This window comes from Shewanella sp. Arc9-LZ (genome assembly GCF_010092445.1).
Lineage (GTDB): Bacteria > Pseudomonadota > Gammaproteobacteria > Enterobacterales > Shewanellaceae > Shewanella.
This window is the reverse complement of the sequence record NZ_CP048031.1, coordinates 2133842-2191512: the sequence shown is the minus strand read 5'-3', so window position 1 is coordinate 2191512 and position 57671 is coordinate 2133842. Positions and strand designations below refer to the sequence as shown.

Annotated in this window: 44 protein-coding genes, 1 tRNA gene and 1 pseudogene (1 of these 46 cut by a window edge); 18 read left to right on the top strand and 28 right to left on the bottom strand. The window is 42.7% G+C overall.

Annotation, left to right across the window (positions count from 1 at the left end; translation table 11 throughout):
* A protein-coding gene (locus GUY17_RS09490; RefSeq protein WP_162022978.1) for a pyridoxamine 5'-phosphate oxidase family protein crosses the window boundary here: on the top strand, nucleotides 1–103 show its end. It extends 2051 nt beyond the left edge of the window; 103 of the gene's 2154 nt are visible here — the last part of the coding sequence; its start codon lies off the left edge, out of view; its stop codon occupies nucleotides 101–103.
* Between the two features lie 277 nt (nucleotides 104–380).
* Here GUY17_RS09490 and GUY17_RS09485 read toward each other — a convergent pair whose 3' ends face one another.
* Nucleotides 381–917, bottom strand: coding sequence for a peroxiredoxin-like family protein (locus tag GUY17_RS09485; protein WP_162022977.1), 537 nt, complete (start codon nucleotides 915–917; stop codon nucleotides 381–383).
* Nucleotides 918–1133: 216 nt separating this feature from the next.
* On the opposite strand from GUY17_RS09485, the gene GUY17_RS09480 reads away from it, so the two are divergent.
* A complete protein-coding gene (locus GUY17_RS09480; RefSeq protein WP_101088468.1) occupies nucleotides 1134–1742 on the top strand; it encodes a TetR/AcrR family transcriptional regulator in 609 nt (202 codons plus the stop codon).
* Between the two features lie 510 nt (nucleotides 1743–2252).
* Here GUY17_RS09480 and GUY17_RS09475 read toward each other — a convergent pair.
* On the bottom strand, nucleotides 2253–3038 hold the full coding sequence (locus GUY17_RS09475; protein WP_162022976.1) for a PRC-barrel domain-containing protein: 786 nt from the start codon (nucleotides 3036–3038) through the stop codon (nucleotides 2253–2255).
* A 173-nt stretch (nucleotides 3039–3211) separates the two neighbouring features.
* On the opposite strand from GUY17_RS09475, the gene GUY17_RS09470 reads away from it, so the two are divergent.
* Both GUY17_RS09470 and GUY17_RS09465 read left to right on the top strand, forming a co-directional pair.
* Nucleotides 3212–3397: a hypothetical protein gene (locus tag GUY17_RS09470; protein WP_162022975.1), complete on the top strand. Its 186-nt coding sequence runs from the start codon at nucleotides 3212–3214 to the stop codon at nucleotides 3395–3397.
* A gap of 596 nt (nucleotides 3398–3993) precedes the next feature.
* Nucleotides 3994–4692: a Crp/Fnr family transcriptional regulator gene (locus GUY17_RS09465; RefSeq protein ID WP_101088470.1), complete on the top strand. Its 699-nt coding sequence runs from the start codon at nucleotides 3994–3996 to the stop codon at nucleotides 4690–4692.
* A 502-nt stretch (nucleotides 4693–5194) separates the two neighbouring features.
* Here the strand turns inward: GUY17_RS09465 and GUY17_RS09460 are convergent.
* Together GUY17_RS09460 and GUY17_RS09455 are read right to left on the bottom strand one after the other, a co-directional pair.
* A complete protein-coding gene (locus GUY17_RS09460) occupies nucleotides 5195–6577 on the bottom strand; it encodes an NAD-dependent succinate-semialdehyde dehydrogenase (RefSeq protein WP_162022974.1) in 1383 nt (460 codons plus the stop codon).
* Nucleotides 6578–6658: 81 nt separating this feature from the next.
* Nucleotides 6659–7747 carry an alkene reductase gene (locus GUY17_RS09455; protein ID WP_162022973.1) on the bottom strand — a complete coding sequence of 363 codons (1089 nt, stop codon included), beginning with the start codon at nucleotides 7745–7747 and terminating at the stop codon, nucleotides 6659–6661.
* 353 nt (nucleotides 7748–8100) lie between these two features.
* Here GUY17_RS09455 and GUY17_RS09450 point away from each other — a divergent pair, with 353 nt between their 5' ends.
* Nucleotides 8101–8667: a hypothetical protein gene (locus tag GUY17_RS09450; protein ID WP_162022972.1), complete on the top strand. Its 567-nt coding sequence runs from the start codon at nucleotides 8101–8103 to the stop codon at nucleotides 8665–8667.
* 516 nt (nucleotides 8668–9183) lie between these two features.
* On the opposite strand, the gene GUY17_RS09445 is transcribed toward GUY17_RS09450, so the two are convergent.
* The 12 genes and pseudogenes from GUY17_RS09445 to GUY17_RS09390 form a co-directional block, all read right to left on the bottom strand.
* A complete protein-coding gene (locus tag GUY17_RS09445; RefSeq protein WP_101088474.1) occupies nucleotides 9184–10536 on the bottom strand; it encodes a DUF2254 domain-containing protein in 1353 nt (450 codons plus the stop codon).
* Nucleotides 10537–10586: 50 nt separating this feature from the next.
* Entirely contained in the window at nucleotides 10587–10841 is a 255-nt protein-coding gene (locus GUY17_RS09440; RefSeq protein WP_123777473.1) for a GlsB/YeaQ/YmgE family stress response membrane protein, read from the bottom strand.
* Between the two features lie 55 nt (nucleotides 10842–10896).
* Nucleotides 10897–11184, bottom strand: coding sequence for a coiled coil domain-containing protein (locus GUY17_RS09435; RefSeq protein WP_162022971.1), 288 nt, complete (start codon nucleotides 11182–11184; stop codon nucleotides 10897–10899).
* A 109-nt stretch (nucleotides 11185–11293) separates the two neighbouring features.
* On the bottom strand, nucleotides 11294–12937 hold the full coding sequence (locus GUY17_RS09430) for an FAD-dependent oxidoreductase (protein ID WP_162022970.1): 1644 nt from the start codon (nucleotides 12935–12937) through the stop codon (nucleotides 11294–11296).
* Nucleotides 12938–13041: 104 nt separating this feature from the next.
* Nucleotides 13042–14391, bottom strand: a complete 1350-nt coding sequence (locus GUY17_RS09425; RefSeq protein ID WP_162022969.1) for an APC family permease — start codon at nucleotides 14389–14391, stop codon at nucleotides 13042–13044.
* Between the two features lie 45 nt (nucleotides 14392–14436).
* Nucleotides 14437–14583 (bottom strand): PRC-barrel domain-containing protein, encoded by a 147-nt coding sequence (locus GUY17_RS09420; RefSeq protein ID WP_254439893.1) that lies wholly within the window; start codon nucleotides 14581–14583, stop codon nucleotides 14437–14439.
* A gap of 383 nt (nucleotides 14584–14966) precedes the next feature.
* On the bottom strand, nucleotides 14967–15401 hold the full coding sequence (locus GUY17_RS09415; protein ID WP_123777477.1) for an OsmC family peroxiredoxin: 435 nt from the start codon (nucleotides 15399–15401) through the stop codon (nucleotides 14967–14969).
* Between the two features lie 354 nt (nucleotides 15402–15755).
* Nucleotides 15756–16415 carry a DsbA family protein gene (locus GUY17_RS09410; RefSeq protein ID WP_162022968.1) on the bottom strand — a complete coding sequence of 220 codons (660 nt, stop codon included), beginning with the start codon at nucleotides 16413–16415 and terminating at the stop codon, nucleotides 15756–15758.
* A gap of 1016 nt (nucleotides 16416–17431) precedes the next feature.
* Nucleotides 17432–19990, bottom strand: a complete 2559-nt coding sequence (locus GUY17_RS09405; protein WP_162022967.1) for an excinuclease ABC subunit UvrA — start codon at nucleotides 19988–19990, stop codon at nucleotides 17432–17434.
* Between the two features lie 460 nt (nucleotides 19991–20450).
* Nucleotides 20451–20610, bottom strand: a pseudogene (locus GUY17_RS09400) (transposase); the annotation flags it as partial.
* A 146-nt stretch (nucleotides 20611–20756) separates the two neighbouring features.
* The gene (locus tag GUY17_RS09395) at nucleotides 20757–23123 is read right to left on the bottom strand and encodes an ankyrin repeat domain-containing protein (RefSeq protein WP_162022966.1); all 2367 of its coding nucleotides are present in this window, start codon (nucleotides 23121–23123) and stop codon (nucleotides 20757–20759) included.
* Nucleotides 23124–23429: 306 nt separating this feature from the next.
* Nucleotides 23430–23519 (bottom strand) — tRNA-Ser (locus tag GUY17_RS09390).
* 339 nt (nucleotides 23520–23858) lie between these two features.
* Between GUY17_RS09390 and punR the strand changes: the two genes are divergently transcribed.
* The 6 genes from punR (at nucleotide 23859) to GUY17_RS09360 (ending at nucleotide 27106) form a co-directional block, all read left to right on the top strand.
* Nucleotides 23859–24761 carry a DNA-binding transcriptional activator PunR gene (gene punR / locus GUY17_RS09385; protein ID WP_059746694.1) on the top strand — a complete coding sequence of 301 codons (903 nt, stop codon included), beginning with the start codon at nucleotides 23859–23861 and terminating at the stop codon, nucleotides 24759–24761.
* A gap of 217 nt (nucleotides 24762–24978) precedes the next feature.
* Nucleotides 24979–25638: a Bax inhibitor-1/YccA family protein gene (locus GUY17_RS09380; RefSeq protein ID WP_101087639.1), complete on the top strand. Its 660-nt coding sequence runs from the start codon at nucleotides 24979–24981 to the stop codon at nucleotides 25636–25638.
* Nucleotides 25639–25703: 65 nt separating this feature from the next.
* On the top strand, nucleotides 25704–26093 hold the full coding sequence (tusD, locus tag GUY17_RS09375) for a sulfurtransferase complex subunit TusD (RefSeq protein WP_162022965.1): 390 nt from the start codon (nucleotides 25704–25706) through the stop codon (nucleotides 26091–26093).
* A 19-nt stretch (nucleotides 26094–26112) separates the two neighbouring features.
* Entirely contained in the window at nucleotides 26113–26469 is a 357-nt protein-coding gene (gene tusC / locus GUY17_RS09370) for a sulfurtransferase complex subunit TusC (protein ID WP_162022964.1), read from the top strand.
* Nucleotides 26466–26774 carry a sulfurtransferase complex subunit TusB gene (gene tusB / locus GUY17_RS09365; RefSeq protein WP_162022963.1) on the top strand — a complete coding sequence of 103 codons (309 nt, stop codon included), beginning with the start codon at nucleotides 26466–26468 and terminating at the stop codon, nucleotides 26772–26774. Before tusC ends, tusB begins: the two co-directional genes overlap by 4 nt.
* The gene (locus GUY17_RS09360) at nucleotides 26768–27106 is read left to right on the top strand and encodes a TusE/DsrC/DsvC family sulfur relay protein (protein WP_101087635.1); all 339 of its coding nucleotides are present in this window, start codon (nucleotides 26768–26770) and stop codon (nucleotides 27104–27106) included. Before tusB ends, GUY17_RS09360 begins: the two co-directional genes overlap by 7 nt.
* Nucleotides 27107–27617: 511 nt before the next feature.
* Here GUY17_RS09360 and serS read toward each other — a convergent pair.
* The 6 genes from serS to lrp all read right to left on the bottom strand — a co-directional run bounded on the left by serS (nucleotide 27618) and on the right by lrp (nucleotide 34705).
* A complete protein-coding gene (serS, locus tag GUY17_RS09355) occupies nucleotides 27618–28904 on the bottom strand; it encodes a serine--tRNA ligase (RefSeq protein ID WP_101087634.1) in 1287 nt (428 codons plus the stop codon).
* Between the two features lie 18 nt (nucleotides 28905–28922).
* Nucleotides 28923–29297: a fluoride efflux transporter CrcB gene (crcB, locus tag GUY17_RS09350; protein WP_101087633.1), complete on the bottom strand. Its 375-nt coding sequence runs from the start codon at nucleotides 29295–29297 to the stop codon at nucleotides 28923–28925.
* Nucleotides 29290–30621 carry a replication-associated recombination protein A gene (locus tag GUY17_RS09345; protein WP_162022962.1) on the bottom strand — a complete coding sequence of 444 codons (1332 nt, stop codon included), beginning with the start codon at nucleotides 30619–30621 and terminating at the stop codon, nucleotides 29290–29292. The genes crcB and GUY17_RS09345 overlap by 8 nt, the downstream gene beginning before the upstream one ends.
* Nucleotides 30622–30629: 8 nt before the next feature.
* The gene (gene lolA / locus GUY17_RS09340) at nucleotides 30630–31274 is read right to left on the bottom strand and encodes an outer membrane lipoprotein chaperone LolA (RefSeq protein WP_162024330.1); all 645 of its coding nucleotides are present in this window, start codon (nucleotides 31272–31274) and stop codon (nucleotides 30630–30632) included.
* A 2-nt stretch (nucleotides 31275–31276) separates the two neighbouring features.
* Complete coding sequence (locus GUY17_RS09335) at nucleotides 31277–33934, bottom strand: DNA translocase FtsK (RefSeq protein WP_162022961.1); 2658 nt, start codon at nucleotides 33932–33934, stop codon at nucleotides 31277–31279.
* A gap of 273 nt (nucleotides 33935–34207) precedes the next feature.
* Entirely contained in the window at nucleotides 34208–34705 is a 498-nt protein-coding gene (gene lrp, locus GUY17_RS09330) for a leucine-responsive transcriptional regulator Lrp (RefSeq protein ID WP_101087629.1), read from the bottom strand.
* A gap of 182 nt (nucleotides 34706–34887) precedes the next feature.
* Between lrp and ald the strand changes: the two genes are divergently transcribed.
* On the top strand, nucleotides 34888–36003 hold the full coding sequence (gene ald, locus GUY17_RS09325) for an alanine dehydrogenase (RefSeq protein WP_101087653.1): 1116 nt from the start codon (nucleotides 34888–34890) through the stop codon (nucleotides 36001–36003).
* A gap of 124 nt (nucleotides 36004–36127) precedes the next feature.
* On the opposite strand, the gene GUY17_RS09320 is transcribed toward ald, so the two are convergent.
* The 4 genes from GUY17_RS09320 to GUY17_RS09305 form a co-directional block, all read right to left on the bottom strand.
* The gene (locus GUY17_RS09320; protein ID WP_162022960.1) at nucleotides 36128–38386 is read right to left on the bottom strand and encodes a GGDEF domain-containing protein; all 2259 of its coding nucleotides are present in this window, start codon (nucleotides 38384–38386) and stop codon (nucleotides 36128–36130) included.
* 223 nt (nucleotides 38387–38609) lie between these two features.
* The gene (locus GUY17_RS09315; protein WP_059746707.1) at nucleotides 38610–39824 is read right to left on the bottom strand and encodes an RsmB/NOP family class I SAM-dependent RNA methyltransferase; all 1215 of its coding nucleotides are present in this window, start codon (nucleotides 39822–39824) and stop codon (nucleotides 38610–38612) included.
* 302 nt (nucleotides 39825–40126) lie between these two features.
* A complete protein-coding gene (locus GUY17_RS09310) occupies nucleotides 40127–41392 on the bottom strand; it encodes a sugar MFS transporter (protein ID WP_162022959.1) in 1266 nt (421 codons plus the stop codon).
* 162 nt (nucleotides 41393–41554) lie between these two features.
* Nucleotides 41555–43189 (bottom strand): alpha-glucosidase family protein, encoded by a 1635-nt coding sequence (locus GUY17_RS09305; RefSeq protein WP_162022958.1) that lies wholly within the window; start codon nucleotides 43187–43189, stop codon nucleotides 41555–41557.
* 505 nt (nucleotides 43190–43694) lie between these two features.
* Between GUY17_RS09305 and GUY17_RS09300 the strand changes: the two genes are divergently transcribed.
* The 4 genes from GUY17_RS09300 to GUY17_RS09285 all read left to right on the top strand — a co-directional run bounded on the left by GUY17_RS09300 (nucleotide 43695) and on the right by GUY17_RS09285 (nucleotide 52197).
* Nucleotides 43695–46415, top strand: coding sequence for a TonB-dependent receptor (locus GUY17_RS09300; protein WP_101087624.1), 2721 nt, complete (start codon nucleotides 43695–43697; stop codon nucleotides 46413–46415).
* 116 nt (nucleotides 46416–46531) lie between these two features.
* On the top strand, nucleotides 46532–48055 hold the full coding sequence (locus GUY17_RS09295) for a tryptophan halogenase family protein (RefSeq protein ID WP_162022957.1): 1524 nt from the start codon (nucleotides 46532–46534) through the stop codon (nucleotides 48053–48055).
* 68 nt (nucleotides 48056–48123) lie between these two features.
* Nucleotides 48124–50043 (top strand): glycoside hydrolase family 13 protein, encoded by a 1920-nt coding sequence (locus GUY17_RS09290; protein WP_162022956.1) that lies wholly within the window; start codon nucleotides 48124–48126, stop codon nucleotides 50041–50043.
* A gap of 165 nt (nucleotides 50044–50208) precedes the next feature.
* Entirely contained in the window at nucleotides 50209–52197 is a 1989-nt protein-coding gene (locus tag GUY17_RS09285; protein ID WP_254439892.1) for an alpha-amylase family protein, read from the top strand.
* A 104-nt stretch (nucleotides 52198–52301) separates the two neighbouring features.
* Here GUY17_RS09285 and GUY17_RS09280 read toward each other — a convergent pair whose 3' ends face one another.
* Nucleotides 52302–53615: a coproporphyrinogen III oxidase family protein gene (locus tag GUY17_RS09280; RefSeq protein WP_162022954.1), complete on the bottom strand. Its 1314-nt coding sequence runs from the start codon at nucleotides 53613–53615 to the stop codon at nucleotides 52302–52304.
* Between the two features lie 419 nt (nucleotides 53616–54034).
* A complete protein-coding gene (locus GUY17_RS09275; protein WP_101087619.1) occupies nucleotides 54035–54277 on the bottom strand; it encodes a YecH family metal-binding protein in 243 nt (80 codons plus the stop codon).
* A gap of 333 nt (nucleotides 54278–54610) precedes the next feature.
* Between GUY17_RS09275 and GUY17_RS09270 the strand changes: the two genes are divergently transcribed.
* A complete protein-coding gene (locus GUY17_RS09270) occupies nucleotides 54611–56821 on the top strand; it encodes a YfaP family protein (protein ID WP_162022953.1) in 2211 nt (736 codons plus the stop codon).
* 235 nt (nucleotides 56822–57056) lie between these two features.
* On the top strand, nucleotides 57057–57653 hold the full coding sequence (gene trmY, locus GUY17_RS09265; RefSeq protein ID WP_162022952.1) for a tRNA (pseudouridine(54)-N(1))-methyltransferase TrmY: 597 nt from the start codon (nucleotides 57057–57059) through the stop codon (nucleotides 57651–57653).
* The last annotated feature ends 18 nt before the right edge of the window (nucleotides 57654–57671 follow it).

Genomic DNA, 57671 nt, shown 5'->3' with positions numbered 1-57671 from the left:
CACTCCAACCGAAGGTGAGGTATTGCTTTGTTGTGCGGTTCCTAAAAAACAATCATCACACAGCAATTTAAATGAAATAAGCATCGTCGAAATCGATTTATAAGCGTTGTAACACATAACGATACCGCCATTGATGAATGAACGTTATGAAAATAAAACCACAACGGCCTGCTTTCACCGCAGTATCCACTTGCCAAAAGATAGCACGCCATAATATACCGCTACAGCAACGGTATTATGGTGTGCTTCTGGTATTTGATTTCATTTGCTCACCTAAAGTCATGTACGAGGCAATAATATTACCTCTATTTAGGTGGCTAAAATACCATGTCACTACACAATTAGTTGCCGTACTTCTTCATGTAGAGGGCCATGATTTTTTATTTGTAGGTTCCTCTTATTGGGTAATTGTTTTGTGGATTACGGATAAAACCTAAACCCATAATCATTGACTTCAGCTCTGGGCGAGAGAAAGGAACATTCGATATATCAATAATTTGTGCCTGTTTTTTATCATTAATAATAAACAATCCGGGTTCGGCAAAAGGTCGGTCAGTTTCTTCCGGCGAGCGAGGATTTGAAATATACACCCCGATTTTTTGCATTTGTTCAATACTTAAGCCGTACGCCACATCAAATAAAGGCTTAACCAGCTCCATTTGAGCCATCGCTTTTTCTATGGGGTCGGCGGATACAGCTACAACATCAACACCTAACTTCTTGAATTCAGGCAACAGCTCGTTCAACGTCGATAGATATTGAGTACAAATGGGACAGTGCTTACCGCGATAAACAACCACCATGCGCCAATCGCAGCCCTCTGCCGGAACAGCCGTAAGATTAATTTCACCACCACCAAGCAGCGCTAGAGTGATGTCTGGAAAGGTTTGTCCTGCTACTAATTTAGATGAGTTCATGTTTATTCCAATGTTTTGTAGTGAATATTATAAAAACAAAATAATGCCAAGGTGTCAATATTTCATAGTGATCGTTACAAAATTATATTGCCAATATAGACAACTTCCTAGAGCATAATCATTACCTTACCGAGGTTAATGGGTTTTAATTAATTGAATTATGTATCAATTGATACTAAAATAAATCATTAAATCCACAGCGTTGAGGTATCCGATATGATTCAAAATAAGGCTGGTAGGCCACGCGCTTTTGATCGTAGCGAAGCGCTTTTGTCCGCCATGCATGTTTTCTGGAAACAAGGATATGATGCCGCCTCCATTAAAGATTTAACCCAAGCAATGGGTATTAACAGCCCTAGCCTTTACTCGGTTTTTGGTGACAAACGTAAACTCTATTTAGAAGCTATAAACTGCTACGCCACAATTGATGCATGCGCACCATTAGTAGCCTTTGAAACAGAACCCGATATTAACCAAGCTGTCCGCTCGTTCATGATTGCAGTGATTGATTACAGTACTGCAAATGGTAGCGGCGCAAAAGGCTGCTTTCTCAGCTCCAGCGTTGCCACAAGTGCTGGCGAGGTCGAAGGAGCACAAGAACTATTACAAAGAGCAGTATTAGATACCGATGCGCGATTATCGCGACGCTTTGAGCTAGAAAAAGCAAGAGGTGTTTTACCTGCCAATTTTCCATCATTAGCACGTGCAAAGCTTATGTTTGATATTCGACAGGGCTATGTATTTCGTGCCCGCGCGGGATTCGAATCAGAAAGTATGAAACAAGATGTCGAGTATAGAGTGCACATGATATTAGCAAGCCCTTGATTGTATCAAAACAAAATTGCCAGCCAATTTTAAGCAACAACCTAATCCAAAGCGCCTGCATGAATGTTTATCTTTCATTCATTAAAGTAAATCCAGCCACCATTTAAGCTTCATCGGAACGCTTAATTTAGTCGACACCTTTGAAGAGTATTTAAAGGTCTGTGTGTCTCAGGCCCGCGAGGTTCTTTGTGTAATGGTCTAATGAATCTGATGGGAGTCTTTCATCAACACAAAAAAGCTTCATCATGTCTGATAAAGCTTTATCGTTAAATGTTGAAAACAGATAGCTTGTTTTTATAAAGGGTACCCCTTGGGTTCAAAGTCATCGTCTTAAATATTAAATTAGTCTCCTAGTTTCAATTAATTGCAGCAATTTCAAGAAGAAAAACTGCAATGACCAACTGATATTGACTATATTTTCATATTGAAATAGATAACTTACTCCAAGAACACTTTTTAAACAAACAACCTAAACACGACAGCCAAACACCTCATAGAGAGGTAATAATGTTATCTATCATTATGGCCATAATGAGTATGCAGATTTTGCTCATGTTCAAGATCGAAAGGCACTGATGGATCGTATGTGGGAGCATCTTTCACTTGCTGCTGCGTCATATCAACATAAATTTTAGAGGTAGGCCAACTCACCTCTTTAATCGATTTTGGCGCAATCAAAACCAGATGACCCAACCACCAATTACTGGTGTTAATAATCAAATAACGAATAGCCCAAGTGTCGATATCTATTAACATACCTTGCAAATGACCCAATTCACCGTCTATGGCATCAAGGTGATAACCCGCCACGGCATGACTGCTGCGTAGATGATGATCATTATCCCGTGATAGTGCTGCCTCAACATCTGCGGACATCTCTGGGTTATCTAAGTTATCTGGCTTTGGCGCGACACTATAATAACCAGGTGCCATCATGTTTGGACTGGGCTCACTTCCCCAAATACCAGTGTTACCCCAGTATTGTGAGTAACCATAATATTCCATATGATCGACCTCATGCTGCCTAGAGACTGGTTTCTCGCTATCGATGTCAGGGCTGTTTTTTACCTGCTCTCTTGAGATTGTGACAGCAAGCGTCTTTTGTTCCTGATTAAATTCTTTGATTGATATGGGTGAAAGCAATATTTTTTTGCTTGATAACCAAGAACCCGTTTCGACTACCAAATATCTAATCACCCAATGCTTGTCATCAAAATAAAAATCTTTGGTTAATCCAATATCGCCATCAGAGGCGTGAATAGATAAATTTTGTAAATCATTCAATGTATGTAACATGATGTATTTGCTCCAGATTAAAGATGGCAAACAATAAATCATTGCTTTCCTAATAGAGTGGATGTCTATCAGCTTGCACCAAATTTTCTATTCAATCTGTTCGGTGTCGCACCGATGGAGCATGAATAATAGTTTAATCTAGAGTTATCTATAAACTTTTAAGGTGAACGAGCATGACTGACATAGAAAAATTAGAGTTAGCGGCCCATCGCAGCGATATCATCGAAGATGTCAACAATTTGATTGAGAAATATCGCGCTATTTTTGGATGGGATGTACCCGATATCGATGAAAAAGTGGCAAACAGATTAATTTTGGATGAAGTTCGTCAGGCGCTTGATGATATTCAAAATGATTAAATTGTAAATATCAGTCAAAGCGCTTCAACATGTGAGTTTAGGTCGACGAAAAAATCAGATGTTAAATGCATCTTGCATCAGACTGCACATAAACTTAAAGCACATAAACTTAACTAACTCCGGCGGCAAAAGCCGAATGTATAGCCACTAGAGAAATGGATCTTGCAATCACTTTTCTGCTCAGCCCTTTTATGCCATCCATCTTCACAAAACAGCAGCCTTAGCAGCTGACTTGCGGCCTAAACGTAATCGCTGTAGGCCGTTGTTTAGTCTCTTTCCTATGAGCGAAACGCAGCTTTGCAAAGGTCTTTTTACTATCTCCCCCCCCAACTAAATATCCTGTCGATGAGTATAAATACAACTCATAAATACAACTCAACATGCAATGCCTTTTGAACCAAAAATAATGGTTCCACTCGCCTGCTGTGATCGCAAATCACGCTAAACAAGGCATTTTAACCCTCTCGATTCAACAAACTCTGTTATATTGATAACAAGATTACTTAAATATTATGCAATATTGAATAAAATCAATAGCATAATAAAGATCATGGCGAGTAGTGAATGTCTCACTTTAATATATTGAAAGGTTATCAATGATTGACCCAAATGAGAACGCATTACTTAAAGCATTACCTGAAGCGACAAAACAGCGCTTATTTCCACAGTTAAAGATAATAAAACTGCCCTTAGGTAAAGTTATTTATGAAGCTGGTCAAAACCTTGAAAATGTCTATTTCCCCATTGATAGTATTGTCTCTTTACTGAATGTTCTCGAAGATGGCGCATCGGCAGAAATATCTGTTGTCGGCAATGAAGGTTTAGTGGGTATTGCCGTGTTTATGGGGGGAGAAAGCACCATAAATCGCGCCATAGTTCAAAGCGCAGGCCGAGCCTATAAATTGTCCGCATCGATATTGTTCGATGAATTTAACGACAATCAAAACCTTCGCGAACTGTTGTTACGTTACACTCAAGCACTGATGGCACAAATGGCGCAGACGGCAATATGTAACAGGCACCATTCTATCGACCAGCAACTTTGTCGTTGGCTGCTGCTATCACTTGATAGACTGGCTAGCAACAATCTCACAATGACCCAAGAGTTGATCGCCAACATGTTAGGCGTCAGACGAGAAGGCGTAACTGAAGCCGCCGGTAAACTGCAAAAACTTGGGGTAATCAACTATAAGCGCGGTCAAATTACCGTGACCAACAGACAAAAACTCGAAACGCTGTGCTGCGAATGTTATGCCGTGGTAAAAACAGAAACCGATAGACTAGAAACCTATTAACTAATCATCTAATAACTAATCATCTATTAACTAATCATCTATTAACTAAATTATCTATTAACTAAATTATCTATGCCAAGCTACCCCTCATTGGTGGCTTGACATGGTATATTTGGCCATCTTGTCGTTTATAACAAATCATCCCAAACATTAAAAACAATAACGTCATGCCCTTTCTATATCCTCCCAAGCAAGATTAATCGGCTTCACAGCTAGACGCTTAAAGTGCTATGAATTAATTTCATTCAAACTCAGCGCTGTGAAACCATAGCATTGTTAAACCATAGCATTGTCAAACCATAGCATTGTCAAACCATAGCATTGTTAAACCACAGCATTGTCAAACCATAGCCACCTAACCCATCGATTTAGTTAAACTCTCGATAACTATGCCGCTATCTTAGATAACTAAGCTCGTTCGCCATCTTATGCCGTTGCCATATAGGGTATTGCTTGTGAAATATTAATATTTTCAGTTTGCTAGCCCCTAGCTGTGCAACCGTTACACCGGTGCTGCCATCGAAATGGTGCGAACCAGCTTCTTATTAACGAACTGCTGAATGCCCATTTCGCCGAGTTCGCGGCCATAACCGGAATCTTTGACCCCGCCGAACGGAAGCGCGGCATCGGTCCAATCAATATTGTTGATGAACATCATACCGGTATCAATCTGACTGGCGACGCGTTTGCCACGAGCGGCATCTTCGGTAAACACAGATCCACCAAGTCCGAAGTCAGAATCGTTGGCAAGCGCTATGGCCGCGGCTTCGTCCTTGACCCGAAAAATCAACGCAACTGGGCCGAAGAACTCAGTGCGATAAGCAGGGTTGCCTGGCGCAATGTTGGTCAGTATCGTGGTCTGCATGAAAGAGCCCGGGCAGTCGATACGCTTGCCGCCCATTAACACCTTAGCACCATGGGCTACAGCATCATCGACCTGCTTCAAAATATTAACCAGAGCGGCTTCTTGCGACATCGGTCCCTTGGTCGTTGTTTCGTCCATCGGATCGCCAGGTTGCTGAAGTTCAAGCGCGGTTTGAAACTTTTCGATGAATTTGTCAGCAATCGAATCGAGCACAATAAAGCGTTTAGCAGCACAGCAGGTTTGTCCCTGGTTGTACATACGGCCCCAAACAGCCCAGGGAATAGTGTTGTCGAGATCAGCGTCATCAAGCACGATAAAGGCATCACTGCCACCGAGCTCCATCGACGAGGGTTTGAGGTTTTGCCCTGCTCGGGCGGCAACGCTTCTGCCAGCGGCAAAACCACCTGTCAGTGCCACGCCCTTGACGCGCGGGTCGTCGATAATCTGGTTAGACTGTTGGTGCGAAACCAGCAGATTTGTGTACAACCCCTCAGGTGCGCCCGCATCAATCAACAACTGCTCAAAGGCAATAGCACATTGGGGTACATTGCTGGCATGTTTCACCACCAAAACATTGCCCGCCATCAGTTGCGGGCCTGCGACACGAGCAAGTTGATAAAAGGGAAAGTTCCACGGCTCGACGCAGAAAATCACGCCTATCGGGCTGCTTTCCATATGGGCTTCGCCATGTTCCGGGTCAAGTTGCTCTGGAGCTAAAAACGCTTCTGCGTGGTCTGCATAATAGCTGAGGATTTTACCACTGAAATTGACTTCGCCACGGGCTTCATCAATTCGCTTGCCCATCTCCAGTGTTGCCAGCTTGGCATAGTCATCAGTATGCGCATGCAGAAGTTCTGCAGCCTTGGCCATAATAGCGGCGCGTTGCTTATAGCTGGTGTTTTTCCATGTCTGGTAACAGGCATGCGCAGTGGCAAGCTTGATCTCAAGCTGTGCATCACTGATTTCATCAAAGGTCTTCAATATTGTTCCGTTATTGGGATTAATGCTTTTGTAAGTCATAGTGAAATCCTGTTTCAATTTGGTCTTATGGACGCCGCAAGCTTCTACTGAATTGTGCTACCTCGGCGATAACTTTTGGCGTTAACGCTCTGGAGAAGTCGCGAGAGTTGGATAGTCGGTATAACCCTTGGCGCCAGGTACATAAAAAGTCGCTTCGTCTGGCGTGTTGAGCGTTGCATCTTGGCGCATCCGAGCGACGAGATCAGGGTTAGCCAAAAACGGACGGCCAAAGGCTACCAGGTCGCCATGTTTATCGCGTAACGCCTGTTCAGCGCTTTGATGATCAAACCCTCCAGACAGAATGAACAGACCATCGAAACCAGCGCGCAGCTTAAGCTTAAAGTCGGCGGGTACCGTTGGTGCCCCCATGGATGAATGATCAACCAAGTGGATGTAGAGAAGCCCCTGTGAGGAAAGTGCCTTAGTCAATGCTAGGTACTGCGTCTCTATGTCGGGGAATGCGCCGGTGCCATTGAACACACCGTAAGGAGAGAGCCGGATACCAACCCGATCGCTGCCGATGGCTGCCACTGTCGCACGCACAATCTCCAGCGCGAGTCGGTTGCGGCCTTCAATGCTGCCGCCGTAACCGTCAGTGCGTAGGTTGATCAGCGGATTCAAAAACTGCTCGATTAAGTAGCCGTTGGCGCCGTGTATTTCGACACCGTCGAAACCTGCCTCCAGCGCGAGCTTCGCTGACGTCACATACTCATTTATCACATGAGCGATGTCGGCCTCGGTCATTTTGCGGGGCGTACTGTGGGGCTGCATGCCTAGGGTGTCGGTATACATCTCGCCGGGACATGCCGCGGCATCTGGCCCGAGTATTTCGGCACCTGTTGGCAAGTTGTCGACATGCGCGACTCGACCGCAGTGCATCAACTGTAAGAAGATTTTACCGCCTTTGGCGTGTACCGCTGATGTGCTTGCCTTCCATTCATTCATCTGCGTGCTATCGAAAAGACCGGGGATGCGTGGGTAGCCCAGTCCGTTGGGGCTGGGCGAAGTGCCCTCGGTAATAATCAGTCCAGCCGTCGCACGTTGGCCGTAGTACGTTGCCATCAGCGCGTTAGGCGTGTGCTCAGGCGTAGCCCGACTGCGTGTTAACGGCGCCATTACCATGCGATTGGATAGCTGCAGCGAGCGGTTAGAAAACGTTTCGAAAAGCATAAGCTAGATATCCTGTTATATATGATGAGGATGAATCCTGCCGAACCCGAGGAAAAGATCATTGCGGCAAGTCCTGAGAACTACAGCTTGCGCGCTGGCATTTAGCTGGTCTGTTCGTTAGAACACATACCCACAAATGACGCCTGCAGATCTAATAGGGTCATTGGCTGGCAGAAAGTTCGCTAGCGAACAGATGAAATGTCGTCAATCGCATATTGTATGTGTGATGCTTACTCGTCAGACATGAGAGCCAAGATGATTTATGAAGGAGTTTCACTGAATGCTGCGACTTCTGTATTTGGATCTGGCTTGGCCTGCTTGTTCGCACCCCTACTACTGAGCGGAGGAATACTATGCTAACCAGACCAATGATACCGACAACACTTTGGGGCTCAACATCCCGACGCGTTACTGAACTGACCCTACTTGCGATACTAACCCTATGTGGACCGTCTGCTATCGCAGGCGATGGACCATGGCCGTCATTTACAGCGACGGCGCTTAGCGGCGAAAAAGTTGACAGTAACAAACTGATAGGTCAACCGACACTGCTCATACTTACGCCGTCTCGCAATGCCGCAATATCCACTCGGGAGTGGGTTAACACATTGCGCTCAGAGATTGATCATAGTAAATATCGGGTTCGCGACGTACTGGCTGTCAATTTACCCTTCTTTATGTCGGAAGAAGATGTCATTGGCCGAGCCAAAGAACAAGTGCCGCAGCGCTATCACGATCAAACCTGGATTCTCAACTCACAGATCATGGAAAGCGCGTTGGGTGTGCCCTCCGATAGCGAAGAGGCGGTCATTGTTGTTTTGGATAAGAACGGTAATCTGATATCGCAGGTTCATGGTAAAGTCACGGCGGCGCGGATGAGTGAGATCACCAATGCCTTGCAGAGCCTGACTAGTGACTAACCGCCTCCGTCGCCGTCCATTATCACTGTAATATCGCTTTGCCAATATCATATTGGTCGGGCTTTTATGTATCGTTATCGAGTTTTGAAAGAATGTTTTGCGATTGCGGATAGCAAAATTATACGAGTTATAGTGAACGATGAGATTGTAAATAGAGTACATTGAATGTACACCCAGGAAAGCTAGCGAATTGGTCAACCAAAAAATGAATCTTGTATGCTAGGGTCTGTTGATCTTTGCTGGTTAAATTTTGTTCGAGATAAAAGCGTTTTAATCGAGGCGAGTGGATTGCTGCCTAGCAATCTAAGCACTACTCGCTTAATGAAGATTTTCTCAACAAAGAGTAAAACGTTTTTAGCCGAACCCTTCGGGCAGCGTTTTTTGCTCATTTTTACTGCGTTATCGACTTTTTATGTAGAATAAAAAGTCTCTGCCTTGTACAAATGAGCAACAATTCGCTGCAAAACCAACCTTGAAAGATCAACAGCCCCTAGTATCCGTCTAATTTACATAAAACTAATCTTTCCCAACTAATGCGCTCAATGCAAACTGACCGTCCAACGATTCACGCACCTTGGACAGTCGCATTTCGAGCCGCGCGCGATCATAACTGGATTCAAAGCAGCGAGCGGTCAACTCTGCAATCAACTGCAACTGTTGGTCAAGTGCTCTCAAGCGGCTCGGACAGATCGTTAAACTTCCGATGGTCTCGAAGGCACCGAGCATGCGTACCAGTATCGCAAGATTCTTTTCAGCGCTACTTCGAATCTGGTCGAAAGCATCGGCCAATAGACTATCAAAGCTCGGAACCATCGCCACCATTCGCAGAGTGTCTCCCTCATAATGGTACAATGGCGGAAATTGTCGACTGGCCAATCGAGCCATAATCGAGGTGAGATAATCCACGCACATCACTGCCGTTGAAGTGTCGTTAACCCCGGGGGACAGCGCTTTTATGGCCATATCCACAATCTGTCGAATACCGAAAGTAGGATCCTGATCCACTGTGCGATGGCTACCAATACTGTAAGCTGTATTCAAAGCATCAATGAGTTTCTGCTCTGGCGGGTAAGTAAGAGCTAGCGACACCAGAGCCGTATCTTGGACAATGAACGAGCCGATGCCTTGCTCCATACGCACTATGGTTCTGTTGTCACTCGCCAAGCAAATTAATGTATTGTTGTTCACGCCTAAAACGTAACCACTGCGAGCTGCCGGCACGGGATACCAGACCCGCTCATCCAGAGACTTTAGTATCGGGTGTCGCATTTCATCTTCATCAAGTTCCTCATCCGGTTTTATCGGCAGCAACTTATCTATGGCAGCATTGGTTTCCTGAGCGACCGAAGCAATGATGCTTGATGCCTGGATAGACAAGGCAATATGATGAATAAAATAGATAAGGACCCCCACACCACCAAGCGACATCACAAAGGCAAAAAACACCGCAAGACTGGGCACAAATTCATCACCACCACCACTGCCACGAATGGTGCGTAAGACTATAAGACAATAAGCGAAAATGCTCGCAAAAACCCCCAGTGTTGCTTGCGTGACACTGTTACGCATGAAGTTCCTCAAAATGCGAGAGGTGTACTGGCCCGACGCAAGCACTAGGGCCAGCAGTGTCATGGAGAAGGTGATCCCCATTACAGTCATCATCGAACCAGCCAAGGTGGACAACATCTGGCGAGCGCCTTCTGCACCGACCCCAAACAGTCGTGGCCACTGAATTAGCCATTGGTTTAAACCGGCAGACTCTACTTCGATCAACACAACCGCTAAGGTCATACTGACAGCGACCATCAGTGAAGGCATGAACCAAAAGCTCGATTGCAGATTCCCCCAAAACTGTCTTAACTTAATCATGTGGCCACTCCTAATTTGAATTTTCAACATGTATCGTCGTGTTTAAGGAACTAGGCTTTCTTCTTAACCAAACTAATTATGAATAACAAAATAACAGCGCCTATAGTAGCCATAATGATAGAGCCTAATAAACCGCCTGTTGATATGCCGAGTAAGCTAAATATAAAACCACCTACTACAGCACCAACAACTCCTACAATAATATTGCCTATGACACCAAATCCTCCGCCCTTTATTATGTTGCCTGCAAGCCACCCTGCCAAAGCGCCTATTCCCAAAAATATGAGTAAACTAATAATGTCCATGTTGCACTCCTGTGCTAATTTATAGTGCGCCTATTTAGCGCAATGACCATGCTGTTTATTTGAATCTGGAGGTAGCCGACTTCAGCGAATTGCCAAGCGAGTTCCACGCACCATCCATACCTGCTTTGAGCTCCTCCCATGCACCGTCACTCGATTCCTTAAGTTCGGTAAGTTTGCTGTTGGCCGATTTTTGCATCGTTCGCAGTTCCTCGATTTGTTTGTAGTACTCAATTTGTGCATCGGCCTCCGCGTGATCAGCTTTGGCCTTGAGCTTATCGATCTCTGCGCTCCACTGGTCTAATTGTGCCTGTAGTTTTTTTTGGTAAGCTTCTTTCTTGTTCATGGTTAAACTCCTTTGTCGTTGTGAGACCTATTAGGGCCGATATTGATGTTATGGCACTTTTAATGTCGCTCATCCCTTCTGGATAGCGCTAAGATCAATCAAGATATGATCAGATCAAAAACCACAAAATCAGCAATAAAACGATACATAAAACCACAGAATCTAGAAGCTGCGGTGCTTTAATTAGATACAAGATGTCATCGATTTTCGATAACAATTTAATCCATCTGGGTCGATATTGATCCAATACGTTAACTCGTTTATCTATCGCTTTGGCCGCTCTTCTGCCACTTTCAACAGCACCTTCAATACTCCAGACTTGAGCCTGAGTCTTAGTGTGCGCTCCAGCCAAGAATAGATTAAACACTGGTGTTTTTTGAGATGGCATAAATGCTTGAGTGTTGGTGGTGTTTACCCACTTTGGCTGTAGCGGCGTTATTCCATCACGGGAAAAGTGCCATTCATGCCACACTTCAACTTTTTCAATTGTAAAAGCTTTCAACTCTTTGCCGTCATTCGCTTGTTTAATCAATTGATTTAGTGCACCGCAACTCAAGATTTGAGCCTTCACTTCTTCGATAAATTCTTCTTTGGTGCAGAGATTGACGGGCTTATGGAATATCCTCCCAGGGAAGCCGCCAATACAAGACGTGCCAGTCCAAAGAGATTTGATGTTTTGCCCCAAATCCACATCCTTGTCCCAAACTTGTTCTTCGGCGAACACGGTCAAATTAAATTCTGAATCACTGATCACCGCTGCAGTCCGCTTTCGAGGAAGTTTGATTTCGTCTGAAAATGCTAACCGAAAAGAGACTTGAGTGTGTGGGCCGTCTTGAACAAGCGGTGTAAACAATTTTAATTCTTCTTGCCGCTCAAGCGCGGGAGTTTTACTTAAAATATCAACCATCAAGTAAGGATTGATGGCCACAACATAAATATCGCCTTTGATCTCCTCATCACCAACAAAAGCGGAGACTATTTTGCTGCCGTCGAACACTAATTTGGTGAGCGGTTTCTGCCAATAGAATTTCACGCCCTTGTGTTCAAGGTATTTAACCCAGGGATTGAACCAGTATTCACTACTGGGCCCTTTTAGGAGTAGCCAACCGTCTCCGGCACCTTGCTGCCATGCGGGTCCATCTTGATCAGATTTATGCTGGTGCGCGGGCTTTGTCGTAAATTGCTTTCTAAAAAAATCCCCTGCGGTGTGCAGTGACACGTTGGACCAATCAGAGCCAATCCAAGGACCGAAACAAGAACGCCACGCGTTATAACTTTGCACGCTAAGCATAGGTTTCCAAGCTTGAGCCGCATTCACCTTGGCATATACCACATGGCTTCGATGATTTGAGGTCCAAGTCTTTAACATTAAATAGCACGCTCTGGTAAACTCCCAATTGCTCATGCCAAACATCTTGTTAATACTTTTAAATCCCTCATCGTAAAATTGCGCCTGACCAGCATCAGGGAATATGCCAAAATCAATGGGCCGAGACAGGGCCAAATCATAAACGCTGCCCTCTTCATTGAATGGAATTTTTTTCATCAAATCAAAAACATTATGGTACCAAGGTCCCATGCCATGCCAAGAATACTCGGTCGGTATATTGTCGTGACTAAGGCGTGAACTTCTAAAGAATCCCCCCGGCTCATCAGCCGTTTCATAAACTGAAACAAGATACCCCAGTTCGGCCAGCTCATGTGCGGCGCTTAATCCGGCAATGCCAGCCCCAAATATAACGACAGATTTCATTATTTATCTCCATGATTGAAGTTCGTCCTAGGGAGTGAGCCCCTACACAGCTGCATTCAGGCTGTCTCGGGCAGTTAGCACTAGAAGGTAGTATTGGGTTATTTTCATCCGTGGTTGTGGTTTTTTGGCTCGATAGGGTTATGTCGTAAAAATAGGATCTCAACAAGCAGAATAACCAACATGACAACACCAGCGACACCTAACACCAATGGATCGCTGTTTATCTTGATCCAGACAAAACCGGCTAGAACGATCAAGTCAAGGATAATCGCGACCATAGGGAATGCGCGTTTAGCACCGACTTCGTCTCGCAGGTGACGTAAAACACCCCAGTGGATCGCCATGTCCATAATCAAATAAAAGATGATACCCATGGCCGCAATCCGCGTCAGGTCAAAAAATATGGTCAACAGCAAACCTAAAATGACGGTATAAACCAGGGTGTGCTTTTGGATGCTACCGGGCATGCCAAAATGGCTGTGGGGAACGAGTTTCATATCAGTCAGCATTGCCAACATCCGCGAAACCGCAAATATACTGGCAATAACACCGCCTGCTGTTGCTATCATGGCCAAAACAACCGTAAACCAGACCGCGTATTCGCCCAGTGCAGGCTTTGCGGCTGCAGCCAACGAGTAATTTCTTGTTTCGATGATTTGCGCTAGTGATAAGTTACTTGCGACGCCAAAACCGACGAGCGTATAAATTACCACACAAAGACCGATGGAGATCATGATAGCTCGGCCCACATTTCTGTGAGGGTCAGTAAGCTCTGAACCACTATTGGTAATGGTGGTAAAACCCTTAAAGGCCAAAATACCCAGCGCGGTTGCACCAATAAAACCAGCTATTGTTGCACCAGAAGTTGAGGCGTCTGGACTGACTGTTGAGAAATCGACTTCAACCGTGCCAGCTACCATTACGCCAACGATACCGAACAAAACGATACCGCCAATCTTAATAAAGCCGAGCACCGACGCGACACCTTCGATCATCTTGTTGGCGGATAAATTGATCAGAAACGCCACCAGCAATAATCCAGCACCCAGTGTTGGCACTAACACGCTGCTATCATCGATACCAAACAGCTGTAATGTATAAGTCCCAAAGGTACGCGCCAGAAAACTCTGGGCAATCACCATAGAAAAATACATCAACAGGGAATGAAAGGCGGTTGTCACCGTGCTGCCATAGGCTTTTTTTAGGTACATGGCAATCCCACCGGCGGAAGGATAAGCATTGGACAATTTTACGTAAGAGTATGCGCTGAATAACACAACCACCGCAGCCGAAAGAAAAGCCAGCGGGAAAAGACTTCCGGTCATCTGGGCCATCTGCCCTGTCAAAGCAAATATGCCAGCACCAATCATAACGCCGGTGCCAAGCGCAACCGCACCAACTAATGTCAGACTATCTTTTTGATAATGTGACTTTTTATCTTCATGGTCATGCATACGCCCTCCGTGATTTGTCTTTTATATAAGCAACTTTTTATTCTGCTATCCTAAAGTGCCTGTTTCAACAACGAGAAAGCGAACACACCAAGTTTCATCATCGAAATAAACGTCTTTGATATGACCAATGTTGCCATCTGTAGCACTGATGACATAGTCCTCTATATTGTTAACGGTGCGTAAAATAAACACCGTCTCCTTCGAATGTTAAATGTACCAACATGAGAGCGATACAGAACTATTAAAAGGTAAAAGCGGCAACGCTGTCTGTACGCTATCAAACGTTGGTGTCATTTTCATGCGATTGACGAACCGCTCTGTGTCTATGTATCCGAGTTAGTTGCCAAATCAGGACTATTGATGAATGTGTTAACGCACGGACACCAGACCGAAAGCTATTCACCGTAGAAGAACCGTCGGCGATCTTGCCGACGGTTAGAAAAATGCTGGAACAGGATATGAATACAGTTATTAAACCTTCGTTTTAGCGTTCGGTCTGACTTTGGCGTTGCTGCCGTGTAGTTGCTGCTGTGTAGTTGCATGGCGCGGGCTGACAGCGTGTCTCAGGAGATGACCTACTTCAGTGTCGCTTGCAGGGTAATATCCTCAACACCGGCAAGAGCCTTCGATACCGGGCAGTCACACTTTGCCGCAGCCGCAATCTCCTGAAATTTCGCCTCGTCGATGCCCGCAACCTCTGCGCTCATCGTCAACGCGATACGGTCTATAACAAAACCTTCGCCTTGTTTAGCGAGACGAACGCTGGCCTTAGTGTCGATATTGGCGGTGGCAAACCCTGCCTTATCACAGGCGAATGAAAACGCCATCGTAAAACACGCGGCATGGGCTGCGGCTAGTATCTCTTCAGGGTTAGTGCCACTTCGGTCATCCTCGAAGCGACTACCGAAGCCGTAAGGATATTGCTTCAGTGCACCGGTCTCGGTACTTATTTTACCTTGGCCTTTCTTACCTTGACCTTGCCACTGGATAGTTGCTATTTTTTCAATCATGGTCTGTCTCCTAAATATCACATTTCTCAAGAAGGGTTTCATTTTTGACAGTAATGGTAATTATTCCCTTGTTATTAAAACATTTATAGTTTATCTGATTACCATAAGCCGGTTGTCACAAACAGATGTAATCTGGTCAGTTTCGGCGCTAAGGATTGGGTAAACTGAGACGACTTATACTTTCAATGTATGTCAGTCTGGACTTGACCATAGGTATTCGTCTGTGCGATATCCAACAGATGTGGCGGCTGCGAAGGCGCTAATCTGATTACGTAAAATAGCGCTGGGGCGTTGCAGAACCTCATGTTCCAATCGAAGACATGCTTCTCAACTTCACCTCTGTACACTTTCGTTTTAGCACCAACTAGCCTCATCTGTTGGATGCTTCAAAAGCTCTTCAATATTAGCAAGAATTACGCCGAAACCTATGTTGCCATACAATGTTTGACGCCCACCATCAAGGACATATGAAGGACTACCGTTAATGCCTTGACTCTTTGATTTTTGATAATCACCCATTAAAGATGCCATAGCAGAGCCATCACCAATGCTGGTATTGATGGTGTTTAGGTCTAGTCCATTGGCGTTAACTAAATCACAGAGGACTTCAAGGTTGCCAATATCCAAGCCATCAACAAAAAATGCGGTTCGAAATATTAGCGCCATATCGATACTTTTCTTTTTATCATAAGTAATCTCTACCGCTTTAAGCATCAAATGCGCATTGGCTGAAGTAGTGGGTCTAACTTGCGTCCATACTTTTGGGTTTATATAGGCATATTCAAAGTCAGATGCTGACTGTTGTATGTGCTCAGCAAAGCCAATAAACCCGCCTTTTGATTGCCATTGAGTGTTTATTTTTGTCGGTACATCACCAAAAACGTCAACGTAGTAACATTTAAGTTCGATTTTATGTCCCAATTTTTTATTAAGTTCATCAACACGTTTCTGAGCAATCCAAGCCCAGACACAAAGAATGTCAGTGTAATAATCTATGATTAAGGTTTTATCCATTTGGCATGTCACTCCTTCATCTGAGGATCTTTAATCGCACGGTACGATAACGTCAGAACTTCAAATCATGTCATCAGCCAATCTGACTGTCTGTGCGACTGCGTACATACACTTATTTACAGGCATTCCTACGCCATTGTATGTACACAAGCGTGTAGATAAACGGCGCAACTATGTCATCTATTGAGCCATACTCAATAGATGACATAGTGCTGAAAAAGGGAGTGTTTTTGTCGCGACTGTCGATAAACTTGTTAGCAAGTTCAACCAAACAAATACTACTATGTTTGTCCTTACAGGCATCAATACTCGAAGTTTTAACCGGCGTAAAACCAATGAGGTGGTAAACAGCAAACAAAGTGAGTAATGCCCTCGATGAGTGCGATGAGTGCGATGAGTGCGATGAGTGCGATGAGTGCGATGAGCAACGAAGTTAACGGGCGGAGAGCATAAAAAAGCCATTCAATGGCTTAATAAATTAACGATTTCCCTAGCGGTAAAACGCCGTTTTATTGGTGTTTTCATAGCGATATAGGCTGCCGTAATCATAATTAATAGGTTGTGCCATGTTATCGTGATGTTATTACACCCAACCGTTCATGTAGATACATACAAGCTATGGTAAATTTATACTCACCTTGCAATTTCTAGTATATTGTTGTTTTAATTAGGTAAACCCATAAAAACCTATGACAGAGAAAAACTAAAATTGAAACCAAGACATCATCTATGCGAAAGCAAATCGCACTCTAATAGCACGTGAACAGACCAATTTAAACACGTTTCCTGCGGATCTACAGTCGGTGTCTATTTTTATGTACGGATCGCCTGGGGCCGGCAAAAAAAAGCTTCAAAAACGTTTATTGACATGTTTGATGATACGGGAACTATTAGGCTGGCCCCAAATCAGCTAAGAGTCTTTTTTCAAGAGTACACAGGTGAAAATTCATGCCTATTTCAGAAAGCTGCCAGCTTTATTATTGCGCGACCCCTAGTTTGCCACGACAGGCAGTCGCTCAGGTGGTAGAGATGCACTGGGCCAAGTAGGGCGCCGTTCGGCTCGCCGGGTGGGCGGCCACAGCATGGGGCGTGCCAGCGACCACTATACCGCCTCCCTTATCACCGCCTTCAGGGCCGATATCAATAACCCAGTCGGCGGCGGCAACCACGTCCATGTCGTGTTCGACCACGATCACGGTATTGCCGGCATCGACAAGCCGGTTGAGCTGGGCGAGCAGCAATAGCACATCGGCAGGATGCAGCCCTGTTGTGGGCTCGTCGAGAATGTACAGCGTATGGCCGCGGCGTGCCCGCTGCAGCTCGGTCGCGAGCTTGATGCGTTGCGCCTCTCCTCCGGAAAGCTCGGTGGCGGGTTGGCCGAGTCGTAGGTAGCCGAGCCCCACCTCACTAAGGGTTTTAAGGCTGCGCAACGCCGAGGGTACATCGGCGAGAAACACCATTGCCGCATCCACTGTAAGCCCAAGCACCTCGGCTATATTCTTGTTACAGTATGTCACCTCGAGGGTCTCAGGGTTGTACCGCGTGCCACCGCAGTCGGGACAGGGCGAGTAACTGCCAGGTAAAAAAAGCAGACCGACCGCCACAAATCCCTCGCCAAGGCAGGTCTCGCAGCGGCCACCCGGCACGTTGAACGAGAACCGGCTAGCGCCGAACTTTCGGCTCCGAGCCTCGGGGGTCGCGGCGAATGTGGTGCGCACGGCATCGAACAGGCCTGTATAGGTGGCGAGGTTGGACCGCGGTGTGCGACCGATTGGTTTCTGGTCAACGCGCACCAGTCGATCGATCAGATCCGCGCCGTTTATCGCTTCAACCGTGGTGATGTCGACGGGTTTAGGCTCGGGTTGTTCATCCTTATCCCCGGCCACCGAGGCTGTGGATGCGTTCCCGTCACTGGGATCCAGATCAGGATGAAGGTGCAGGCCAACAGTCTCGGCAAGCACCTGGCTCACTAGAGTGGACTTGCCTGAGCCCGATACACCCGTGACCGCGGTCAGTATGCCGAGCGGAAACTCAGCGTCGAGTCCGCGTAGGTTATGGCGGGTGATACCCGTCAGGCCAAGCCAACCGAGCGGTTGTCGCAGCTCGCGTGCAGCCGGGACTGGACGCTCGCTTGCAAAGAGAAATTTTCGCGTGACCGAGGCAGGTACATCTTTGAGTCCAGCCGTAGGTCCACTGTAGAGGACCACTCCGCCCTGCTCTCCCGCATGCGGGCCGACGTCGATGACCCAGTCGGCGCGGCGTACCACGTCCATATTGTGTTCCACGATAAAAACGGAGTTACCACTAGATTTGAGCTCGTCGAGTACGGCTAGGAGCGGCTCGGCATCGGCCGGGTGCAGACCAGCGGAAGGCTCGTCGAGTACGTAGATTACGCCAAAAAGCCCAGAGCGCAGCTGGGTGGCTATGCGCAGCCGCTGCATTTCACCAGGAGAGAGCGTGGGTGTTGCGCGGCCTAGACTTAGGTATCCGAGGCCGAGATCGAGCAGCACGTCGAGGCGGCGAGTGAGATCCTTGGTGATAGTCGCACCCGGGGTATTGGCGGCCGCCGGACGGTCAAGCACGTGGCGGAGCTCGGTGAGCGACAAGCTGTTGAGCTCGGCTATGGTGCGGCCGTTAAAGGTAACGGCGAGTGCTTCGCTGCGCAGTCCGCTGCCCGCGCATATTAAGCATGGTCCAGATTCAACATATTTCAGTACACGGTTACGCACCGAAGCGCTTTTTGAATCGGCGAGCGTGTGCATCACATAACTCTGCGCGCTCCAGAACTTCCCCTTGTAAGGCCGGGGCCGTTCTCGCTCCGGCATGATGTCGACCACGGGTTGTTCCTCGGTGAACAAGATCCAATCGCGATCGGCGCGGGACAGCTGTTCCCAAGGTATGTCCACATCATGGCCGAGCGCAGTGAGGATGTCGCGCAAGTTCTTACCCTGCCACGCCCCAGGCCAAGCCGTGACGGCGCCTTCGCGAATGCTCAGTGAAGGGTCGAGCACCAGCGATGCCTCGGTGACTGTGTGCGCGGTTCCGAGTCCCTGGCATTTAGGGCAAGCGCCCATGGCGGTGTTGGGTGAAAAGGAGTCCGACTCGAGACGCAAAGCTCCATCAGGGTAAATACCTGTACGGGAATAAAGCATCCGCAGAGAATTCGAGAGAGTGGTGACTGTGCCTACACTTGAGCGTGAGTTGGGTGTACCTCGGCGCTGCTGGAGAGCGACGGCTGGCGGCAATCCAGTAATTTCGTCCACCTGAGGCGTATGGCCTTGCTGGATCAGACGCCGGGCGTACGGCGCGACGGATTCGAAGAAACGTCGCTGGGCCTCAGCGAAAATGGTGCCAAAAGCGAGCGAGGATTTGCCAGAGCCGGACACCCCTGTGAAAGCAACTATCGAGTCCCGGGGTAGATCCACGTCAACGTTCTGCAGGTTATTTTCTCGGGCGCCGCGCACGCGCACAAACCCCGCGGGTATGGAGTGCGAAACTGATGTTGGTGTTGGGGTGTGGCTACTGAAAGTGTCAACTGGCAAATCAAGGCTGCCACTATTCTTTTCTTTATTCATGCTAAAAGACCCCTTAGGTTAATTCTTGTCTAGATGTGCAGGATATGATGGGACGTGCAGAATATGATTGCTTCTACTGGCATTAATGCGCAATTCTCAGCCTATGTTGCCATTTATTTCATGGCACAATAATAACAATAATCAAGCCATAAATGGCCTAGTTTACTCAGTCAGGATGAACAGAGTTCATGGTATGTTCTTAACCAAGAGCTTAAGATCACTATCTCCATCAAAATATTCAAATTAAAATATGCCACCCATTTTTAAGGTAACACATAACGCCTTTCGTTTTTGAGTTGCCAACACCTGCTATGATTTTCTTAACGTACAGATTCAACCGAGTGATTTGAAAAATGTTTACTCAATAGCCACAAAATGACTCATTAGTTAAAACCAAGGCAACAGAAAAGCTTGATATCAATCAAGTAGAAAATAGTTTGTGGGATTCAGAAGTGATTGTTTACGCACACAACCCGCGCTGGCAATTTTACAGCGCCTTGTCGTCGTTTTCGGTCTAAATGCTCGCAGTATTCGGTTAAGGCAGGTAATACTCCGACAGCGCCTTTAAATAATGCACCAAATTCTGTGGTGATTTTAAGCCAATTATCTGCAGTTGGAATGGGTGGCCATGTCAACAAGGATGCCACCCATTTTTATAATGCGGAACCCATAAAATAGGCTCCGTTCTTAAAAAATAGTAATTCTACAACCGCAACGATACTGTGGAATGACTTCAACCTAACCCCTAAACAATATCAAACCTCAATCAAACTGCATTTATAGTCTGACACTGCAATTGACCATTGTATTTAGCATTAAAAAAACCAAATGGTGAGTTAACTTCTTCAATAACATAATCATCTAAGTCGTATGTATTAATCGTCTCTATCGAAGTATTCTTATCCAATGACTTATTGTCTATTCTATTGTAATTGAAAGTTATATTTTGGAATAATTCGTCTAGAGATGTATGATCACTTTTAGTTCGCAGTATCAATATTTTTCTATTTTGGAAGAAAAATCTTAATTGGTTGTTACCCGCCAGAACAGCACTACAAGTCTGTATTAATCCATCATCGAATTGGCTTATAATCTTATTTTTTCTAGCGGTACTTTTGGCCAACATCCAAGCATTGATATATGAGTAAATAGCTGGTTCAGCGCAATAATATTGACCGTCATACGTAATGGTATAGCCGATATCAGTATTAAGCATTTTTACTTGATGCTGTTCACAGGCTAGTCCTTGATTAAACCATGCATTAGCCACAGTTTTACTATTTTCACTATGTTTAATTAACCAGTTACTGACTGATAATGAATGACCAAATTGGTTATTTTTTAACGCGATTAATGACATATCACTGAGTACTTTCTCATTTTTAGGATTAATGCTCAATGCCTTGATTAAATACTCATAAGCATCTTGTACTTTGCCCTGTGGATAAGCCGCTATAGCCGATTTTATTTGATTTTTTTCTACTTTATTTAATTGTTGTGAACTTGGAGGCGTAAGCCACTTTTGTACAGTTAACTTACTTTCTTGGGGAATATGACTATTTATCTCAGCTGATGCTGTATCGGTATATCGATAGAACCAATCCAACGGTGTTTCTTCTGTCATTGGGTAATTATGATGGTTCTCAGCTTTCATATAAGTTGCAGCACCATTGTCTATTAATAACTTAATAAAATCAGGAGAAGCATACCTTACCGCATAATGAAGAGCCGTCATTTTGAAGGTGCTTAACGCGTAATAACAAGTATCATCAGGTATTGTGGTATTGGCGACGGTATTAGCCCCGTGTTGAATAAGCAACTTGGCGGACTCTAATAAGTTATATTGAGCCGCGTACATCAAAGGTGTTTTACCAAATGCATTACTGTGATTGGGACTTATGCCCTGTTGCAATAGATATTCTAATACTTCAGGTTGGTTTATCGCTAGGTTTAAAATACTTTCTTGTGCTTCTTGCGAATAGTAAGTTTTTGCGATGCTATCGATATCAATAGCACTAAATTCAATTGTTTTTATGGTATCTAACGATTGTTTGGTAATAATTGCATTTCTTAGATTGAACTCACCTGCGGAAAATTCAGGGTTATACATATAGAACCCAAAACCTGCACTAATTGCTGATGTTAATGCAAGCTCAGCTATTTCATCGGATTGTTGTTTATACCAATGATTCGCCTGTTGATAAAATTGCGAAAGCGATTTTATCGAGATAGCTAACTGATGTTTATAGCCATTAAATGCTTTTTGCTCAGCGACACCGGTTAATGACCACCTTTCTAAATCGGTTATCATTTTAGAATAATTACCGTGACTATTTTTACTTTCTCTACTTTCGCCCCTCATTGCCCAGGGGCGAGTTAATGTCAAACTCAGTTTATGCTTAATGGCATTTCCCCAACGCCAACGAGTATTCATTCGCCCACATGAAGAGCCACTACCTTGACTTAAAGCCAGAGTCGATTGATACAAATCATCAAAACTTTTCATCGCGCTGAAATAACTATGCTCTTTGTTGAATGGCACTACTGTTGCTGTTAAGTTTATTTCGCAAGCTGGTGCCCATGTTGCGTTTGGGCTAAGACGATAAACAAATAACTGGCCTATATCAGCGCCATAATGTCCTAAAACAAACATATACAGGATATTTGTGCCCGACTGTGCGTATGTATAACCATAGCTCATTGCGGGTGGTGCGTTTTTGGCTAGTGCTGCAATTTGCTTGGCGGTTAACTCAATGAATGATGAAGTAGACACTAGCGATTGCTGCCTCTCACACGCTCCACTGCAGCCACTATGCAAATAATTATAGAGATAGAATTCTTTACCGTAAGCATACAGGCTTGTTAAAGAGTCTCCTCCTAATATTGTCCAATCTAGTATTTCTCCCGTATTTACATAGCCATGCCCTCTAACGCCATAAGCTGCGCCCCAATCGATATCTGAGTAGAATTTTGATTGTGCATCTTCCAACAAGGATTGACATGCAGGATCATTAACTGTGATTAAACTCGGCTTATTCCAAGCTGAGGTTACTTTTACAAAGGGCGTTTTCTCAGAAGATAAAGAGTGACAAGAAAAAACAATTAAGCAGAGGGTTAATAAGCAACGTAACATTAATATCATCCATAATATTCAATACAACCAATTGGATGTCATCCTAAAGATGATAAACAGTAATAACAATATTTATTTTCAAATAGATAGCATGCGCATTGACACATAGACTTTGGGTTTTAGCTAATAAAATTAATCGTGACACCTGCAGTTAATCTGTAATTCATGATGATACTTTTTCGTCTTTGCCTTAAATCTTGCGGAGGGATAGCTTGCTTGTAATAAAGAGGAACCCGTGGGTTCAAAGTCCTATCTTTCGCCCAAATAAAAAGGCCTTATCTTTCGATAAGGCCTTTTTATTTAATGTGGCGGAGGGATAGGGATTTGAACCCTAGAACGGGATAAACCGTTGCCGGTTTTCAAGACCGGTGCATTCGACCACTCTGCCATCCCTCCGAGCGGGCGAATAATATGACAATGACTGTTTTGTGTAAAGGGTAAATTGCAAATAATTTGTTAAGTGGTGATTAAACACTCAAGTTAACTGTAATTGGTGTATCGATATGGATTATTCGCTAACAGCTAAGCCTCTATACTGAGGATGAACACAATATGTGGTTTGAAGTGTTCTTAAACGAGCTCAACGGCAGTTGAATTGTGCTAATCAACTTAAGCTGACCATTTTTGTCATTTAAAATGTGATTAAACAGCTGATAGCGGCGACTTTGCTTGATTTGATTAGGCTTAATGTTTACCTTTACTGCAAGTAATTTTGCCAATGCCAAGGATAGCGAGATGCTTTCAGAACAAGCATTCGAGATGATAGATATTGTTGCCCGTGTGGGCAGTTTTACCGCCGCAGCCAATAAATTGAATAAAGTACCGTCTGCAGTGAGTTACGCCATTAAACAGATTGAAGATGACTTAGGGGTAATATTGTTTGAGCGTCACCATCGCAGTGTCAGTTTGACGCCCGCGGGTGAGCATTTTGTGGCGCAGTCGCGCGAGATAATGACTAAATTGAACAACATTAAACGTGATACCCAGAAAGTGGCTAATGGCTGGCGCCCTTCTTTATCTATTGCGATTGACAATATGGTTCGCGCAGACAAAATCAGTGGCTTGATTGCTGATTTTTATCGCCATTTTACCGACATTGAATTGATTATTCGCTTAGAAGTTTACAATGGTGTGTGGGAAGCATTGTCGACGGGCAAAAGCGATATCGCCATAGGAGCAACCTCAAGTATTCCTGTTGGTGGTACTTTCAAGTCGCGCGATATGGGAATGATTCAGTGGTCTTTTTTAGTCGGTAAAAATCACCCGTTAGCCAAAGCAGAGCATGCGTTAACCGATGATGAATTATTACAATATCCGTCAATTTGCCTGCAAGACACGGCTCATAATATTGCCCATAGGCCAAATTGGTTGTTAAATAACCAGCGCAGAATTGTGGTACCTGATTGGATCAGAGCAATAAATTGTTTTAGAGAAGGCTTAGGCGTGGGTTACATGCCATATCATTTGGCCGATATTTTTATTAAAGCCGGCGCGCTAATAGAAAAACAACTTGCCACCCCAAAGCAAGACACAGCCTGCTGTTTAGCTTGGAATAATGCCAATATGACGCCTGCTATGCAGTGGGTATTAGATCATCTCGGCGATACCGAAAAATTAAAAAAAGAGTGGCTTAGTTAAACCACTTTTGCAAAATAAGTTTTTGTTAATAACATTACTTATACAAACGTTTATGTTAAATTAGCGACTATTAAGATGATGTTTGTTATGAATTAATTTTTGTTTAATGTACATTGCTTACGCTATACAAAAGGATTTAGCTTCAGAGTGAAATATATTTTTGTGAAAGATATTTTTCTCGTTGAGCAAATCATTGAGTTAACACCTGGAGACGATAATGAATCAACAATCAGTTATATCACCTAGTCTATCGACTACTGATGTCAACAAAATGCTAAAAAACACTTATATGCTGCTTGCAATGACATTGGCATTCTCTGCTGTTACTGCAGGTTTAGCCATGGCAATCAACATTGGTCCAATGATGTCAATAGGCTTATCGCTTGGTAGCTTAGTGTTATTATTTGTGACCCTTAAAAAAGCAGACAGTGCAGCCGCTATATTTTGGGTGTTTGCCTTTACCGGTATGCAAGGTGCGTCGCTCGGTTACATTCTTAACCATTATGCTGGTATGGCAAATGGCCCTGGCTTAATTATGCAGGCCTTAGGGTTAACCTCTATCATTTTCGTGTCGCTTTCAGCGTATGCGTTAACCACTAAGAAAGACTTCTCATTTATGCGCGGCTTCTTATTTGCGGGTTTATTAGTGATGATTGGTGCGATGGTCATTAATATATTCGTCGGTAGCTCAATATTATTTATGGCAATGAATGCAGGTATTGCGTTGCTAATGACAGGTTTCATTCTATATGACACTAGTCGTATCGTGAATGGCGGCGAAACAAACTACGTTCGTGCGACTATCTCATTGTACTTAGACTTTTTGAACTTATTCATAAGCCTGTTACATTTAATGGGTATTGGCAACGACGATTAATCGTCGATAGAGTTCATTGACAAATTACGTTAAAATGACCCTACATTAGGGTCATTTTTTTTATCATGAGCAAATTCATCATTCAAGTAAACGGCAGCGTTTATGGCTCTACAGCCAGTTTTCGCGCGTTATCATTTTGCCAAAGCGCATTAGCTAATGGCCATCAAATTATCAACGTCTTTTTCTATCAAGATGGCGTAACCAACAGTAATGCCCTCACCTGTCCTGCATCTGACGAAATTGATATGCATTCCAATTGGCAATCATTGTCATCACAACATTCAATACCGCTAACCAATTGTGTGTCTGCAGCGCTGCGTCGTGGTGTGTTATCTCCACAAGATGCAACTGAAAACGGCAAACCACAATGGAATAGCAGTGACGCCTTTACCATGGGCGGTTTAGGTGAATTAGTGGTCGGTATTGAACAAGCTGACAGGTTGATTAGCTTTTAACGTATGAGTGGAATAGACAATGAAATCACTGGCAATTATGTTTAGGCATGCACCATTGGGTACCACAAGTACCCGTGAAGGGCTGGATTTTGCCATGCTCAGTGCCAGCTTTGAACAACAAGTGAGTATTATATTTACCAATGAAGCGGTATTACATTTGCTGGCAGGCCAAACACCTGAGCAAGCAGGATCTAAAGATTATGTGTCGGCATTTAAAGCGCTTTCTCTTTACGATATTGATACCGTATTGGTGTGTGCAGAATCAATGCTCACATTAGGATTACAGCCTAATGACCTTAGTATTGCCGCGACGATGGCGACTCCAGAGGTGATTAGTCAAACCCTGCAAGCTGCTGATGAGGTGTTAGTATTTTGATATTGCATCATATCCAAACATCAGTAATGACTGACGACGCCTTAAGTACATGCTTACGCTATATTCACCCTACAGACAGTATTTTATTGTCTAGCGATGCAGTGAATTGTTTATTACAAACCCAGTGGCAACAGCGTTTAGCAAACATTGCTCTGTTTGTGCTACAAGATGATGTTGTCGCCAGGGGCTTATCGGATCGCTTAATGATTATATTAGCCAATAAAGCTGCGGGCTCTTTTGATATTATTGATTATTCACAATTTGTTGAACAATCTTTGTTACACGATAAGGTGATAACTTGGTAAACTTTTTTGAATTTAATGGCCAACAAATTGAAACCGATCATCAAGGCTATTTAAAAAATGTTAATGATTGGCAAGAACCTATGGCAATTGCGATTGCCGCTACAGAGAACATTGAGTTAACCGAGCAACACTGGGAAGTTATCCGGTTTGTGCGGGATTTTTATCTAGAGTACAAAACCAGCCCAGCTATTCGTGTGCTGGTCAAAGCTATCGGTCAACGTTTAGGTGCGGATAAAGGTAATTCTAAATATTTATATACCTTGTTTCCGATTGGCCCAGCAAAACAAGCAACAAAAATTGCAGGCTTACCCAAACCAGCAAAATGTTTATAGCTGATTCATGCTTACAAAAAAGCCCGCTCAAGATAACTTAAGCGGGCTTTTTAAATGGCTAACCTTAACTGAGGTTATTTTGGAAATATATTTTCTATCACTATAAATGCTGCTTGAGCTAGTTGAACAATTACCAACAACATAAAAAAGAAGATAACTGATAAATAGATAAGCCTACGATTATCACGCCGACTTGAACCCATTACTGGTTGTACCAACCCTTATAAATATGTGACCAACTCAAACTGAGTGACACAATTTCCAATACAACGTAAAAATAAAATATGTGCTGCGACACGGTAACGCCATTAACACGATTTACGGATTACGGGGTTACTCAACGCGCTACAACATACAGGTCTTTTAAGGCCACGAATGCCTAAAGCTCTATCTTGTACAAGACTGACAATTAACACCCTAGCCACACTAAAATGGACTGCGGCTAGGACTATATCAATTGGCCAATCATATTAGCTAACTATAATTAGCCAACTATAATTAGCGCTTAACATTAACCAATCAGACTTAAACCGCCCATGTATGGACGTAATACTTCAGGTACTGTAATGGTGCCATCTTGATTTTGATAGTTCTCAAGTACTGCTACTAACGTACGGCCAACCGCTAAACCTGAACCATTTAAGGTGTGCAATAAAGCAGGTTTGTTGTCGACTTTGCTACGGTATCTAGCTTGCATTCTTCGCGCTTGGAAATCTTTCATGTTTGAACAAGATGAAATTTCTCGGTAAGTATTTTGCGCTGGTAACCACACTTCGATATCAAAAGTTTTACTTGATCCAAAGCCCATATCACCAGTACATAACACCATAGTGCGGTACGGTAAGTTTAATAACTGTAATACTTTTTCAGCATTGGCAGTAATTTCTTCTAGTGCTTGCATTGAATTATCTGGGTGAGCAATTTGCACTAACTCAACTTTGTCAAATTGATGTTGACGGATCAAACCACGAGTATCACGACCATAAGAGCCCGCTTCACTGCGGAAACATGACGTTAACGCCGTCATTTTCATTGGCAGTTCACTTTCGTCCACTATCATATCGCGCACATAGTTAGTTAATGGCACTTCAGCAGTTGGGATAAGTGATAAACCTTGGCCTTCTTCTGTGGCCGGTTTAGTGTGGAATAAGTCTTCACCAAACTTAGGTAATTGACCTGTGCCTAATAAGCTGTCTTCGTTAACCAATAACGGTACGTATGTTTCTGTATAGCCATGTTCAGTGGTGTGTAGGTCTAACATAAACTGACCTAAGGCACGATTTAAACGGGCAATTTGACCACGCATGATAATAAAACGTGAACCGGTAATTTTAACCGCGCTTTTAAAGTCTAAACCGCCTAGTGCTTCGCCTAAATCTAAGTGATCTTTCACTTCAAAGTCGAATACCTTTGGGGTGCCCCAACGACGCACTTCAACATTGTCGTTTTCATCAGCGCCTACCGGAGCCGATTCGTCTGGCAAATTTGGCATGCTCATGGCAATGCTATTGATTTGTTGCAACAACTCAGCAAGCTCAGCTTTCTTTGCATCTAGCTGCGCACCTAAATCACCCACTTGCGCCATAATGGAACTGGTATCTTCACCGCGCGCTTTAGCTTGACCAATCGACTTAGAGATCGCGTTACGCGATGCTTGCAAGTCTTCTGTAGCAACTTGTAGCGATTTACGCTTTTCTTCAAGTTTGGTCAAATTATCGACATCAAGAATAAAGCCACGAGTGGCTAAACGCTCGGCAGTGATTTCCAGTTCATTACGCAAAAATTTTGGATCTAGCATGTTGTGAGTTCTTTTTAGTTAAACACGTGAAAATATAAGCTGTTGACCTAAATACACCATAAAGAGGCATAAGGTGACATTCAACAACACATTTAAAATAGCTTTCTGCCATAAGCCTTCTTGCAATAGCAGTAAGGTTTCATTCGAAAAAGTCGAAAACGTCGTTAATGCACCTAATAGACCAATGCCAATAAGCGCTTTAATTTCAGGGCTAATATGACTCAATTGCCCTAGCGCATAAACTACGCCCATTAAAAACGATCCCAATAGATTGACTAACAGTGTACCAAAAGGAAAACTGCTTCCAAATACCTGGATCATAAAAATTGACAGAAGATAGCGTAAAACTGCACCAATCGACCCACCTAATGCCACCAAGAACACATTAGTCATAGCGTTTGTCCTCGCTTTGTTGATCAAGTTGGTTTAATTGGGCCAATTTATCTTGAATGCGCTTTTCAAAACCTCTGTTAGTGGGTTGATAAAATTGACTGTGTTGCAGTGATTCTGGAAAGTAATTTTCGCCAGCAGCATAAGCACCAGGTTCATTATGTGCATAACGATACTCCTTACCAAAGCCGATGTCTTTCATCAGTTTGGTTGGCGCATTACGTAAATGGTTGGGCACAGGTTCGTGTCCGGTTTGTTTGGCTAACTCGCGAGCAGCACCAAATGCACTATAAACGGCATTACTTTTAGGAGCACTGGCTAAATATAATACTGCTTGCGCTATCGCTCGTTCACCTTCTGCAGGGCCAATGCGGTGATAACAATCCCAGGCATTAAGTGCAACGGTCATGGCTACTGGGTCGGCATTACCAATGTCTTCTGAGGCAATCGCTAATAAGCGGCGGGCAACATACAAAGCATCACCGCCACCTTCTAAAATACGGCAATACCAATACAAAGCGGCATCCGGCGCAGAGCCCCGCACAGACTTATGTACAGCAGAAATTAAATCGTAAAATTGATCGCCATTTTTATCGTAACCCGCAGCTTGGTGTCCGGCGACTTGCGTCAGCATCTCGGTGGTAAACGCGCCAGCATCAGCCACTAAATCGCTCATTAACTCAAGCAAGTTAAGTGCTTTACGTGCGTCACCATCACTAATGTCGGCCAATTGCTTGGCTACATCTGCAGGTAATGTTAATTGGCGTTTGCCCAAACCACGTTCAACATCAGCTAATGCTTGAGTAACAATTAAGTTTATTTCGTCAGAGCTTAGTCGATTTATAAGGTAAACACGCGCACGCGACAATAAAGCGTTATTGATTTCAAATGAGGGATTTTCGGTGGTGGCACCGATGAAAATAACCGTGCCGTCTTCAATAAAAGGTAAAAATGCATCTTGCTGACTTTTATTAAACCGATGAACTTCGTCGACAAATAATAAGGTTCGTTGACCACGACTTTGGGCAATGGCTTTAGCTTGTTCTATTGCGGCGCGAATGTCTTTTACGCCTGACGTTACCGCAGAAATACGTTCAACATGGGCATTGGCATAATGGGCAATTAACTCAGCTAAGGTGGTTTTCCCCGTACCAGGCGGGCCCCAAAGTAACATCGAGTGTGCTCGGTTTGCCTCTAGCGCCTTACGCAGAGGTTTACCTTCACCTAATAAGTGTGCCTGACCTATGTATTCACTAATCTCCCTTGGGCGCATACGAGCGGCCAAGGGGCGAAAATCTGGTGCAAAATCAAAACCTAAATTAGCCATCAAACAACCTAGTTTGTTTGCTTTAAACGTTGATCGTCAATATCAACGTTATCAGGTACGGCAAACTTAAAAATGTTTGTCTCGTTATCTTTTACTTTACGTTGCTGAGTTAACGCAAATTGACTGAGGTTGCCTTGCTCGTCAGTCAAGTTAAATTTAACTAACTGGCTCGCTTCAAAACACACACTCACGGCAACGACATTGCTGTTAAGTTTTTTAGGTTGAATATCAAAACAGCTTGATTTTCCGCTTACGGCACGCTTAATGACCGAATACTTAGCCCATGTGGCTTCGTCTCGATGCACTAACAAGGCCATAGGAGATGCATCAACGGCTTGAGCAACATCCATCACAGTCACTTCTTCCGCAAAAGGATTATAAATCCACAAGTTAGCGCCATCTGCCACAATTAATGATTCGTCTGGCTGAGTTAAATGCCAGTAAAATTGATTCGGATACGCAAGTGCAAACACCCCGCTTCCAGTTTGAATAGGCTTACTGTTAATGTCAGTCACTTGTTGGGTAAATGTCGCATGTAAGCTGTCTATATTAGATAGCTTAGCGCGTAATTCGGTTGCGTCATCGGCCGTTGCGGCAACGCTGCTTAAACTTGTGGCTAATAATAGGCTTAACACTGTAATACGTTTATTCATCATTAATTCCTCGGTGGTGGCGGAGCCAACACTTCACGATTACCATTGTGGCCTTGGGCTGTCACAATACCTTGGCTTTCCATCATTTCAATAATGCGGGCGGCGCGATTGTAACCAATTTTAAATTTACGTTGTACGCTAGATATGGAGCCGCGGCGAGTTTCGGTAACAAATGCTACCGCGTCATCATATAACGCATCCAACTCTTCTTCGCTATCGGAGGTTTCACCGGGTAACAGTACTTGTTCACCATCTGTAGCACCATTAAGAATTTCTTCAATATATTGTGGCTTACCACGAGCACACCAATCGGCTACGACTTTATGCACTTCATGATCATCAATAAACGCCCCATGAACACGATTTGGCAAACCGGTTCCTGGAGGTAAATACAGCATATCACCCATGCCTAATAGGGTTTCTGCGCCCTGTTGATCAAGAATGGTACGAGAGTCAATTCGTGACGACACTTGGAACGCAATACGGGTTGGAATGTTAGCTTTAATCAAGCCAGTGATCACATCAACCGATGGACGCTGTGTCGCTAATATTAAGTGAATACCTGCCGCACGCGCTTTTTGCGCGATACGGGCAATGAGTTCTTCTACTTTCTTACCAACAATCATGATCATGTCAGCAAATTCATCGACGACCACCACAATAGAAGGCAGTTTTTCTAATGGTGGCGCATCGTCTAGCATGCTTTCAGAAGACTTCCATAATGGATCGGGAATGTACTCCCCTTTGGCGGCTGCTTCTTTAATTTTAAAGTTGTAGCCTTTAAGGTTACGCACACCTAATGCCGACATTAATTTATATCGGCGTTCCATTTCACCTACACACCATCGCAGTGCATTGGCTGCTTCTTTCATGTCGGTAACCACTTCACACAATAAATGTGGAATACCTTCATACACCGACAATTCGAGCATCTTAGGGTCAATCATAATAAAGCGGACATCATCTGGGCCCGATTTATACAACAAACTGGTGATCATCGCATTCACACCGACCGATTTACCAGAACCCGTTGTACCAGCAACTAATAAATGCGGCATTTTGCCTAAATCAACGACCACAGGCTCACCGGCAATGTCTTGTCCTAACACCATAGACAATGTCGATTTGCTGTCTTTAAACGCGGCAGAATCGAGTACATCGCGCATAAACACGGTTTCACGGAACTTGTTCGGTAATTCTAGGCCTACATAAGCTTTACCTGGAATAACTTCAACTACACGCACGTTTTCAGATAATAATGAACGGGCTAAATCTTTCGATAAGTTGGTGATTTTAGACGCTTTAACCCCTGGAGCTAATTCAAGTTCAAAACGAGTAATCACAGGTCCAGGATACACCCCTACTACATTGGCGATAATGTTAAAGTCGGCCAGTTTTGTTTCAACCAATCGAGCAACTTGCTGTAATTCAGCTTCACTTATGGGGTTTTTCTTACGATCTGGAACATCAAGTAAGGTAATGCTCGGTAGCGGATCCATTTTTTGACGCGCTTGTTGAGGGGTTTGGCCATCAATTACCACAACGCCATCCACAATTCGGACATCTTTTTTCGGCTTTTGCTGAGCGACTAATGCCCCTGTTGAATGAGGCTTATTAAATGCTTCCTCAAAAGGTTCATCTGCGATATCTAGATTATTAATTGCAGGGCTATCATTAACGCCATCATCATTGTCGTCATCAATATCAAAATCGACATCATCTTTAGTCGCGACCCAAGGTGCAAAAGATGTGTCGTCATTATCGAGTTGCATCGACGGTTCTTGGCGATCATCTATATCAAATTCATCGTCATCATTGTCTGATACGTTAATATCTTCAGCAGGTTTAGCCTTGCGGCTAAAGAAACTGCGTTTTTTCTCAACAATAGGTGGCGTCTCTATTGCTGGCTTAATATGAATTGGCACTTTGACTGCCGATTTGCTTGGCTTATCCAGTGAGGGTTCATTTTGTAGATCAATTTCATTACGGCGTTGGGTAAACTTATCCACTAATGACATAAAACCTTTGGTATCTTCGGTCTCACGTTCACGTTTAAATAATCGTGGCAATGTCCATATTTTCTTAGCTAACCAGATAGAACCTAAACCCGTTAACTCAATAATGGTTAACCAACTCACGCCTGTCGCTAAGGTGAAGCCTGCACCAATAAAACACATTAATAGTAATGTGGTGCCGAGCTTATTAAAATACGGCAACATGGCTTGACCAATAACGTCACCTGCAACACCACCGGCTGAAAACACAAACATATTCTCGGCATTCATACTGACCAGCGCAGCTAACGCCAGCAACATCAGAATAAAACCAATAATTCTTAGGCCAACAGAAAAATAATCTATTTCGAACACTCGATGCGCGCGATTAAAAATAAACCAACCGGTTGTGGCTATAATCATGGGAATTAAAAAAGCGATGAACCCGAAGAAATAAAACAGCACATCTGCTGTCCAAGCACCGACTGCACCAGTCCAGTTGTGTATCTCACCTTGGAAATGCGACTGACTCCAGCCAGGGTCACTTGGATTGAAACTGGATAATGCCAATAGAATATAGGTTGCAACCATGCAACATAATATAAGACCACCTTCAAGTAGCCTTTGTAGGCCACTGAGTGTTTTAAGACTATTTTCCTGAGTCAAACGAAAGCATCCATAAAAAAGTGAAAAATAAGGGTTAAGATAACAGAATATCACTGTATTTGCAGTGATTATGCACCTTGAATTAATCAAGCTCAATCGATTGTTATGTCGAATTAATCAAGAAACATAAAAGCATTGATGATGGTAGTCAAGATGATGATTTTATATACAAAAAATGTTTAGTTAGCGAAAAAGATGAACATAGGCAACAACAGTCACCTATAATTCATCATTCCGGCTCTAAAAACGGGATAGGCGATTAAGTTAGCGAGATTACCCTAGGTTGTATAACGCAACCTTATTGGTTTGTTTAACCTCCTCCATCACTACATAAGTACGAGTATCTGAAATGGATGGCAGTTTCAGTAAGGTTTCACCTAATAATCGCCGATATGCAGACATATCTGACACCCTAGTCTTTAATAAGTAGTCAAAATCACCAGAGACCAAATGGCATTCTTGGATGTCATCAAGCAATTGTACAGCACGGTTAAAGCGGTCAAAAATGTCTGGAGTGTCACGATTTAGAGTGATCTCAACAAAGACTAATAAAGAAGCGCCGAGGAAGTGTGGATTAACTAACGCAGTATAACCGCTGATAAAACCTTGTTTCTCAAGCCTTTTTACTCTTTCTAAACACGGTGTAGGACTTAAGCCGACTCGTTTAGATAGTTCAACATTTGATATGCGACCATCCTGTTGAAGTTCATTTAAGATATTACGATCAATGCGGTCTAAATCTTTCACTGAAAAGCTTTTGCTATTTGCCATATATTCAACCTTGTTTTGTCCTTAAAACAACACTTCTGCCTATTAATTATCGAAATTCAGCAACATAATCTGCTAAAGCAGCACTATACTAGAGTCACCTGAAATAAGCACGTTCAGGTCACAATTAATAACAACTATACCCACTTGAAGTGGGGTTTTTTATGTCAATCGAGGCTCAAATAATGATTATTGGTGTTCCAACAGAAATCAAAAACCACGAATACCGTGTAGGCATGGTTCCTTCAAGCGTACGTGAATTAACCATAAAAGGTCACGTTGTTTATGTTCAATCAGATGCGGGTGTGGGTATTGGTTTTACCGATCAAGACTATATGGATGCGGGCGCCTCGATTTTAGCTACAGCAGCTGAAGTGTTTGCTAAGTCAGACATGATTGTAAAAGTTAAAGAGCCACAAGCAGTTGAACGTGCAATGTTACGTCACGACCAGATTTTATTCACTTATTTGCACCTTGCACCAGATTTGCCGCAAACTGAAGAATTAATCACCAGTGGCGCTGTTTGTATTGCTTACGAAACCGTAACAGATGACCGCGGCGGATTACCATTACTAGCACCAATGTCAGAAGTGGCTGGCCGCATGTCAATCCAAGCAGGAGCTCGCGCACTTGAAAAATCATTAGGCGGCCGTGGTATGTTGCTTGGTGGTGTTCCAGGTGTTGAGCCAGCTAAAGTGGTCATCATTGGTGGCGGTATGGTTGGTACAAACGCAGCGCAAATGGCTGTTGGTATGGGTGCTGATGTTGTTGTTTTAGATCGCAGCATCGATGCATTACGTCGTCTAAACGTTCAGTTTGGTTCAGCGGTTAAAGCTATTTACTCAACAGCTGATGCTATTGAGCGTCACGTATTAGAAGCTGATCTTGTTATTGGCGGTGTATTAGTTCCAGGTGCTGCAGCGCCAAAATTAATCACTCGTGACATGGTTAAGCGCATGAAACCAGGCAGTGCAATTGTTGACGTTGCTATTGACCAAGGTGGTTGTGTTGAAACATCGCACGCTACCACTCACCAAGACCCAACTTACATTGTTGATGACGTAGTACATTACTGTGTGGCTAACATGCCAGGTGCAGTAGCGCGTACTTCTACGTTTGCATTAAACAATGCAACACTACCTTACATCATCAAGCTAGCTAATCAAGGTTACAAACAAGCATTATTAAATGACAAACATTTATTAAATGGCTTAAACGTAATGCACGGTAAAGTCGTCTGTAAAGAAGTGGCAGAAGCGTTGAACCTTGAGTTCACTGAACCAAAAAGCATGCTTGCTTGAATGAGTAAGTCATTGAATTAACTTTATTCAATAAAAATGCCGCATTAATAAATGCGGCATTTTTTATGTTTATTAAGCGCGAATATCAAACACTGATATCAAACACTTATATCAAACACTTATATCAAAAGATACGAGATTGTTTCGCCAATAATGCAAAGAAGTCAGCTTTAGGCATAGGTTTATAAAAATAATACCCTTGCACCGCTTCAATATTCTGTTTTTTGATAAAATCTAATTCAACTTCAGTTTCGACACCTTCAGCGACAATTGACAGATCTAATGCTCGGCTCATACTGACAATAGCTTCAATCAACGCTTCATGTCGCGCACCCAATGAAATTTTCTGGATGAAGGATTTATCAATTTTAACTTGATCCACTGGGAAGTTTGCCAAATAAGATAAAGATGAATAGCCAGTACCAAAATCATCCACTGAAATTTTCATTCCACGATGCCGAAGTTCTGTTAATAATTGGCTAATCGATGATTGTTGTTTCATCATTAATGATTCGGTGATTTCTAAAGTGATCAGCTGATACGGGATCTGGCTGCCACCTAACAACTTTGAAATGTCATCAAAATAGCGTAAAAATCGTTGTTGTAGATCGGTCGTCCAAAATTCAATCGTCGACACATTAATTGAAAATGGAATGGCATAACCACTTTTCTGCAATGCGATGATACTGGTTATTGCTTGTGTTCTCACCCACTCACCGATTTGAACAATTAAACCAGACTCTTCTGCAATAGGAATAAACTCATCTGGCGAAATAAATTGACCATCATGTATCCAGCGCAATAACACTTCAGCTTTAATGATTTGGCCACTAAACGGATTCACAATGGGTTGATAATACAGTTCAAATTCATTCTGGCTCAATGCAGACTTAAGGTGTAAGTACAATTCTGCATGTCTTTCTGCATCTTTTTGGATCTGCTGATTAAAGAACTGCAGACAATTACGGCCTCGAGATTTTGCGTTGTACATAGCTTGCGTGGCGCAATTTAATATTTGTTCCACATTATCAGCATCGTGTGGATAACGAGCAAGGCCAGTACTCATGGATAACATGACATCTTGACCGCCAACAATAAAAAGCTTTTTCAACTCATCCGTTAGATCATCAAAAAGACTAATTAATGACTCGGTACACATTTTACCCGGTAAAACTAATGCAAATTCATCGGCCGCAATACGCGCAATAAGGACATTATCAGGAATGGCACTCAGTAAGCGCTGTGCGACAAATTTCAATACAAGATCACCGTTATCATGTCCGAGGGTATCGTTAATTTGTTTAAAATGGTCGATGTCCATCAGCATCAAGCTAAAGTCTTGCTTGCAACCGTTTACGCTGTCTTCTGAATCGATCATAGCTTGTAGACTTTCAAACAAGTATTTACGGTTCGACAATCCGGTAAGTTGATCGTAGTTGGATTGAAAGTTAATCATTTTTTCAGCGTTTTTACGGGCGGAAATATCGGTAATTAACCATGCAAAACAATTCTGTTGCGTAAAACTATCCCGAATAACGGTCACATTAAGCGAGATATCAATAATATCATTGTCGGTTTTAAGACCTTTTAACTCCCCTTGCCAAGGGTGTCCGCGCTTTAAATGCTCAAATAAATCTGCTACTACATCTTGTTGGGAGTGACTCAAAAAACGATGAACATCAAATAATTTAAGATTGGCGTAATAGGTAGACGTTAAGGATTTAAAAATGGGATTGGCTGATAACACCGAGTTATCTTCACTGGTGATAACTAACGCAATAGGCAAACTGTTAAAAATCTTGCTACTTAACCGTTGAATATGCATTCCGCGGCTTCGTTCAATGGCTAAACTGGCCAAACGTGCCGCTTCTTGTATTAGGTGAAAATCTTGCTTGGACGGCGATTTAATCGTGTCATAGTACATGGCAAAAGTGCCCAGTACTTTTTGATTACTGTCTTTTATCGGTTCAGACCAACACGATTTTAGTCCGGCTTTTAAAGGTAATGCTTTAAAGTCTTTCCAATTAGGATGATGTTCAATGTCTTCAACAATGACTCTTTCACAAGTATATGCGGCGGCGCCACAAGAACCCACATCAACGCCAATCTCGATGCCGTTAATCGCATTGTTATATTCTTCAGGAAGATTTGGAGCCGCACCCGAGAATAACCGTTTACCGTCATCACTCAATAAAAGCACTGATGCACGAGTACCAATTTTTTGTGCTTCTATCAATAATACTAAGGCATGAAGCATTTCGCCTAATGGTAGGCCCTGCAATACCATATCGAGTATTGTACTGTATCGCTCGATACTCGATTCACGAAAATCATGTTGGTCTGTATCTTCTATGAATTTATTGATATGCGGTCCTATATCCATAACGCTCCATTATTACGGCGAATGCTTAAAAATAGATATTTCTAATATGAATAAGATTATGCATTTGTGAGAACTTAATCAATGTCTTAACGTAAATTAATTCAAAACACTCAGTTTAACGAGCAAAATTTATCCATAAATAAAAACAGTGCAAATAAATGCACTGTTTTTATGTTACTCACCATCAATTTAATGAATATAAAAATGGGTATTATTTGAATAATTATTCGCTAATGCGTTCCATCTTTGCAAGATAGAAACCATCGAAGCCGCGTTCTGAAACTAAGATGTTTTCATCTTCAATAAGCGTAAACTGTGGATTGTCTGCAAGAAATGCATCAATTTGATCGCGATTTTCTTCTGGCATGATTGAACAAGTCGCATAGATTAATATTCCGCCGACTTTAACCATACGGCTGTAGCTTTGCAAAATATGTTTCTGCAATTCAACCAACACAGGCAAACGCTCTGGAGTATCACGCCATTTTGAATCTGGATTGCGTTTTAGCACACCAAGTCCAGAACAAGGTACATCTAATAGCACACGGTCAGCGGTTAATTTTAAACGCTTAATGGTTTTCGAACTGGCAATAATCCGTGTTTCAACATTATGAGCACCTGCACGTTTAGCGCGAGTTTTAAGATTATCCAGTTTCCATTGTTCAACATCCATCGCGAGCAAACGGCCCTTACCTTGCATTTGTGCCGCGATGTGCAAGGTTTTACCGCCTGCGCCAGCACAAGCATCAACAACACGCATACCTGGTTTTGCATCCACAGCATTGGCAACTAACTGTGAACCCGCGTCTTGCTGTTCAAACCAACCGTCTTTAAATGCATCGGTGCGAAATAATGCTGAGTCTGATGTGACCTCAATAGCAGAAGCTACATCGCTTACTTCTATTGCCGTTACGCCTTCTTTTTTAAGCCTTTCAATAAGGGCGTCGCGATTACATTTCAGTTCATTAACGCGTAAATAGCGTTTTGGTTGTTCAGCCAGTGCCGCACGTTCAGCAGGCCACTTATCACCAAGTTGTGCCTGACCAAGCTCATTTAGCCACTCAGGACAACCATCCCATAATACAGGATCAGTTTTGGCTTGTTCTAGATTCGCCTCAAATGCTGCTTGCTCTAGTTGCAATGAATACTGCATTTTAGGTAAATCTAAGCCGTGAAATACATGCCAACCGTTGAGTAGTTTTGACCCTAAACGATCAAATTCTTCTGGTTTAATATCAACCAGAAAACAATATAAGTTTAAACGACGTAAAATATCGCCGGTGACTTGCGTGATCCGCGCTTGCTCTGATGGGTTAAGCGTTAAACCAGAAAAATGCTCTGAATAAGCTCTATCTAATGGTTTTCCTCGGGTTAACACCATAGTTAGTACATTTAAGACTAACTCTGATGAACTGCCTGACAACGGATAAGTCAACATGGGGGCTCTCTATCTAATATAACGATCAATTTAAAAACGTGCTGATCATAGGGATTAAAGCTGTTGATAGCAAGGCCATATCAGGCTTTACTCCTCACTTTGACAGCATAAAATAGCCAATTATTCTACCTTTATAGGTTTTCTGTGAATAACATTTTGTAGCAGCAACCGACCTTAATACCTTGAAGCTAACCCGTCCCCATTCATAACTGCATGATGTTATGTTCACTAATGCAACGCATTAAAAAAGCGACCCGAAAGCCGCTGATGGTTAATACTAATGACCTGCAATCAAAACGAGATTACATTCTTGAGCCTTTAGCACCATAGAATAAAATAAACGCGTAACACACAACCGGTAAAATAAACGCCACTTGTAAGCCCATACTATCGGCCATCACACCCTGTAATAACGGTACAATTGCGCCGCCAACAATGGCTAAACATAATATGCCACTGCCTTGTGAGGTGTGTGGGCCTAAATCTCGGAGTGCTAAGCTAAAGATAGTTGGGAACATAATCGAATTAAACAATCCAACTGCCAAGATAGACCACATGGCCACTGCGCCAGTACTGTTCATTGCCACTAACACCAGTGCAGCGGCAACAAAGGCATTAAAGGCTAACAAAGTACCTGCTGGAATTTTTTGCATAATAACCGAACCGACAAAACGGCCTATCATCGCCCCGCCCCAATAGTAGGTGATATATTTAGCGGCTTCTGCTTCTTGTAAACCGGCAACTTGCTCTTCGCCTAAAAAGTTAACTAAAAAACTACCAATAGACACTTCAGCACCAACATAGACAAAAATACCTACAGCACCTAACACCAAATGGATGCTTTGTAAGGCACTTGTTTTGCCATTATGCGTTATCACGCCAGTCGCTGAATCATCGCTGTGTTCAGCAATGGTAGGTAAATTGAGTTTTGAAAAAATTAACGCGAGTAAGCCTAACATTGCAGCCAAAATAAGGTATGGAAGCTTAACCACTTCTGCTTCTGATTGCGCTTGGCTTAAGCCATCTATTGCGCCAGATGCAACAGATAATATCAATACAGCACCAAAGAATGGAGCAACTGTCGTGCCTAATGCATTAAATGCTTGAGTTAGGTTTAAACGACTTGATGCGGTTTCAACGCTGCCTAACGCATTGACATAAGGGTTTGCCGCCACTTGTAAAATGGTGATCCCAGACGCCAATACAAACAGTGCACCAAGGAATAATCCATACGTTGCAAACGCTGCAGCAGGATAAAATAACAAACACCCGATACAAGCAATAACAAGCCCAGTGACGATGCCTTTTTGATAACCTAATTTTTTGACTAACTTACCTGCTGGTAATGAGACTAAAAAGTACGCCCCAAAGAAACAAAATTGAATCAACATCGCTTCGGTGTAATTAAGCGAGAACACCGCTTTTAAATGTGGAATTAGAATATCATTTAAACAGGTAATAAATCCCCACATGAAAAACAGTGAAGTTAATGACACAAGTGCAAAGCGATAACTACCGCTGCCTCCGGTCACTGTTGTTTGTTGAGTACTTTGCATTGATGAAGCCATAGTGTGGTCTCTTCTTGTTAATTATTATGTCGCTGTTTTATAAATTTATAATGGCGGCCGTATAGCATTTGAAGTTTGATACATTAATTTTTATATTGTCTCTCTACTGAAAACTAATAGATCAAAAAAGCTGAAATACTGTCGTATTTCAGCTTAGTCACTCTACTTAGCAAGCAAGCCATAAAAACTGGCATAACTTGGTAATACGATAGTCGCAGGATGCTGTTTATCTTGCATGCCACTGAGTAACCCATGTCCATCTAAGGTCGAAGATAAACGTAACGCTTTTAGGTCAAAGGTTTGTTGCATTGCTGACAAGTTAAACAGAACTAGCATCCGTTGTTGATCTTGACTGCGGATGAACGCTAATACATCAGGATGGCTATCAATAAACTGAATATCACCTTCAATCAGGATATGTTGCTGTTTACGCCACTGTAAAAAATGACGATAACTGTTCAGTATCGAATCTTGATCGGCTTCTTGTACATCTACGGCACTATTATTGTGTAACGGATCTATTGGTAGCCAAGGTGTTGCGTCACTAAAACCTGCATTAGGTGCTTCTTTTACCCAAGGCATTGGCGTGCGACATCCATCACGGCCTTTAAACATCGGCCAAAATGCTATGCCGAAGGGGTCTTGTAATTGATTAAACTCAATCGGTGCTTCCGTTAAGCCTAATTCTTCACCCTGATAACTACACACACTGCCGCGTAATGAAAACAACATCGCATTGAGCATTTTCACCATCGTTGGGTTAACACTATCTTTACCCCAGCGTGATGCAACCCGCTTCACATCATGATTGCCGATAGCCCAACATGGCCAACCATCACCAATACTGGCTTCCAGTTCTTCAACAGTTTGGCGAATATAAGCCGCGCTAAAATCATCGGTTAACAACTCAAAACTGTAGGCCATGTGTAAACGGTCATCGCCTTGAGTGTATTCTGCCATCGTGGCAAGTGAATCTTCAGATGACACTTCACCTAAGGTAACCGCGCCAGGGTAACGATTAATTAATGCGCGTAACTCTTCAATAAAGCCAACGGTTTGTGGACGAGTATTATTGTAGTAATGGTATTGGTAAGCATACGGGTTATCTTCACTGAAGCCACGGCCTTGACGCTTATCTTTTGGTTTAGCGGGGTTATCGCGTAATTGTTCATCGTGATAACAGAATGTAATCGCATCGAGACGGAAACCATCAACGCCTTTTTTAAGCCAAAATTCAACATTATCCAGCACAGCTTGACGAACCTGCGGACAATGGAAATTCAAATCTGGCTGACTTTTAAGAAAATTATGCAAATAGTATTGCTGACGGCGTGGTTCCCATTCCCATGCACAACCGCCAAAAATAGCGAGCCAATTGTTTGGCGCACTGCCATCATCTTTAGGATCGGCCCACACGTACCAGTCTGCTTTATCTTTATCACGGCTTTGACGACTTTGCTCGAACCAATCATGCTGATCTGAGGTGTGACTGAGTACTTGGTCAATCACCACTTTTATATTTAATTGATGGGCTTTCTCAATAAGTTGATCAAAGTCGGCCATGGTGCCAAACAGTGGGTCTATTTCAAGATAATCACTAATGTCGTAACCAAAGTCTTTCATCGGTGATTTGAAAAAAGGCGAAATCCAAATAGCATCAACGTTTAAACTGGCAATATAATCAAGTTTAGCAATGATGCCCTGTAAGTCGCCAACACCGTCACCATTAGAATCCATTAAACTGCGTGGATAGATTTGATATACCACTCCACCGCGCCACCAGGTTACCTGATCCATTGCTTCCCCTTAGAATTAAGCTAACCCCAAAATTACCTGTGAGTTACCTTGATGTTGCGGCTGGGTAACAGCTCGCTGTTGTTTTTCATTACCCCGAGGATACGTGAATAAGGAAATCAGGTTCAATACACCTGCATACGTATGCAAAGAATTAATTGACCTAACGCACTTACTGGAAACAATAAAAAAACTATGAATACAATAGGTTAACTTGTATAAATAGTATCCTTAAGTTGTTTCGTAATTGTAAAATCGAGCCGCTAATTCGCCACTAATAACGTTGAATACGTATGCATAATATTGTCGGCAAAACTGTACTGGGAGTAGTATCGTCACTGTTGCGCAACAATTTGGTCATAACTTCAGCACTTATGCAGTCACTTATAAAAGTTAATTAAGCATGCTGAGGGAAAAACACAATAAAGACTGTAACCAAAATTCAAAAGGACACTAACACTCGACCTGGACTTCAAGTTGTTAAGTATCCACTAAAGGGGAAAGATGAATGTTGCTATTTAAACCGAGCCTACTTACGCTAGCGTTAGTTGCTGCAGGTGCAAGCATGAGTGCTTACGCTGCTGATGACGTTAATACTACTGATACTGCCGAAGAAAATATTGAAGTGATTCAAGTCACTGGTATTCGTCGCAGCTTACAAGAATCACAATCACTAAAAATGTCTTCATCATCCATTGTTGAAGCCATTTCTGCCGAAGACATTGGTAAATTACCTGATGTCAGTATTGCAGAGTCACTTGCTCGCCTACCCGGTATTGCAGCGCAACGCCTTGACGGTCGCGCTAACGTCATATCAATTCGAGGTTTAGGCCCAGATTTTACTACCGCGACATTAAACGGCCGTGAACAAGCCTCGGTTAACGATAACCGTGGTGTCGAGTTTGACCAATACCCTTCTGAATTATTAAATCGTGTAGTGGTATATAAAACCCCTGATGCGTCTGTCATGGCTCAAGCCATCGGCGGCACCGTTGATATGCAAACAATTAGCCCGCTGACCCATGGTGAGCAAACTATTGCCATGTCGCTTCGTGGCGAAATGAACGACTTAGGTTCACTTAACAGTGGCTCAAGTGACACCGGTTATCGTGGCAGTATTTCATACATCGACCAGTTTGCAGACGACACTATCGGTATTGCGTTAGGTTATGCCCGCATGATGTCACCAAACCAAGAAGAACGCTGGCAGGCATGGGGTTACCCAGAAAATGATGCCGGTGACAGTGTTTTAGGTGGCGCAAAACCATTTGTTCGTTCAAGCGAATTAGAACGTGACGGTGTATTAGCTGTATTTGAATACGCACCTAACGACCAATTCACTTCAGTTGTTGATGTGTATTACACCAAATTTACTGATGACCAACGTTTACGCGGTATCGAAATTCCTGCTGCTTGGGGTACTAACGGTGGTGTAACAGCAACTAAAACAGAAAATGGTTTAGTGACTGAAGGTACCATTAATGGCGCTGAAGTCGTCATCCGTAACGATGTTAACAAGCGTGATGCTGAATCACTGTCAATTGGTTGGAACAACAAGTTCACCATTAATGACAATTGGCGCGTTGAAGCAGATATCGCTTTATCAAAAGCTGAACGTACCGATATTGGTATGGAAAGTTATAGCGGTACAGGCCGTGGCACCGGTGTTGGCGCGGTTGATGACCTAGGTTTTGCATATAATGGTGAAGGTGGTTACAACTTCACTCATGATCTTAATTATGCAGATCCAAACCTAATTAAATTAGGCGACCCACTGGGTTGGGGAAGCCCGCTTGGTGCCAATACTCAAGATGGTTTTATTAACAAACCCGAAATTGATGATGAATTAACATCATTCCGCTTAAGTGCTGAATATGTGTTTGATGAAGGCGCTGTGCGCAGCGTTGAGTTTGGTGTTAACCGCACTAATCGCGATAAAAGTAAGTTAGACAAAGGTTATTACCTAACGTTAGCGGGTTATGACGGTACAGATAACTACTTAGAATCTGTGCCAGAGCAATATTTATTATCGCCAACCTCACTCGATTTTTTCGGCATGGGTGATGTGCTCAGTTACGATTCGTTAGCCTTTTACAATGCGGGCGGTTATACCGAAACTGACGTTGCAGATGTCGATTTATCACGTGCAACCAACTCTTGGTCTGTATCAGAAGAAGTGTCAACGGCCTATGTTAAAGCCAACTTAGAGTCAGAACTATTTGGTTTACCTTTGATAGGTAATATTGGCTTGCAAGCCGTCTATACAGATCAAAGTTCAGACGGCACTGCAGCTAAAGTTGAAAATAATATTGTTGAGTTACTTCCTCGTACCGCAGGCGATACATATCTTGAATGGTTACCAAGTATTAACTTAGGTTTTGAAGTTGCCGATGGCCAAATGCTACGTTTAGCCGCTGCGCGTACATTAACCCGTGCGCGTATGGATAAAATGAATGCTAACGTCAATTATAGTTACAGCCAAAATCCTAATGATGGTGTTAACTGGTCTGGTAACTCGGGTAACCCCCAACTTCGACCTTGGTTAGCGCGTCAATATGACATTAGCTATGAAAACTACTTTAGTGATCAAGGTTATTTTTCCTTAGCTGTATTCTATAAAGACCTAGAAACCTATGTTTTTAACGACGACTCTACTTTAGACTTCAGCACGTTTTTACCGCAAAACCCAGGTGACAACCCGATTGGTAGTATCAGCCAACCTCAAAACGGTAATGGCGGTTATGTTCGTGGTGTTGAAGCCTCAGTTTCTCTAGATTTCGGTACATTTGCGGATTCGCTTGATGGTTTTGGTACTATTTTAAGTGGTTCGTACAACGAAAGTGAAGTGAAAGAAACCGCTGACAGTGAACCTCAACAACTTGAAGGTCTTTCTAAAAAAACCTTCAATGCCACTGTTTACTATGAAAATGCTGGCTTCGAAGCACGTATTAGCTCACGTTACCGTAGTGACTTCTTAGGTGAAGTCACCGCAATCAGCTTGACTCGTGTCAACGTAAACGTAAAAGCTGAAACAGTTGTTGACGCCCAAATTGGTTATGACTTTACCGAAAGCGGTATCGATGCTCTTTACGGCTTATCGGTTCAGTTCCAAGTAAACAACTTAACCAATGAGCCATTTACATCGTACACAGGTGAAGATGCACGTCACGTGCGTGATTATCAAAACTACGGTCGTAACTTTATGTTAGGCGCAAACTACAAGTTCTAATGGGCTTATAGAATGTACTAAACCGACAAAAAAGCCTCTGTAACCTATTACAGGGGCTTTTTTATTTTATCGGATTCAGTAAAAATAAATCAAAAATAGTTAAAAAGGCGATAACAATGGATCAAACAATAATAAAAAACATTGTCATTGTAGGCGGTGGAACGTCGGGCTGGATGACCGCAGCGATGTTAGCCAAGTTGTTTAAAACACAACTTAACATCACCCTTATTGAGTCTGATACCATCGGCACTATAGGTGTGGGTGAAGCCACCATTCCACCACTGCAGATATTTAACAGCGTATTAGGCATTAACGAGAAAGACTTTATTAAAGCAACTCAAGCCACCTTTAAATTGGGCATCGAGTTTGAAAACTGGCACCAACAAGGCGATGCTTATATGCACGCTTTTGGTAACATTGGTCGTGACTTAGGCTTTACCTCGTTTCATCATTATTGGCTCAGCGCTCAAGCTAATTGTAGCCAACAAAATCAAAATTCATTTAACGCGAATGACTTTTGGCAATACTCGCTTAATTATCAGGCCGCTAAACATAATAAATTCCAACCTATTCAAAGTATTGCTCAAGCGCAGATGAGTGGTATCACCCATGCCTATCATTTTGATGCCAGCTTATACGCCAACTTACTTCGCCAATACAGCACACAACGTGGCGTCACTCGAATAGAAGGCACTATAACCAGCACTCAACTCACCAATGATGACTCGATAGACAGTATCACCTTACAAAATGGTCGCTGTATTAGTGGTGACTTATTTATTGATTGTTCAGGTTTTTCTGCTTTATTAATTGAAAAAGCATTAGGGGTAGAATACGAAAACTGGCAGCATTGGCTCCCCTGTGACAGCGCATATGCCGTGCCATCTGAAAGTTCTTCTCCTGTCATTCCTTACACTAAAGCAACCGCCCACGATGCTGGTTGGCAATGGCGGATTCCACTGCAACATCGCACTGGCAATGGCATTGTGTATAGCAGCCAACATATGAGCGACGAGCAAGCTAAGCAGCATTTATTAGCCAACCTAGACGGAAAACCGTTAGCCGAGCCACGTAAAATCAACTTCACCACAGGCAGGCGCGTCAAGCAATGGCATAAAAACTGTGTTGCTATTGGGTTATCGAGCGGATTTTTAGAACCCTTAGAGTCCACCAGCTTACATTTAGTCCAATCGGCTATCATTCGTTTAACCAAATTATTTCCCCGAAACGGCATTCAACCCCAGCACATTGATGAGTTTAATCGCCAATCACAAACAGAGTTTGAGCAAATTCGCGACTTTATTATTTTGCACTATCATCTTAATTCTAAACAATCTGCCGACGGTGAACACGGTTTATGGCAGCAATGTCGCGACATGGATATTCCCGCAAGCTTACAACGTAAAATAGATTTATTTACCACCACGGCAACGGTTTTTCGGCATCAAGATGAACTCTTTACCGAAGCGGCCTGGATCCAGGTCATGTTAGGGCAAGGCATTATTCCTGCAGATTATCATCCACTTACCCAAGCGGTCACCCAAGTCGATTTAACCGACTACTTAACTAATATCCGTAAGGTCATTGCCAGCACGGTGAAGCAAATGCCGACCCATGAAACCTATATCGAAAAAATTTAAGTATTTGATAAAAAGTAATAATGAGTTAACAGAATAAAAATAAATTACATAAAACAGGACTAGTAATCATGTCATCACATTACTCACACCCAACGCCCCTAGGCCAACATCGCATCAGCAAGCTCGCATCACGTTTAGTATTAGGCTGTGCGCTCAGTGTCAGCGCCATGTCGGTGAATGCCGCACTTAACGTCGAGCCCATGTCATGGTGGGCGGGTATGCAACAACCTACGTTACAACTGTTGATTGCTGGCGATAACATTCGCGACACCCAAGTGAAATTAATCAAGGCTGAAGGTGTCACGCTCAGCAGCGTAGATAAAACCGACAGTAACGACCATTTATTCGTTAATTTGGACTTAAGCCAAGCTAAACCACAACAACTTACTTTGGGTCTATATAAAGACGACCAATTAGTTGATCAATTTGATTATGAGCTGCAAACCCGTCAAAAAGGTTCACGCGATCGCCAAGGGTTTAGTAATAAAGATGTGATTTACTTAATCACTCCAGATCGTTTTGTTAACGGTAATCCCGACAATGATAACCACCCAGACATGCTTGAAAAAGCCGATAGAAGCTTTGATGGCGGCCGCCATGGTGGTGATATTATGGGGATCCGCAAAGCTCTGCCCTACTTGCATGATTTGGGTGTCACTCAATTGTGGATTAATCCATTGCTTGAGAATAACCAACAAAAGTATTCTTACCACGGCTATTCCACCACAGATTTTTATAAAATAGACCCTCGTTTTGGTAGCAATCAAGAATACCAAGCCTTGGTAGATGAAGCGCAATCATTTGGCATTGGCATCATCCAAGATGTGGTTGTTAATCACATGGGGTCTGGTCATAAATGGATGAACAGTATGCCGAGTAACACTTGGATTAACGGCCAATCCCGTTGGGCGAACGATTCAACTGATGTCAATTACTCAAGCCATAGACGCACTACAGTACAAGATCCTTATTCAGTGAATGCAGACACGGTCGATTTTAGTGATGGATGGTTTGACGTCACTATGCCAGATCTCAATCAGCGCGATCCACACATGGCAACATACTTAATCCAAAATAGCATTTGGTGGGTTGAATATGCGGGGCTGAGCGGTATTCGTGAAGATACTTACTCTTATGCTGACAAAGATTTTCTAACAGCATGGTCAAAAGCCATTATGGATGAATACCCGCATTTTAATATTGTTGGTGAAGAATGGAGTAGTAACCCAGTGACGGTAAGCTACTGGCAAGCTGGTAAGGTAAATGCAGATGGTTATCAATCTTTTGCACCGAGCATGATGGATTTCCCCTTGTATGACACTCTTATAGCAAGCTTAACCAAAGAGGAAGATTGGGGAGCTGGATTTATCGATCTTTACCAAATGTTGGCTAACGATGTGGTGTATGCCAATCCAAGCCAGTTAGTGTTATTTGAAGGTAATCACGACACTAACCGTATTTACAGTTTAATGAAAAACGACATAGCACTGTACAAAATGGCCATGGCTTATGTACTGACCAGCAACCGTATCCCACAAATATTTTACGGCTCAGAAATAGTCATGCAAAGTCCTACAGAAGACCGTAACGACGGCGCTGTGCGCGCAGATTTTCCTGGTGGCTGGCCACAAGACAGTGTCAATGTGTTTACGGGTAAAGGGTTGAATGCACAACAAACCGAAGCACTTACCTTTGTACGTACATTATTAAATTACCGTAAAAACTCATTAGCGATTCAACAAGGTAAGTTGCAGCACTTTGTGCCCAAAGACGGTGTTTATGTCCAAAGCCGTCATCAGGGCGATGAAACCTTACTGATCATTTACAATAAAAACAGCCAGCCTATTGAACTTGATTTACAACGTTTTAAACCTGCGATTAATGACAACACTACTGGCGTTGATATTATCAACAAACAAACGTACTCATTATCTAAGCCGCTTACCTTGGCCAATAAAGGTGTCACGATTCTTAAACTGAGCCATTGATTTTTATCACAAATATGTAGACTCGAATATGTAGAGTCGAATATTTAGACGTTGGAATTTACGCTCTAAAGTTTAGATACAGATACGTTCAGTTATTTGACATTAAGGAGTGGTTCTATGTTCTTCAATAGAATCACTCTCATAAAAACAATAAAAGAGAGACTCATGCGCCCCATCACTAAACCGTTAGTAAGCCAACTTCGCCTACCTTCACCGACCCCAAAGGCATTGGTACTAGCCTGTATACTGAGGTTAGGATTAAGCGCTTGCCAACCCAATACCGTTGAACAAACTGATACAGCGGTAGAAATCGATAACGATAAGGCATCAGTTACTCAAACAAGTCAAACTGCTGCAGCAGGCAAACCTGTGGTATATCAAGTATTCACTCGTCTGTATGGCAACACCAATACTACCAACAAAGCTTGGGGAACTATTGCCGAAAATGGCGTAGGCAAATTCAGTGATTTTACCGATGTGGCATTACAAGATATAAAATCATTAGGCACCACTCACCTTTGGTATACCGGCGTACCACATCATGCGTTGGTCAATGACTATACGGCTTATGGCATTGGTAATGATGATCCTGATGTCGTCAAAGGCCGTGCGGGTTCACCTTATGCGGTAAAAGATTATTACAACGTTAATCCAGATTTAGCGGATAATCCAGCGACTCGATTAGCAGAATTCGAAGCATTAATCGACCGCACCCATGCCAATGGTATGCAAGTCATCATCGACATAGTGCCTAATCATGTCGCGCGCAATTATCATTCTATTTCAGCGCCAAAAGGCGAGCCAGACTTTGGTGCTAACGACGATAAAACTAACACCTATAGTAGACACAACAATTTCTATTATGTAGTCGGTGAAGACTTTCAAGTCCCACAAGCATCGGATGGTTATCTGCCATTAGGCGGCGAAACACATCCCCTCATCGACGCAAAGTTTGCCGAGTCACCGGCTAAATGGACCGGCAATAGCTCACGTTTAGCCAAGCCCGATGCCAACGATTGGTACGAAACCGTTAAAATAAATTATGGAGTCAAACCCGATGGTGGCCATGACTTCCCTGCTCTGCCAAAAGAATATGCAAACAAAAGCGCAGCCGAGCATTTAGCCTTTTGGCAAGCACAAGCGACTGATGATATTCCCGATTCATGGCGTAAGTTTGAGCACATTGCGCAATATTGGCTAGCCAAAGGCGTAGATGGTTTTCGCTACGACATGGCTGAAATGGTACCAGTAGAGTTTTGGAGCTACCTCAATAGCCACATCAAGCACACCAACCCAGATGCGTTTATTCTGGCTGAGGTGTATAACCCCGATTTATACCGCGATTATATTCATTTAGGTAAAATGGATTACTTGTACGACAAAGTCGATTTATATGACACCTTAAAAGCCATTATTCAAGGTAAAGCTAGCACTGCAGCCATTGCGACAATTCAAGCCAAAGTCAGTGACATCGATCAGCACATGCTGCATTTTTTAGAAAACCACGACGAACAACGCATCAACACCATCGAGTTTGCTGGCAATCCATTTAATGCCCTACCCGCCATGGTGATCTCTACAACCTTAAGTCGCTCACCCACCTTGCTGTATTTTGGCCAGGATGTTGGCGAACAAGGCGCTGAAAATGCAGGCTTTGGCCAACCGACTCGCACCAGTATTTTTGATTATATGGGCGTACCGGCTCATCAACGCTGGATGAACAACGGCAAGTTTGATGGCGGACAGTCCACAAGCGATGAAAAGACATTACGTGCTTATTATCAAACGTTATTAAACTTAAGCCACACTGCTACTGCGCTAAGCGGTGAGTACAGGGAACTCGATAGCCTACAACGCCAAAATAAGCTTAAAGGCTATGACGACAGCGTATTTGCTTTTAGCCGTTTTAACGAAGTACAGCAATTGATCATTGTCAGTAATTTCAGTCAAAGCCACAGCAAACAATTTACCCTTCAGTTGCCAAACACACTGATACAAACGTGGCAAATTAGCAGTAATAAAAAACTGACAGATTTGCTGAAAAGTACCCCACAGAATCAACAACTCATTTTACACAAAGATGGCAGCGCCAGTGTTGATATTGAATTAGCCCCTTTGCAGTCTGTTATTCTTAATGTCGCCAATAAGGCATAAACTGATACTTATAATTGTTTAGTTTATGTAAAAAAGTATCTCATTAAAAAGCCACAGATATGCTTATCTGTGGCTTTTTTAAACGTTTATCGCTAACGCACAGACTAAATATTCGGCATCGTTTCAATTGCGCTTAAGGGCAATCCACAGGCCTGTTCGCGTAAAAAATCCATTCCAGACAAAAAGCCTGAAAACATTTTTAGCGCTATAAACTGACCCTCAACCGTAGTGATATAATTATCACCCTGCTTATTCAGTGCTCCAGCTGAAATTAAAAAACTCATTTCTAACGGGAATGCGTGCCACAAAGACTTGCCGGTATAGGCTTTACATTGTCGATTGTCCAGTAAGCCGCAGCCCATCATCATCATTAAATAATGCTGTGACAGTGCCTTGGTTTTTAATGGTTTGGTATAACAAGTGCCGCTATGTCCTGCTTTGATACGGTTAATGTAATCTGGGATATTAAAACTGGAAATTCTAAATTGCTCCCCAAAGCGGCCAAATGCGCCTGAACCGACACCGAAGCAGTCTTCACCATCTAATACATATTTATGTTCAACTGGCTGACCAAAATTACGGCTAAAGGTCCACGGAAACTCCATAATATAGTGTTCAGCTAACGCTTGTTTTACCGCTAAAAACTGTGGCCATAACGCTTCAGGTTCGCCAGCAAGGCAACCGGCTTTTTTGCGATTTTTACCAATGCCAATGGTTAACGGATAAGTGGTAATTTGATCTGGACGTAAACGAATGGTTTGAGCCAAGTCGTTTGCCACCGTCTGCGGTGTTTGCATGGTAAAGCCATACATCATATCGAGATTAACCGTAGGGATAATCTCGATAGCGCGGCTAACATACTCAGCTTGTTGTAAACCGCTGCCAAATTTTTCAAAACGACCAACCGCTTTTAAAATCTTATCGTCAAAGCTTTGTATTCCAATCGACATTCGGTCGACCAAACCGTTAAGCAAATGCGGCTGACCATTTTTAAAGTAAATAGGATCGCTTTCACAAGTGACTTCACGTACTGATGTTAATGACTTAATCAACTCTATTGTTTTGATCAGCTCATCTTCTAAAATAGTTGTGGTGCCACCGCCGATATACACCCGATTAAAACGAAATCCTTTGGCAAGCACTTGGCGGATTTCTTGTCTCAGCGCCTTAAAGTATTCTCGGGCTACTGGTTCATTAAATTTAATTTTATGAAACGAGCAATAACGGCACAAGGTATGACAAAAAGGAATGTGGATATAAAGCGTTTCAATCGGCTTGTCTGGCACAATCAGCTGTTGTAATTCATCAAGTGCTACAGCATCTTGCAGATTTAATGAATGTCTTATGGTTTGGCCCATAACCCAGTCAAGGCTGCTTGTGGCAATATTCAACTTTGAGGACGAAAAGAATGTGTTCATGAGTTGGCCTTAGTCTTAGATACTGCCAATGGCATGAGTGTTTAAATCAGCAGAATGGGCTTCAGCCAATCCTGAGTATCTGCGTAAGTGTGCTATTTAACAGCGATTATTTGTGTGATATTAGATTGCGTGATTAAATTGCGTAATTAGAAAATCTATATTTATATGTATAACCACACCTTTACCTTTATCTACACAATACGAGCCTTCCTATTGTTAAAGTTTGATGTTGATCACATATTGAAATTCAAAGGTTCAAAGGGGATTGTGTGCTTAATTGGTGAAATGGATTTATCCGAGCCAGAAATCAACACTGAAGAGTTAGTGAGTGAAATTGAAGAGTGTATGGTAAATTATATTTACATTAGGCTTATCTAGAACCAACTAGTGCTAAGCCACATATTGTCATCTTGATTAATTTAGTGATTACAAATTTTATCTGCTGCTGTGGTAATACCGCCGTCACTGGGAATAAACTTACCTTTGCCCTCTAAAAACTCAATCAGCATCTCAGCGTCCATCTCTGTTGCAGAGCAAGTATGATAACGAGTATCTACACCAAATGTAGTTTGCATCATCATTTTAAGCTCTTGTTTTGTTAACGCTGAGCCGTGGGTTAGCATCATTTGCATAACTTGATGACCGTGAACTGATCCAGACATAGTATCTCCAATTAAAGATGTAATTTATTTGTACTTTATAACGTATTTTTTAGTTATAAATACCGATCTTACACACAAGATTTGAAAAATATCTTTCTTGTTGCCTGTATTAAAATTGATGCTGCTAACAGAATTATATAGCCATATTTGGCTTGCTATTAACATTTAACCTATACAAAAGTGTACGCTAATCGCTAATGCACATCACTTATGATTATTGATAAATCATTGTTTAATCGTCATTATCGCAACGAAATATGCAACTAAAGATCAACACCTTATGTTTAATATTTTAATGACTAGTTAACAATTATTGATTCATGGAGTAGGTAAATGGAATTAACAAACAAGTGGCGACTTTCTGTTGTTGCAACTGCACTTTCTTTTGTATTAACCGGATGTGGTTCATCTTCCGATGATGAAAATGAGGTGATTAAAAACATCGCACCGTTAATATCTTCTAGCGCTGTTGTCACTGCAATTGAAGATAGTGAATACCTGTATCAGCTAACCGTTACCGATCAAGACGATGCCAATGATGGTACGAATTTAACATTCAATTTAACCAATGCGCCAGATGGTATGGCCATTAACAATACAGGTCTGATTTCATGGACACCACTTGAAGGTGTATTAACGTCTGGGACAATCACGGTTACTGTGAGTGATGGTGGAGAAGACGAAACGCAACCTGCTGTACAGAACTTTGAAGTCTCTGTAACGCCTGTAAACGATGCCCCGGTTGTGTCTTCTATCGCGGCGCAAAGTGTAGATTCAGGCTCGACATTTACCTACCAATTAGTCGTTTCTGATGTAGACGATTCTGACACTGAAAATGACATTAACTTTGAACTAATTGCCGGACCAAATGGTTTATTGATTAGTCCTTCTGGCTTAATAACTTATACATCTTCCGTATATGAAACAACATCAACCGATATTTCTGTACAAGTTACTGACGGTGGTGAAAATGGCGTTGCGCCAATTCAAGTTAGTTTCAATTTAAATGAAAAGTTTTTCTATACTATTTCTGGTACCACGATTAACTATTTTAATGGTGAAGTCATTCCAGAAAGTGTCGTGAATTTATCTAATGGTAACCTAGTTGTTAATACAGTAACTGCTGATGCTGAAGGCTTATTTTCAGCAAAAATCCAAGATATTCAATTAAGTGACAGATTGACTCTTGTGGCTGATGCGACAAATTATTCTGAAGCTGCGTTGAGTATTTCAAGAAATGAGCTAACCCAAGAACACAATTTACTATTACAACCTGTTCATGCATCAATTAGTTTTGATGCGACTCAAGTATCTGAGCTAGCTGTTGATGGTAATGTGCTTGTTACTTTGCCTGAAAACAGCCTTGTTGATTTAAATGGTAACCTTGTATCTTCAGCCGTTGTAGCTGAACTAACCGTCATTAACCCGGCTATTGATATTGAAATGATGCCAGGTGATATGCTCACAACAAACAGTGCCAACGAAATTGTGCCAATAGAATCATTTGGTGCAATTACAGTTAGTTTTGTTGATAGTGCAGGTAACAAGCTACAACTCGCTCCAAACAAAGTCGCGCAAATTCATATACCTGTAGCAGGTACTACTCCCCCCTCAACGATACCGCTTTATTATTTCGACACCACGTCAGGTTTATGGATCGAAGAAGGTGAAGCGCAATTAGTTTCAGTCAACGGTGAATCATTTTATCAAGGTAATGTTAGTCATTTCACTACTTGGAATGCTGATATGATTTACGACACCATTATGGTAAATGGTTGTGTGGAAGATGAAGATGGTAATTTGTTAAATGGTGCTCGCGTTATTTCAGACGGACGTGATTACTTGGGGCGCTCACTCACATTCTCTATCGATGATGGCACATTTAGCATCCCAGTTAAGCGTCATTCTACCGTTTTACTTGGCGCCACTATCGGATTTCAAAGCCGAACATCTATTATTAACACGTTTGAAGAGGACATCACCTTAGCAGAGTGTTTAGTGCTATCTGAAGCGTTAACTAAAATAACCTTGAACTGGGGTGAAGCACCAAGAGATTTAGACTCACATCTCTATATTACTGATACTGAAGGTAATGAAAGCCATGTGTATTATGCCAATTCAGAAGTCACCCTTAATGAAACCATCATCTATTTAGATGTTGATGATGTAACAAGTTATGGGCCTGAAGTGATTTCAATTCCTCAGTTTCCTGTCGAAGGTAGATACGATTACTACGTGAAAAATTTCTCTGGCTCACCTGACATTGACCCGGCTACAACACGTGTTGAATTTATATTTAATAATGAACAACGCATATTTAGCCCACCAACAGTTGGTATTACAGAGTGGTGGTATGTAGCCAAAATTGAAAAAGGTGCTGATGGTCAATTATTGTTCACCTCAATTAATGAATGGATAGATGAACCGCAATCAGTGACGCCGCAATCATCACAAGGAATACAATCGGTGGTTCCGATCAAACAAATTGAATCAATTGTTAAAGGCATGATTAGTAGTAAGTATTACGATAGCCAGACCAAGTAAATACTCCAGAGGGATTAAGCCACAAATTTAATCCCTTTTTTATTAATTATTCAATTAACTACATAGCCGTAACTAATAAATAACTTGAATCTGCGCTACTCATTTTTTCAGTCATTAATAGCGTTACAGCGGGCCTTTAAACTGTGATAATAGACATTATATTAGGCTTTAACTGATTGATTATTCGACTACGTTATCCGCTTCATGTTTAATTTACCTCTAATAGGATTTCCCCATGCGCGCTTTTGTAGTTCGAGCCAGAGCAGCTCCCGTTGATAGCCAACAATTTTTGGCAGGTATTGGTCAATCGGCCCACACTGAAATTTTAGCTCACACTTTGATGAATACCATTTTTGTCGCCCAATCACATCGCGACGATGTAGTGGTGTATTTAGTGTTAGAAAGCACCCTCGATTTTTCTCGCACCATCTGTTTCCGTTCAAGTGAGTTAGGTCATATTGGCGGCTTCCATGAGCAAAACTTAACCCATAAAATTGCTAAAGCTTTAACGACATCTAAAGGCATGGCGAAAGAACAGTTACGTGAAGTTGAAGCAGGTATCACAGTGCGCACTGTGAGTTTTGAAAAACTGGTGCAAGAGTTAGCGGAAGATTATCAGCTGTATATGTTAGAGAAAAAAGGCACCCCAGTACGTGATATCGAGTTTGCTGCTAACCCGTGTTTTTTACTGACCGATCATATTCCTATGCCGAAAAAGAGCTTTAACAGTCTTAAACGCCTGGGTACCCAGCACATAAACTTGGGGCCCAAAATGTTGTTTGCATCACAATGCGTGGTGTTAATACACAATGAATTAGACATGAGATTGTAAATTAATACGATTGCGTAA

Excerpts from the sequence above, each read along its gene's own strand:
- GUY17_RS09485 (WP_162022977.1), bottom strand. The coding sequence starts at position 917 with ATGAACTCATCTAAATTAGTAGCAGGACAAACCTTTCCAGACATCACT.
- GUY17_RS09480 (WP_101088468.1), top strand. The coding sequence starts at position 1,134 with ATGATTCAAAATAAGGCTGGTAGGCCACGCGCTTTTGATCGTAGCGAA.
- GUY17_RS09475 (WP_162022976.1), bottom strand. The coding sequence starts at position 3,038 with ATGTTACATACATTGAATGATTTACAAAATTTATCTATTCACGCCTCT.
- GUY17_RS09470 (WP_162022975.1), top strand. The coding sequence starts at position 3,212 with ATGACTGACATAGAAAAATTAGAGTTAGCGGCCCATCGCAGCGATATC.
- GUY17_RS09465 (WP_101088470.1), top strand. The coding sequence starts at position 3,994 with ATGATTGACCCAAATGAGAACGCATTACTTAAAGCATTACCTGAAGCG.
- GUY17_RS09460 (WP_162022974.1), bottom strand. The coding sequence starts at position 6,577 with ATGACTTACAAAAGCATTAATCCCAATAACGGAACAATATTGAAGACC.
- GUY17_RS09455 (WP_162022973.1), bottom strand. The coding sequence starts at position 7,747 with ATGCTTTTCGAAACGTTTTCTAACCGCTCGCTGCAGCTATCCAATCGC.
- GUY17_RS09450 (WP_162022972.1), top strand. The coding sequence starts at position 8,101 with ATGCTAACCAGACCAATGATACCGACAACACTTTGGGGCTCAACATCC.
- GUY17_RS09445 (WP_101088474.1), bottom strand. The coding sequence starts at position 10,536 with ATGATTAAGTTAAGACAGTTTTGGGGGAATCTGCAATCGAGCTTTTGG.
- GUY17_RS09440 (WP_123777473.1), bottom strand. The coding sequence starts at position 10,841 with ATGGACATTATTAGTTTACTCATATTTTTGGGAATAGGCGCTTTGGCA.
- GUY17_RS09435 (WP_162022971.1), bottom strand. The coding sequence starts at position 11,184 with ATGAACAAGAAAGAAGCTTACCAAAAAAAACTACAGGCACAATTAGAC.
- GUY17_RS09430 (WP_162022970.1), bottom strand. The coding sequence starts at position 12,937 with ATGAAATCTGTCGTTATATTTGGGGCTGGCATTGCCGGATTAAGCGCC.
- GUY17_RS09425 (WP_162022969.1), bottom strand. The coding sequence starts at position 14,391 with ATGCATGACCATGAAGATAAAAAGTCACATTATCAAAAAGATAGTCTG.
- GUY17_RS09415 (WP_123777477.1), bottom strand. The coding sequence starts at position 15,401 with ATGATTGAAAAAATAGCAACTATCCAGTGGCAAGGTCAAGGTAAGAAA.
- GUY17_RS09410 (WP_162022968.1), bottom strand. The coding sequence starts at position 16,415 with ATGGATAAAACCTTAATCATAGATTATTACACTGACATTCTTTGTGTC.
- GUY17_RS09405 (WP_162022967.1), bottom strand. The coding sequence starts at position 19,990 with ATGAATAAAGAAAAGAATAGTGGCAGCCTTGATTTGCCAGTTGACACT.
- GUY17_RS09395 (WP_162022966.1), bottom strand. The coding sequence starts at position 23,123 with ATGTTACGTTGCTTATTAACCCTCTGCTTAATTGTTTTTTCTTGTCAC.
- punR (WP_059746694.1), top strand. The coding sequence starts at position 23,859 with ATGCTTTCAGAACAAGCATTCGAGATGATAGATATTGTTGCCCGTGTG.
- GUY17_RS09380 (WP_101087639.1), top strand. The coding sequence starts at position 24,979 with ATGAATCAACAATCAGTTATATCACCTAGTCTATCGACTACTGATGTC.
- tusD (WP_162022965.1), top strand. The coding sequence starts at position 25,704 with ATGAGCAAATTCATCATTCAAGTAAACGGCAGCGTTTATGGCTCTACA.
- tusC (WP_162022964.1), top strand. The coding sequence starts at position 26,113 with ATGAAATCACTGGCAATTATGTTTAGGCATGCACCATTGGGTACCACA.
- serS (WP_101087634.1), bottom strand. The coding sequence starts at position 28,904 with ATGCTAGATCCAAAATTTTTGCGTAATGAACTGGAAATCACTGCCGAG.
- crcB (WP_101087633.1), bottom strand. The coding sequence starts at position 29,297 with ATGACTAATGTGTTCTTGGTGGCATTAGGTGGGTCGATTGGTGCAGTT.
- GUY17_RS09345 (WP_162022962.1), bottom strand. The coding sequence starts at position 30,621 with ATGGCTAATTTAGGTTTTGATTTTGCACCAGATTTTCGCCCCTTGGCC.
- lolA (WP_162024330.1), bottom strand. The coding sequence starts at position 31,274 with ATGAATAAACGTATTACAGTGTTAAGCCTATTATTAGCCACAAGTTTA.
- lrp (WP_101087629.1), bottom strand. The coding sequence starts at position 34,705 with ATGGCAAATAGCAAAAGCTTTTCAGTGAAAGATTTAGACCGCATTGAT.
- ald (WP_101087653.1), top strand. The coding sequence starts at position 34,888 with ATGATTATTGGTGTTCCAACAGAAATCAAAAACCACGAATACCGTGTA.
- GUY17_RS09320 (WP_162022960.1), bottom strand. The coding sequence starts at position 38,386 with ATGGATATAGGACCGCATATCAATAAATTCATAGAAGATACAGACCAA.
- GUY17_RS09315 (WP_059746707.1), bottom strand. The coding sequence starts at position 39,824 with ATGTTGACTTATCCGTTGTCAGGCAGTTCATCAGAGTTAGTCTTAAAT.
- GUY17_RS09310 (WP_162022959.1), bottom strand. The coding sequence starts at position 41,392 with ATGGCTTCATCAATGCAAAGTACTCAACAAACAACAGTGACCGGAGGC.
- GUY17_RS09305 (WP_162022958.1), bottom strand. The coding sequence starts at position 43,189 with ATGGATCAGGTAACCTGGTGGCGCGGTGGAGTGGTATATCAAATCTAT.
- GUY17_RS09300 (WP_101087624.1), top strand. The coding sequence starts at position 43,695 with ATGTTGCTATTTAAACCGAGCCTACTTACGCTAGCGTTAGTTGCTGCA.
- GUY17_RS09295 (WP_162022957.1), top strand. The coding sequence starts at position 46,532 with ATGGATCAAACAATAATAAAAAACATTGTCATTGTAGGCGGTGGAACG.
- GUY17_RS09290 (WP_162022956.1), top strand. The coding sequence starts at position 48,124 with ATGTCATCACATTACTCACACCCAACGCCCCTAGGCCAACATCGCATC.
- GUY17_RS09285 (WP_254439892.1), top strand. The coding sequence starts at position 50,209 with ATGCGCCCCATCACTAAACCGTTAGTAAGCCAACTTCGCCTACCTTCA.
- GUY17_RS09280 (WP_162022954.1), bottom strand. The coding sequence starts at position 53,615 with ATGAACACATTCTTTTCGTCCTCAAAGTTGAATATTGCCACAAGCAGC.
- GUY17_RS09275 (WP_101087619.1), bottom strand. The coding sequence starts at position 54,277 with ATGTCTGGATCAGTTCACGGTCATCAAGTTATGCAAATGATGCTAACC.
- GUY17_RS09270 (WP_162022953.1), top strand. The coding sequence starts at position 54,611 with ATGGAATTAACAAACAAGTGGCGACTTTCTGTTGTTGCAACTGCACTT.
- trmY (WP_162022952.1), top strand. The coding sequence starts at position 57,057 with ATGCGCGCTTTTGTAGTTCGAGCCAGAGCAGCTCCCGTTGATAGCCAA.